Origin of the sequence: Priestia aryabhattai B8W22 (assembly GCF_000956595.1) — a bacterium.
Classification (GTDB): Bacteria; Bacillota; Bacilli; order Bacillales; family Bacillaceae_H; genus Priestia; species Priestia aryabhattai.
The window spans coordinates 115343-173013 of the sequence record NZ_JYOO01000001.1; the positions used below are offsets into that span (position 1 = coordinate 115343).

Sequence of the window (57671 nt, forward strand, 5' to 3'; positions counted from 1 at the left end):
CTTAAAAGCTCTACGACTTTCTTTTGCGCTTCTTTTTTAGAGACTTTTTGATGCAGACGAATCACTTCAGCAATTTGTTTTCCAATTGGCATAACGGGATTTAATGAAGACATGGGATCCTGGAAAATCATTGAGATTTCGTTTCCTCTTAACTTTTGAATTTGCTTTGAAGACATGTCCAATAAGTTTTTTCCTTCAAACAAAATCTTACCATCGTAGCTTGTTAGGTCTTCATCTAGTAGCTGAAGAATAGATTCGGACGTTACGCTTTTTCCTGATCCGGATTCACCGACAATGCCTAATACTTCTCCTTTATTTAATTGAAGAGATACATTGTCAACAGCCGTTACTTCTCCGCTATACGTTGTAAAAGTTACTTGTAAGTCTTCTACTTTTAAAAGGGCGTTACTCAACGTTTTTTCCTCCTTTTCTTCAGCATTACGTTTTTCGGATTTAACCAATCGCGCAGACCGTCACCAAATAAATTAAGGCCAAGTACAATTAAAATGATGAATACACCTGGAAACACGGTCATCCACCACGCGTTGTAAATGGCAAGCTTTCCGTCATACAGCATATTTCCTAAGCTTGGTGTTGGCGCAGGAATTCCGGCTCCTAAAAAGCTTAGCGAAGCCTCTGTTAAAATCGTCACAGCAAACACGTATGTTACTTGAACGATTAAAGGCGATAAGACGTTTGGCGCTATATGAAAACAAATGATTCGAAGTGAGCTTGCTCCTTGAGCTTTTAGCGCTTCAATAAACGTTTTTTCTTTTACAACAAGCGCAGCTGAACGAACAATTCTCGCAATCGAAGGAATAAATACAAGGCTCAGTGCGATAATAACGTTGCTTGTTTTAGGTCCTAAAGCAGACATGATGGCAATTGCTAGTAAAATAGATGGAAAAGCAAACAAGCCGTCACAAATTCTCATTAAAATATAATCAAGAATTTTATAATAAGAAGATAAAAGTCCAACGATTAAACCCAGTACAGTAGCAATAATCGTTACTGCGGCTCCAATCATTAACGATATTCTGACGCCGTACATTGTCCGACTAAATACATCTCGTCCAAAGTTATCCGTTCCAAACCAGTGCGTGCTTGACGGCGGTGCTAATCGATTTGCAGGGTCGATTTGTAAGCTACCAAAAGGAGAAATGAGCGGAGCAAAAACAGCAATCAAAATAGATAATAAAATAAGTATCGCTCCTCTTACTAGCAAACGATTTGAGAAGAAGCGCGCTGCCGCTGGGTTTCTTTTTTTCTTTGCAGGTACTGAAATGGTCTCTGTATTTTGTTGTGCGTTCACATTGATTACCCTCCTTTAATCATGATAAGAATTGCGTACACGCGGATCGATCACGGCGTACAGCAAATCAACAACTAAATTGATGACCACATAAGCAACCGTAATTAAAAGTACAGCTCCTTGAATAAGCGCGTAATCTCGGCGTTCAATTGATGAAACAATCAGCTGACCTAATCCCGGGATGTTAAATAATGATTCTGTTACTGCCGCTCCGGTCACAAGTCCCGCAAATGATTCTCCGATAACTGTTAAAATCGGTAAAAAACTCACGCGCAGCGTATGCTTAAGCATAATTGTACGTTCATTTAATCCTTTTGCTTTTGCTGTTTTAACAAAGTTCTCAGAAATGGTATCGAGTAAAGATGAACGCGTCATACGCGTAATTAATGCAGCTTGAATCGCTCCAAGCGTAATCGTTGGTAAAACTAAATATTTTAAGTACTCAAATAATCCAGCATTTAACGGAACGTATCCTGAAACAGGGAAAATTCGAAGCTGTACAGCAAAAAGCAAAATAAGGAATGAACCGAGAAGAAAGCTAGGAATGGAAATACCTAAAAGACTGGCTCCCATAATGCTTTCATCACGAATCGTTCCTTTATGTTTAGCTGCATATATACCAAATAGTAAAGCAAACGCCACGCCAAAAATTTGCGCGAGTATAGCTAGAGAAACTGTAGGACCTACGTTATCCCAAATCGCCCCGAGCACAGGTTTATTTAAAAAGTAGGAATAACCAAAATCTCCGTGAAAGATGTTAGATAGCCAAATAAAGTATTGATTAACAACAGGCTCATCCAATCCCATTTCTTTGCTTAGCGCTGCAATTTGTTCCGGACTTGCGCCTTGTCCTAAGATGATTGCTGCGGGACTCCCAGGCGTTAAGCGCGTAATTAAGAACACAACAATAGATACAATGAATAAAACAGGAATTAGTGCAAAAAGTCTCTTAAGTGTGTAAGCTCCCATCGTAAACTCCTTTCTAAAACAGAGAGCATATGCCCTCTGTTTATTAGAATAATAAGATATTATTTTGTTAAACTCATATTGTAGAAAATTGGACCTAAATTATATTCATAGCCTTTTGCATTGTTAGAAACGGCATTGATGTTCACTTTATGACCAATAAGCGTGAACGGAAGTTCGTCCCATACGTATTGCTGAATGGCATCAATGTCACCGCGCGCTTCTTTAACAGAAGGAGCAGCTTTAATTTTGTTTAAGTAGTCCATTGATTTTTCAACTGATGTACCTTTTGTAGTCCAGAATCCTTGGAAGATGGTAGAACGAGCATTCCAGTCAACAGGATAGATGTCCCATTGGTTTGTATCACTCATTTTATCGCTGAATGTCGCCCAGTCGTATACTTCTAATTTTACATTCATACCAATGTCTTTTAATTCTTGTTGAACCACAACAGCTGTATTGTATTGATCTTGGTAATCACGAGAAGCCATTAAGCGAATTTCTTCTCCGTTATAACCAGATTTCTTCAAATATTCTTTTGCTTTTTTCTTATCATGCTGGTTATATTCTTCTTTTCCAGCTGTACTGTAGTAGTTTGGATACTCTTTGTTCACAATGGATGAAGAAAGCTTGTAATAATCTGAGCTTCCGTAAGAACTGTCTAAAATATCTTTTGAGTTAAGGGCTGCGTTAACTGCTTTTCGTGCATTGATGTCTTTAAAGACACCTTTATCTGCGTTGTAGAAAAGTCCCATAAATCCGCCTGGTGATGTTTCTACTTTTGCATTTTGACTGCCTTCAACTTGTTTGGCATTATCGCTTGATACAGATAGCGCAACGTCAAATTGTCCGGTTGTAATACCAGATATCCTAGTTGACTCATCGCTTACGAAACTAATCTTAATTTCATCGACGTGAGGAGTTTTCTTAACTTCGCGGCCTTTCGAAGAATAATCTTTAAATTTCTCTAATAAAAGATATTGATTTTTCTTCCATTCTTTTACTTTATACGGACCTGTTCCTATGTAGTCTTTGATCCCTTCATCAGATGCATTGTCAACGACTTCTTTTGGTAAAATAGCTGCTGCGGGGATTGGATCAGCTAATAAAGAAAGCGTGTTAACATTTGGTGATGGTAAATGAAGTTCTACCGTATAATCACCGGTTTTGGTCATTTCAGCACCAGAGAAGTTTGTTTTTCCAAGAGACGATAGCTTAATCCAGCGGTTAATAGAAGCGACAACGTCATCTGCAGTCATTTCTTTACCATTATGGAATTTAACCCCTTTTCTTAATTGGAACGTGTATGTTTTTTTATCATCGCTAATATCTACTTTAGACGCTAAGTCAGGCTTAGGATTTCCTTTGTCGTCTAAAATCATTAGTCCTTCGTAGATACTGCGCGTTGCGTCTTTCACATCTGAGTCCCCAGTAATTTGAGCATCTAGCGTTGCTGGCTCACTTTGAGACGCGACGTTTAGCGTTCCGCCTTCTTTTCCTTCTTTTTCACTTGAAGAATTTTTGCTTGCATTACCACTGCACCCTGCTACCATGAGGACAATGGTTAAAAGAGAGATGAAAAGTAAATAAGTCCTTTTCACTAAAATCACTCCTATTTCCTTGTATAAAATTTTAATCCGACTATAATAAGAAGAATAGTAGGAATGTGAACAATTGTAGCACTACCATCTACCTTTGGCAATTAGTATTTTTAACATACAGAGGCTATTATACCATTTTCTATTAAATAAATATGGTATATATGTATAATAGTTGAACAAAAAAACCATTTATTTCTTATAAAGCAAGCGATTGAGAAAACCTTATCAGCGCAGTAAAAAAGAAAAAACATCTCAAGAAATGGTAATTTAACAAAAAAGGAGAAAACAACAGTGGGATTTTTAATTGGTATATCAGGAAGCATTATTGTGGATCAAGGAGGACGCTTTCCAGGCTATAAGCGAGCGTATGTGAATAACGACTATATCGAATCAACAGCGCTCAGCGGCGGAGTTCCTTTTATCTTGCCAGTGCTAAAAGATGAAGAAATGATTAAAGCGCAGGCAGAAAGTATAGACGGGCTAATTTTATCAGGTGGACAAGACGTTAATCCCCTTTTATACGGTGAAGAACCGACAACCAAAACGGGTTCACCTTTTTTAGCACGGGATCAGTCTGAACAGCTATTGTTAAAGCATGTAATTGATCAAGGAAAGCCGGTATTAGCGATTTGCCGCGGTTTACAAATTTTAAACGTTGCTTACGGCGGCACTCTTTATCAAGACATGTCAGATATTAAAGAGGCATTTATTAAACATGATCAATACAACAATACAAGCGACCCTTCTCATTCCATCATGATTAAAGACGGCACACGCCTACATGACCTTTACGGTAATCAAGCTCTTATTAACTCATTTCACCACCAAGCGATTAAAGACGTAGCGCCAGGTTTTGAAGTTTCCGCATGGGCAAAAGATGGAGTCATTGAAGCCATTGAAAAACAAGGAGATCAATTTGTAGTCGGCGTGCAGTGGCATCCAGAAATGATGGCAAAACAACATATTTCAATGCTGAACTTGTTTAAACTGTTTATGGAGCATGTGAAACAGTCGGCTGGGAAAAAAGTCAGCATTTGATGTTTCAATCTACTTTACTACCAATATGAAAAAGGCAGGCCATTATGGCCTGCCTTTTTGTATTAACTGAAGATGCGTAAAGAAACCTAGACAAATCTTCATCTATTAATTAGATAAAATAGTGCAAGTATTTTGGCTTTTACAGTATTTCAATATACCCTTCTGTTCCATGTACGCGAATTCGCTGACCGTCTTTTATCAGTTTAGTAGCATTCTCTACTCCGACAACTGCTGGCAATCCGTATTCACGTGCGATGACTGCGCCGTGAGTCATCAGTCCGCCAACTTCCGTAACAAGCCCTTTTATCCCTACGAATAACGGGGTCCAGCTAGGGTCAGTGAAGGAAGTGACTAATATATCTCCATCTGATAGATTAGCATCTTCCATATTTAAAATGACGCGCGCTCGCCCTTCTATCACCCCTGCCGAAACCGGTAAACCTACAATTGCTTGGGACGGGAGGTTTTCTCGTTTGTACGCACCGGTAATAATTTCACCTTGAGACGTGATCACACGCGGAGGTGTTAGCTTTTCATATAATTTGTACTCTTCTTTTCGCTTGCTGATGATTTGATGATCAAGCTTATATGTGCGCACGACTTCTTGAAGTTCTTCAAACGTCAAATAGTATATATCTTCTGATTCATAAATAACGCCGGCTTTTACGAGCTGCGCGGCTTCTTTCAGCAGAGCCTGCTTATAAACAAAATAACGGTTAATCATGCCGTATTTAGGATATTCACGATAACCGATAAAATTCCGGAGGAGATCAATTCTTTCTTTTGTTTCTTTTGCTTTTTGTTCACCATCCGGCAAATGCTTCAAGCGGTTTAACAGCTCTTGCTCGTTTTTCAAGGCTTCCTGCAGGCCTTTTTCAAATTTTTGTTTGCTGGCATTGGGTTTAAGGTTTTTAATATTACCAAGAATCACAGGGATAAGTGCAGCCGGTTTTTCGCTCCAACGAGTTTTCGTAATATCGATTTCTCCGGGACATCGCATTCCGTATTTGCTGAGATAATCATAGATAGCGTCTTTGGTTTCCAGTCCACCTTCAAACTTAACCAGGTTCTCCAAAAAATTATCATCTTTTACATGCTGTAAATAATGAATGACTTCTGGATAAGGACGAATTACATCCGCGACATCCAATAGCGCCAGACCCATTTCTGAGGTAATATTGTTTGGTACAGATTGAGAAAGCGCGTCTGCTGCGTTTTTTTCACCTAGCCACGTCTCCATTTTTTCATTGATCCATGATGAAGCATCCATAGCGGCCATAAACACAGCTGTACTTTGTGGGTCAAATAAAATCTTCTTTAATGTCCCGATATCTTCTGAAATAAAATCGACTAATTCCAGCCCTGATTTCGTTTGGATGGTTTGTTTTAGCTCTTCTATTGATGCTTGATTCTTCTTGATCAAGTCAGAAACGATTGTCGAGTCGTTTTCGATTTGTGCCTTAGGCTTCGTAGGCGGCACGCTTTTATTGCTTTTACCGGAACTTTGATCATTTGGTAAAGGTTTTATAAAGTCTCCTCGCTCTATTATGCTTGTAAGTGCGTCTTTCATGAGCGGATCATGTTGTCCCATGGCACCTAACATCATTTTTCTGCTGTCAGGTGAAGCGAGCATAGGTGTAACATCAACAAACAGCCTTCCACCGGCTGTACGCATCGGTGCATTAGTTGTTAACAGAAAAAAAGACAATCCCAGTGGTTTCATGGCATCGGTCATCATTTGTTGGTGTCCAACAGATACATAAACGCGATTTTCCGGATCATGCGCTTCAGGAATTGGATATAAAGTAGTGATCGGACGACTTTGGACAATATAAAATGCATCATCAGCCAAGCACCATTCAATATCTTGAGGACAATCAAAATAAGCTTCAAGCTGTCTTCCAACGCGTTCTAATTGTAAAATTTGAGAGTCAGTGAGCGCTTGCGTTTTTTGCAGACCAGAAGGAACTTCCTTCGCTTCTGTTCCGCCTTCTTTTAATCCATAGATAGCTACCTTTTTAGCTGCTATTTTTTTATCGACGATTTTTCCTTCTTGTACTTTATAGCAATCGGCAGAGACCAAACCAGACACCAGTGCTTCTCCAAGTCCGAATCCCGCATCAATGGATAGCAGCTTTCGATTATAGGTAACGGGGTCAGCGGTAAATAAAATGCCTGAAGCCTGCGGAAAAACCATTCGTTGAACAATAACAGATGTGTGCACTTGACTATGGTCAAATCCATTTTTAATCCGGTAGGTTACCGCGCGACTTGTAAACAGGGAAGCCCAGCATTTGCTAATGTGCTGGAGAATGGCTTCTTTGCCTCTGATATTTAAATAGGTGTCATGCTGACCAGCAAAAGAAGCATGTGGCAAATCTTCAGCAGTCGCACTTGAACGAACTGCATAAGCATGCTCCTCGCAAAAATGAGAGAGATAATGAGTAACGGCTTTTACCATGTCAGAAGGAATTTTTATTTCCAGAATGGTTTGGCGAATTTTTTCGCTGATTTCACTAATTTGATTTCGATCATCTACTTTTAGTATCGTCAGCTGATTCAGTAACGCTTGAAATGTTTCATTTTGTTCAAGGGCTTTTTGATATCCGACTGCTGTAACACAAAACCCTTCCGGTACTTGTATTCCTTGAATTTTTGATAAAGCCCCTAAATTCAAGCCTTTTCCTCCAACAAGTGAAAGCTGTGTATCTTTTATTTCTTGAAAGCTAAGAACTAAAGAGTTCATTCAACATCTCTCCTAACCGGTAATGTTTTATTGATTTTACCAGCAGGAAATGAGAATAAACAGTCTATATCGGCGTTTTTTTATGTGGTATAATTAAAGTAGGAAGAGAGTTACAAATCTTTTTGTCAGCAATTACGCATTTGAAAGTTGTGTAACTAACTTATCTGGTTGACTTGTATCTTTTTTTAAACAGCTAAGTGCATGTTTGAAGTGTTTGTTGATCTTCCCCATTTAGCACTTTCTTTTTAGAGAATAAAATTTCAGCAACTTTCCTCATTTTAACTCTTCTTTCATTTGGTCACCTGAAGAGCCTAGCTCATTAGATGACTACCTCTATTTTTTGAACTATTCCGAAACCATAGTATTACGAATATATCTCTTTGCTCGTTTTCTAGCAAGTGTATAAATAATCACCTGCAGCACAAGCGCCGCAAGGCTTATCAGTACTACTTGTTCGACAGAATTAAAGGGCGAAAAATATTTCTCCCATTTAGAATCAGGAAGCCTTAATGCGTTATAAAAGTATGACGTACTAAAAGAAATGATATTTCCTAAAATAAGTGATAAATCCGCTCTAATAAGCCCACTTAGATAAGACAGTGCTAGTGTAACTATGGCCATGATTATATAGTTTACCTTTGAATCGTCCTCAAAATCCTTTCGCATAGATAAATAAGCATATGGAATGCAGTAAATTGAAAAAATTATAAAAGGGAGTAGTCGTCTCATATAGCAATCTCTCCAATATTTAGGATTCGACATAGTTCTCTATTATTATAAATTATCAAAGATAATTTTTTCCATTTTTTGTACATAGAGAGTGTAGAAGTACCTATATATAAAATGCTCGTTTTTAGAATTGCTCCTTAAGACAAAGTAAAAAAGCACTCACAAGAGTGCTTTTTTACAGCATATTTATTTAAACAGGACGTGTGTGTTAATCGAACATTTTCTGTTTACTGGTGATAATTACTTTTTTATTTTTCTCCTAAAAGGGCTACAGGACTAAATACCTCGTAATGAATACGTTCATTTGGTATATCCCATCTACGTAATGCTTTAAGGATAGCTTCCATAAACGGAATCGATCCACAGAAATAAAAGACAGCTTCTTTTGAAGGAACAACCGATTGTAACAATTCTAAATCAATATAACCCTCTTTATCAAAATCAGTACCTAGTCGATCCCCTTCATTAGGCGAACTATAACAGATGAAGGAGGTAACATTTTTGTTGTCTCTATCTAGTTGAGCCACATGTTCTTTAAAAGCATGCGTTTTCCCATTAATGCTTGCATGAAGAAAGGTAACCTTACGTGTAGGTTGTTTTTCTACAATGGTATTCAGCATACTAAGCAAAGGTGTAATACCTATACCTCCACTAATTAGCACAACGGGAAGTTCACTGTGATCAAGTACAAAATCTCCAGCGGGAGCTGAGAACTTAAGAGTATCTCCTGTCTGAACTTGTTTATGTAAATAGTTTGACACGATTCCTGCTGGCGCACCGTCATGCCCATCTTCTCGTTTTACACTGATTCGATAATAATCCTTTCCAGGGGCTTCAGAAAGACTATAGTGACGAATATGCGTGTATTTCTCTCCCGGAACATTTGCTGCTAATGTAAGGTATTGTCCTGCTTTATAAGAGGCAATTTCTTTCTTATTTTTAGCTTTTAAATAAAAAGATGTTACATTATCACTTTCTTCTACTTTCTTATCTATATAAAAGCTTTGATATCCTTCCCAACCTCCAGGTTGACTCTCTGTCTCTTCGTAGAGAGCTTCTTCTAGCTCAATAAAAGCATTGGCAATATATCCGTACGCTTTTCCCCATGCTTCAATAATCTCATCTGAAGCTGTATCTCCCAAAACATCCTTTACTGCTTGAAGTAAAGTTTCACCAACGACTGGATATTGTTCTGCCTTTACCCCTATCGCACGATGCTTTTGTGAAATTCGTTCAATTACAGGTTTAATGGCTTCTAAGTTTGTAATATGTTCCCCTGCAGCATACACGGCATATCCTAATGCTTCCTGTTGAATTCCTCTTTTTTGATTTGTTTGATTGAACATATTATATAAATCTGGCGCTTTTTCAAATAACAATTCATAAAATCTCTTTCCTATTTGTTTACTATGTTCTTTCAAAACCGGCACTGTTGATTGGACAATTTCAATCGTTTTAGAATCAAGCATATAATATCCACCTTTTAAGAATTTTTCATATGTATTAATCTTTTTCGGCACTACAATTTAATATGGCTAAATTTGGATTATCCTATACAGGAATGAAAATACTAACTCTAGTTACCGTAATGAACAGGTTTTTTAAGAAAAAAGAAGAATCTACCTATCCTTTTTATGCATCATATTTCCTTTGCTTAAACAAACTAATAAAAATTTATTGGGTTAGAATTAAATCAGAAAGGTGAATATCTCTATGACCAAAACTTTAAGATATACCCTATATATTATTGGCGGTCTTTTAATCATCGCAGCCATATACTATTCAATTGTTAGCAGTTTTCAACGATAAAAGAAAGCCTTCTCTCTATTTGGTTCTTGCATTTCTCTTTCTTATTGTTAGAATAGTTAGATTAATAAGAAAGAAGCGTGATAATAATGGAAACTGGCGTTTTCCCTGTCGATTCTTTTATTGAGCCAAATGGAAAAAACATCAAAGAGGTCAAACTACTTATTAAGGCCGTAATGAATTTAGTTGTGGATCATGCAGCTAATTCAGAAAGTCACCCACCTCTTTTGCCTGACTTTACAGAACAATTATTTGATAAATTTTCTTTAGATGGTGTTCCCATAGAAGAACTTCTTTTACAATTGGAAACTATATTAAAGTACTCTATGAATCCTTTAACTCCAACATACATGGGACACATGGATTCAATTCCTACGTTAATTTCTTGCTTGAGTGAGTTTGTAACTACTGCACTAAACAATAATATGTTGAGTTTTGAAATGTCTCCTGTATTTTCTAAAATGGAAGTTCAAGTACTTCAACAACTTACACAAATGTTTGGTTTAGGTCGCAATGCTGGAGGAGTTATAACGAGTGGTGGCAGCCTTGCTAATCTTCAAGCTCTTGCAGTTGCGCGGAATTCTATACTCCAAGTGAAAGAAAACGGATTAACTTCATTAACAAAGCAACCTGTCATTTTAGTTTCAGAAGCAAGTCATACTTCTTTACATAAAGCTGCAATGCTATTAGGAATCGGTACATCTAGTATCATTCCTGTTCAAAGTAACCTTCATTCACAAATGGATACACAAGATCTAGAAAGAAAGATTCCTATACTCATCCAAGAAGGAAAGCAGCCTTTTGCAGTTGTAGCTACGGCAGGAACGACTGTTACAGGTAGCATTGATCCTTTACTACCTATTTCAGAAATAACAAAAAAACACGGTATTTGGTTGCACGTAGATGCAGCCTATGGTGGGGCACTTGTCTTTTCTGAAAAATACAAAAGCCTTCTCTCCGGGATTGAACAAGCAGACTCCATTACATTTAATCCACAAAAGTGGATGTATGTCGCCAAAACATGCGCAATGGTTTTATTTAAAAATCGTGATTTGTTGGAAAGAGATTTTCGTATTTCAGCACCTTACATGAATGAAACGGAGTTTACTAATTTGGGAGAAATAAGTGTTCAAGGTACTCGACATGCTGATATTCTGAAGTTATACCTATCTCTTCAGCATATTGGATTAAAAGGCTATGAGAATTTAATAAATCAAAGCTTTTTATTTGCGAAGGAATTTACATCCCAAGTAAAAAAACGCTCTTATTTAGAGTTATCAGGTGAATCAAATACGAATATATGCTGTTTTAGATTATTTTTAAAAGAGTATCAGCAAAAACAACAAGATCAATTAAACCTTAAGCTACAACAATTTTTATTGAAAAATCAAAACGTATTTTTATCTTTACCTACTTATAGAGGAAAGCGCTGGTTGAGGGCAGTTTTATTAAATCCTTTTATCTCACCTTTAACCATCCAACAAATCTTTGAAAAGATTGATGAATTTTATATTGAGCATTGTAATGACCAATCCCTAATAAAGTGAATATCTTTTATTTTGGTGTTTATTGGTTTACAACAGATTGAGTAAAGAACGCGAAGGATAGTAATGCCTTTGCGTTTTTGTGTATCTGTAATACATAAATCGATTCCTACCATTCCGCTCTTCCTTTCTCTAAATTCTTTCTAAGTTTAATGGGTACTACAAAAGAGGACAGCTAGGTAGATATTAAACTACTCTCTGTCCTCTTCTGACCGTACTCTTATCAAAATCTTTTAACTAAGCCATAATTAAGTAACATCTTCTACAAACTCTTTTAGAGAATCATACATTTCTAAAGCGTCCCATTCACCCATACCATGTTCAGCTGTAAAAACTGGATAATCTTCATTCGCTATATCAATAAAAAGCGGGTCACCGCCTATTTCTTCATCATACCCTATGACAAACCAGTTTTCTTGCCAATCTCCTTCTTGATTTCCTATAAGGGAATTTGCTTCTAAATCTTCTCTGTAACCTAATTGTCCGTCTAGAAACTCGCTTTTAAGGTAGATGTAATAAGGAGTAGAAAGGATTTCTCCAACTTCATCTTCAAATTCTATCTTCACCGACGTACCTGGAAGTTCTTTAAGAATTTTATAGATTCTCTCTATATCCGGCTTTATCATTTGCTGCTCCCCTTTAATGATCTGTATGAGTTATCGTAGCCATCACCCATTCTTCTAAGCTGTCTGCTATTACTTCACGCTGTTCCCAATCGTGCCAAAAGGTGATAATTTGGCCGGTTTTGCCTCCTTCAGCGGGATCCAAATCTATACAAATATCATCTCCTCCCCCATTCGTAGCAATCGAGATCCAACGCGGGTTCCACCAAAATTCTTTTTTTACTGGCCCAATAGGTTCAATTTCTGGGAAATCTTCAAATTCTCCTCCGTCTAAAAGCTCTTTTAATGTTTGCCACGTATACAGAATCTCCTCTAAAGGTAATAGAGTATAATTTTCGATAGCCGCTATGTATTCATCACGCTGTCCATTATGTATCATTAACCAGTCTTTAAGGTTTTCAGGGAATGTTAGTCCCATCTTTTGCTCAATCTCTGCAATTTCTGATTCAGCAGCAGCTTCATTAAGCGTTCCTACTGCTTCCGGCCGATGTATTTTCAACCACTGTTCAAACTCATTCCAAACCTGCTTCACACTGTGCTCCTCCTTATATAACATCATTAAATGAATCTATGAAAAATGATTGCGTATTTATTAAGTTTATACTAATTATGTATGGAAATCTTATGTAAATAAACTGTTTTATTACTTTCTCCTACATAAAACGAATATCAATTAGTTCACTTAACCTCATTTTATTCGTCTGTTTACCCCCTTCATCTATAAAAACAAATAATCCTCCAAGAGAATCTACAAATTGAATAATTCCTGTTTCCGTTATGCACTGCCCGTGCTTGTAATACGTCAGGTACATTTTTTTATGTGTATGAAGCGCTTCAATCAAGGTGAAATTAATCTGTTCCATTTGATCTTCTGTTAAAAAAGGTTGAGGTACCTCTGCTTGTTTTTTTATCATTTCTTGTAATCCTCTGTATTGCTCTGGCATAGTGGCGAACGGTCGCCATTTTTTCATTCCTCTGTTTTGCATGTCATCTTCCTCCTTTATGCTTTATGACCTCCTAAAAGGCCGTTTCGATAACGAGCTGTTGAATGCTCGAGATGGCTTGAAGCTCGCAGAACGCTATTCTTCCCATAGCGCATACGAATTTCATCAATTGTTTTAGCAAGGGCATAGGCTCTTTCACGCTGGTCAATATCTTCAAATAAGCTCATTTGCTCTTCTTCTTGAATACTGGTGGTCGATAAAGAAATACCAATGGAGCGAATCGGCATTCCGCTATCAAATGTGTGTAGGATGGTTAAACAATAAGGGAAGATATCTTGACTTAGATTCGAAGCCCGCCCCATCTTCTTTTGTCTTGAGAAGCCGCCACCTGTTTGTTTGCTGTAGCCAATGGATAAATGAATGGTTTGTGCCACGACTTGATGCATACGTAAACGAAAGCACACATTGTCTAATAGTTCTAATAGCAGCAATTCTACTTCTTTTCGATTTGTATAGTCTCGAAACAGAATTTGACTCTTCCCGAATGATCGAGAGCTCGGAATATACACGTCAGAAATGCGACTAAAATCAATTCCATTTGCATGTTGATGCAACTCTTCACCCAGAATGCCAAATTCTTTTCGTAACATATCTTTGGAAGAAAGAGCGAGTTCTTTTATAGAGTGAATGCCCAGACGCTGCAAGCGTCTTTCCGTAGCGGATGAGATCCCCCAGAAATCCTTCATTGGGTGAATCGACCATAATTTGAAAGGAATATCTTCGTATCGCCAATAAGCTACCCCTGTTGGGCTATTCTTGGCCTCATGATCTAAGCTAATCTTAGCCAGCAAGAGATTCGGACCGATGCCTGCAGTAGCTGTCAGCCGTGTTTTACGATAAATCTCGTTGATGATTTTATGGGCTAATTCTTCTGGTGTGTGAGCGAATAAATGTAAAGAAGCTGTTGCATCAATAAACAACTCATCAACACTATACGCATGGAAATCTTCAGGAGCGACATACTGTAACACTAAACTAGAAATATAGTTCGAAGCCTTGACATACCTTTCCATGGATGGGTTGACGACATGGATATCTTTCCTTCTAGGAATGTCGAAAAGACGGCTGCCTGTTTTGATCCCTTCTTTCTTTAATAAGGGTGTAGCAGCTAACACAACTGATCCCGACCGCTTTGTATCTCCTACAACTGCCAACTTTGTTTTTAATGGATCTAGCCTACGTATGACGCATGAAACAGAAGCAAAGAATGCTTTCATATCAATACAAATAATGACTCTGTTTGGCGGATATTCATAATCCATTGGAATAACTCCTCAAATAAAGAACGTTTGTTCTCTATTATATACGAACAAACGTTCTTTATTCAATAAAAACTCTAAAGTTTTCCCGATTATTGTTAATATAATAGGAGCCAAGAATATTACGAGTGAATTTGGAAGATAAAGGAGATGGCAAATGAATAAGAAAATGACTAATTATATTATCTTTTTTTCATGGTTTTTATTCTTAGTTCTTTTATGGATTGTCGTTTCATTATTCAAAGGTGAAAATGGACAGTGGTGGTCTATGTATCGTTTAAATGCAGACAAATACGGCCTTTGGGCTTTAGAGATTTCTTACATAAAGTTTAGTATTTGCTGCTTTTATCTCATTATCAATAGCTTACATAGTGAGTTTTGGATTCAAAAGAAAAAGATAAGGTCAAATAAAGTGCTTTGAAAGTAATATACATCGTTGGATTTAATCGGAATAAGAAATAATGATAAAAAGACCTTAATTAATATGTTAATAAGGTCTTTTCAGTATCTATAAAATTTATTATGTATTTTATAGATATTAAATAATTGATTTTACTTTTGATGTTCAGCCCATTTTAAAAAGCTTTATAAGTTTCGTAGTACTATATTTATAAACTTTCTTGCATGTAATTAAATCCCATTAATTAACAGAATAATATACGCGTTTTGAATATTATTTATGGTCTTCTAAAAAAAAATATCCGTATTGAACTACTTAATGTACGCGATTTGAATAAAGATTTTGGTTTTTAATATTATTTTTATTTTAATAACGAATAATGAACGGAAAATTGATAATTTTTTAAATTTTATCAAAAAAGTTTATTTTTTATATTGAAATATGTAATTTGACTGTTTATAATACAAAAAAGATAAGTTATTTGCAGTTAAAGTTATCTGAAAATTTAATTTTTTATGAAGAATATTATTAATGGGGGTTTCACCGTGTCAAACAAAGTACCGTTTTCTTTTATAGTAATCATTGGTTTAATGTTATTTGCATTATTTTTTGGAGCTGGAAATTTAATATTCCCTGCCATGCTTGGTCAGTCAGCGGGAGCAAACATCTGGTCAGCAAATGCGGGTTTTTTAGTTACTGGAGTAGGCTTGCCTTTACTTGGTGTACTAGCTTTTGGATTTTCTGGAAAAGAAGATTTACAATCATTAGCAAGTCGCGTACATCCTATCTTTGGTTTAGTATTTACAACTGTTCTTTATCTAGCTATTGGACCTTTATTTGCTATCCCACGAACAGGTAATGTCTCTTTTGAAATTGGACTTAAACCTTTCATTTCTGAAGGCTCTAGTTCTATAGCTTTACTCATATTTACTATTATATTTTTCAGTATTACATGCTTTTTTTCTCTCAATCCGGCGAAAATTGTCGATATTGTCGGAAAATTCTTAACACCGATTAAATTAACATTCATTGGAATTCTAGTTCTAGTAGCTTTTATTCATCCTATTGGAAAATTTCAAGCACCTACAGAAAGATATGTAACAAACTCTTTTTTTAATGGATTCCAAGAAGGATACCTAACAATGGATACTCTTGCATCTTTCGTTTTCGGAATCATTATTATCAATGCAATTAAAGAGAAAGGCGCTAAAACAAAGAAGCAAATTATAACTGTTTGCCTAAAAGCTACGGGAATTGCTGCTATTATTCTTGCAACTATCTATTCTGCCCTTTCATATATGGGTGCTTCAAGTGTAGAAAAGCTTGGGCATTTAGATAACGGAGGTGCGGTCTTAGCAAAAGTATCTAATTATTATTTTGGAGAATACGGAGGCGTACTGCTAGGCTTAATGATTACAGTAGCTTGTCTGACAACTAGCGTAGGACTTATTACTGCATGCTCTTCTTATTTCCATAAATTATTACCATCTATTTCTTATAAGAAAATTGCGATTAGCCTATCCATATTTAGCGCAATAATCGCAAATGTCGGATTAAATCAATTAATTTCTTTTTCAGTACCTGTTTTAACAGTTCTCTATCCATTAGCAATTGTTCTAATCTTTTTGACATTCCTTCATTCTTTATTTAAAGGATGTGCTGAGGTATACCAAGGTAGCCTATTCTTAACGTTTGTTGTAAGCCTAGTAGACGGATTAAATGATTTTGGCTTACACATCTCTGGTATCGATCAATTATTTACTTACTACCTCCCTCTTTACCATATCGGATTAGGCTGGATATTCCCAGCAATCATTGGAGGCCTTTTGGGTTATGGAGTTAACTTATTTAAAAACAAAGAGCAAATTACTTCTAGATCAACAAGGTTAAATAAATAATAAGTTCACTTTAATTATCTTAAATAAAACAAATACAATACAAAAAGAGTCTTTACTTCTTATGAGTCAAAGACTCTTTTTGTGAGTTTTCTAATATATTTAGACGATGCCTCTTCTTTTGCATTTTTTATAATTAATTTAAATGAATAATTATATTGTTCATAAAACTAGTTCGTAAAAGTCTGTATCTTCAAGAGGGCGTTCGTAAATTCTCTTTAAACCTAAATGAACGATAAAAATAATAGATTTTTTATATACACAAATTGTTTGTAAAGGTATACTTTTACGGACAAGATATTTAAATCTATTACAAGACGTTAAAGTAATTATTAGGGTTAATAAAATAGAAAGCTGCCTCCGAGCTTCAGGATAGGCAGCTCTTTATAAACTTTAAAAATGAACAACTAGTGGTCTAACTCTGTAGTTTTCCTAGTCGTTGAAATATAAACGTTTGGCTGATGCTCTATTGCATCGTAAGTATTTTGCTCTAGTTATTGTACTTTATTTATGATAGGCAAAAAACTGTTTGTGACTTTGATTAAGTTAAGGTAAGAGTGAATACATAACTTTTTTGTAACGTTATTAATTTAGAAGATATAACTAAAAGCATGGAGAGGAGTCGAGGAATTTTTTAATAAAAAAACCGATTCTCATTTTTATCTTTGGGAATCGGTTGGTGGATCAGTTTTATATTCCATATAGATTTTCAACTAAAATCATCCTTACTTTACTTTTGTTTTTAAAATTGCATTTCCATAACTATCCATTGATTTAATATATGCTTCTCTTACGTTAGAAACTAATTCAATTATTTTTCTCATTTTGTTTTCCTCCTTTATGATTTGTTGTTTTAATTATGTCATGTAGGGTCTTATTTAAGCAAAGTCACTGAAAACGGAAACAACAGCCATGAAAGCGAAAACATTGGCATTTAAAGCGCGTGAAATGTAGTGTTTTCTTACTATTTCGTGTCTTTTCTCCATTTTTCAGTATTTTTTAGTAAAATTAAAAATTAAACGAAAATCCTTTAGGTTTTTCTCTTTTAGTACATATTTTTCCTTGTTTATGTCGAGACCTCAATAAGAAGAGGCAGAATGGCGTCTACTGTTATATTAAGTTATTTACTTTTGATAATACTTGTTATGATAACTAAAATAAGAATTTGTTTAACTTCTTTTTAAGACTTTAAAGGTTTCCCGACAATCAAAAAAACCTAATCCGGATTTAGATTAGGTTTTGGCTTTAATTAAAAAAGATTAATTATTACTTAATTGAATTATTAGATTAGAGTATCAAACAGATAAAATAATAATTGTTTATTCCTTAGTAACGATAAGCTCAATATTATTTTCTTTAGCATAATTTTCATAACTTTCATCTGGAAAATCATCCGTTATTAAGTAATCAATTTCTTCCAACCCGCAATAAGTGACCATGGCATACTTGTCAAATTTAGTATGATCTACTAATAAAAAAACATCTGCGTTTCCCTTTACTATTATTTCTTTTATTCCACTTTCAATGGGCGATGAATTTGTGACTCCATTTAATATTGAAACACCTGTTGAAGCCATGAATACCTTATCAAAATTATATTTCTTAAAAGAATCTGCATGACTATGACTAGAAAATGATTTAGTAGCACGTTCGAGTAAACCGCCAGTTGAAATCACACTTAAACTTTCAAAGGGTAAGGCTTCGATTATAATATCCAGGTTATTAGTAATGATAGTCACTTGTTTGTTTTTTAGAAATGTAATCATTTCTAATGTAGTTGTACCTGAATCTATAAATATTACATCTCCATTTTCTACATAACCAGCTGCAGTTTTAGCAATTAACTTTTTTTGAAACTGATTTCGTGCTTTTCTCTCGTTAAATGATTCAAGTTTTGCATGGTTTATAGCTACTCCACCATACACTTTTTGAACCATCCCTTCTTTAATTAGCTTTCGAATATCACGTCTAATTGTGGTCTTGGAGACACCAAAAACAGTACTGAGATCATCTAACGAGGCAGATTGGTGTTCAAAAACATATTCCTGAATTTGTTGAATTCGCTTAGTTTTTAACATTCCCATCCTCATCCTCAAATTGTAAATTTAAAGTCAGTTCCCTCAAATGAGTCCATAGTTATATATGCTGAAAATCTCTTACTTTTCATTAATAATCACTGCGCTTTTTCAAGTGAGAATTATTTACTTCACCAAGAGATATTAAGTTAATGCTTGATTATCCAGAGAATAAAAGACTAAAAAATGCTTTACCTCTTAATTGAAGTAAAGCACATTTTCAAATTTTAATTGATTCCTCTATACATCAGTTATATATAGAATAAATTAAATCACTTTTGAAAGTTATTGATACTCTACCCAAACAGCACCATTATCAGCAGAACGTACACAATTCTCTACCCATCGAACCCCTTCCACTCCTGCTTTAATATCTGGATACCACATATTCTCTAATGTTTCCCCACGGTCTGCAGCATCCATCGCTAAGGCGAAACGCGCGTATAGATTTGACCAGCCTTCAAATAGCCCCTCAGGGTGTCCTCCACCTATACGATCATCAACTAATGCTTCAGGGTAAAGGTAATCCATTCCTCGATCTAAAACCTGAGCTGGCTTACCTTGGATCTCATAGCGTAATTGATTAGGGTGCTCATCCCACCATTCAATACTAGCTTTTGAACCAATCACACGGATAGTTTGGCCATGCATAGAACCAGCATTTACGCATGATGACCAAACGGTTCCAACCGCACCATTATCATATTCCATAATTGTAAAAGCGTTGTCTTCAAGTGGAGCGCGACTTTCTACAAAACTTTGACGAGAACACATTAATCTCTTGATTTTTAGGTTAGGCAACATTACCTCAGACAAGTAAAGAGGATGAGTGCCTACATCACCTAATACATAACTAGGTCCAGCTACTTTAGGATCAACACGCCACTTTGTACTTGCATTACCTTTCTCTACTGCGGATGAATGGAAACCGTGAGCAAATTGCATTTTAACAATTCTAATTTCACCTAAATCTCCATTTGCAATCATTTGACGTGCTTGTTCTATCATTTGATGTCCTGCATAACCATATGTAACCCCAACAACACGATTCTTCTTTGTAGCAAGAATCTCCAATTCTTCTGCCTCTTTACTCGTAAAACATAATGGTTTCTCACATACCACATGTAAGCCAGCATGTAATGCCGCCTTGGTAATTTCAAAATGTGTTGCGTTTGGAGTAGCAATTGAGACAGCTTGAATGCCGTCTTCACGTTTAGCTTCTTCTTCAAACATGGTTTCATAATCAGGGTAGCAACGCTCCGGATCAACATGTAAATTGACACCAAAGTCCTTCCCACGTGCTGGATCGATGTCAAAAGCTCCAGCAACTAATTGAAAGTTATTATCTCTTAACGCAGCTGAACGGTGGATATAACCAATTTGACCTCCTTTTCCGCCGCCTACCATTGCCCAACGAATTGGACTTTCTATCTTTTTCTCTCCGTAAATCATTCTCTACATCCCCTTTTCTCTCAACCAAATTTTTATTAATACCCCACACTTTTTAAATAATCAACGCTTTGTTTAACATCACGTAAACTCGTGTCAGAGTTTCTAGGATCTCGCTCTTGTTCAATTGTGATGTATCCATGGTAATTAATTTCTTTCAATAATTTATGAATCAAATTGTAATCAATGACGCCTTGTCCAATCGGGCACATAACCCCTTTACCGCAAGCATCGAAAAAGCGAATACGTTCTTCCATTACTTGTTTATATATATCAAGATCAATATCTTTAAAATGAATGTAATCTAATCGATCTGAGCACTTTTGAAGCCACTCTAACGGATCCATTTTTGAATAGTATAAATGCCCTGTATCTAGGCAAAGCCCCGCCACTTCATAAGGTATATCCTCTAAAAGTTTTTCAATTTCGTCTTCAAATTCAATGTAACCACCTGCGTGTGGATGAATGACAGAACGTACTCCATATTTTTTCCATGCCCTTTCTGCCAGTGCACGAATATGGCCCATCATATTACCCCAGTCCCTTTCAGATAATCGTACTGCCTTGTCAGGGTGACCCGCATAATAATCTCTCTCATCATGTCCCCAATCAATAATTACCAAATAGGGAGTTAGAAATTTTTGTTCTTTTTCTTGTGGAATTGAAGGTAGTTTTGTTATTAATGAACAAATATCATCGACCTGATGCAATAAGTTTTCTAGGTTAGACTCTGATACTAAATCATCAAAAATAGTTCCTGCTATTATCGTTAAATCATTTTTAGAGAGCTCTGCTTGTACTCTTTCAATATTCATGGGTATATATCCATATGGACCTAACTCAATCCCTTTATAGCCAGCTTGTGAAGCTTCATTTAAAACTTTCTCCCACGGTGGAAGATATGGGTTTCTGGGATCATCAACGCCCCAACAACAAGGCGCCCCTGAAATTTTTATACTCATCTATAACCCTCCTATTTTCTATATATTTAATTAAGCGTTTTCATATTATTGTTTAAGTGTTCTTCTAAATCCCAAAGTTTACTTCTACTGGGCCTTGTCTATTGGAGTAATATTACTTTTCTTATCATATTTTAAACGAAACTCTTCTTCTAGTTCCTCAAGTGAACGGCCATTTGTCTCCGGCATAAATTTATATACAAACCAAATACCTAATAATCCAAGGAATACGAAACTTAAGAATGTTGCGGACAAACCAATAGAGCTTAGTAAGACCGGAAATGAAAAACCAATTATACAGTTTACTATCCACAAGAAAAATATGCTGATGCCCGAACCAAGTCCTCTTAATCTCTGTGGGAATATTTCTGCAATAACTAAAAATGTCACTGGACCTATGCATCCCTGCATGAATGCAAGAAATAAAACAGTTAAAGAAAGTACAACATACGGAAGTAACGCAGAGCCTTCAAGTATATTAGAAAATATGGAAATCAGTAAAAGCGCAGATGAAGTTCCAGAAAGCCCAACGATTAACATAGGACGACGGTTAACTTTTCCAACCAGCCATATACCGAAACAAACAGCAATTACCGAAATTAGCCCGTTAGCAATGTTAGCAATCAAAGCTGCTTTTGTACCAAAACCAGATTCCTGAAGAATTTGAGTGCCATAATACATAATTGAGTTAACACCGGTAATCTGATTAACAACAGCCACTCCAATTCCAATGAATAAAATACGCTTCAGCCAAGGTGTAGAAAAGTCTTTAATGGAAGCTTTCGGAAGCTTTGAATCTCGTTTTACTGCCTCTTGTATTTCTTCAAATTCAGCTTCAGCTTGCTTTTCATTCCGAATTTGTTTTAATACCCGTAAAGCCTCATCTTTTCTTCCTTTGGAAGCTAGCCAACGTGGGCTTTCTGGAACAATTAACATACCGATAAACAACATTACAGCTGGAATTGCACATAAGATAAGCATATATCGCCAGACATGTCCAATATCTCCCCATACCACACCAAGAATAGCATTAAAAACGTAGGCCAATAATTGCCCTCCGGTAATCATAAGCTCGTTTTGGGTAACCATTCTTCCCCTTTTGTCTGCTGGTGCCATTTCTGCTAAAAAGGCTGGTACCATTGAGGAAGCTCCTCCAACGGCTAGACCTAGCATAAATCGGAAAAATACCATAATTGGAACGTTAGGAGCAAAAGCTGTGCCAATCGTTGCAATTAAAAATAATAAAGCAAGATTTAGAATTGTTTTTCGACGTCCATAGTGATCCGCCAGTCGTCCACCTAAAAATGCACCGATTGCTGCTCCAAAAAGCAATGAACTTGTAACAAAACCTTCTGTAAACGGTGTTAAATTAAGTTGATCAGCTCTGGACATAAAAGGTAGGGCCCCATTAATTACCCCCGTGTCATAGCCGAATAAAAGTCCACCAAACGTAGCAGAAACCATAATGGTTTGTAAATAACTCTTATGATTTTTTGGCTTTTTAATTGCTTGATTACTCATGCATTATCATCCTCATTGGTCATATTTTATTAACTCCAATTAATGCATTAATTCGTTTGTCCTTATTTCTCAAACTAACAAGATAAAAAAAGCTTGTGATAACATTGATAGGTAGCGCTTTCATTTACCTTAATAAAAGAAAATCACCACTCACTATTGGTAAAACTGAAGTATCTTAAATAACCTTACTCTACATCCCTATATCCTTAAATTTCTTTATAACAACTTACTTTCTATAATTATCAATTTCGTTTTCCATTACTAACTATGTAGTAGATAGATTATATAGTGTTTGTCCCCTCACTTTTATCTCAATTTTTTCATCATTCTATATTCATCTCCTCCTCTAAATCTTCTTTACACATATATGGACTACTCACAAAAATGTAAAGCGCTTTATATTTTGTTTAAAGCTATACAATAAGCATTTTTAATATATTGTTTATTCAAATTACCGAAAGCGCTTTATATTTTGTAAACTAATTGTATAATATTCAGTATATTTTGTAAATATATTTTTGAGGTCTATATTCTTATTTTTATTATAAGGTTCATTTCATTTATGGTGGAAGGCAGCGATAGTTCAATAATGCCTATCCTTTTTAGAAAAGATAGTCTATTTTATACAATGGATAAATTTAAACATAAAGCGCTTTATATATTGCCTTTATAAAAATTAATCGACCATTTTTGTATTACCACACTATTCTACATACTTTATAAACCTTAAATTATAAACTTGAACATGTAAAAGCATATTATTTAACCGATATATTTGAGAAAAAGGCGAGTTTATTATGGAGTCTTTGCTTCATAATTAAAAGTGATGCTGAGCATATATGCATGTTCAGCATCACCATAATATAAGAATTCAAATATTAAGCTAGCTTTATTAATACCCCAGTGGCTCTTTTTAACATGAATTTGTTAGCTTTTTCTGTTTATTTTTCCTTTCCAAATACCACAACTATATTGGTAAATCATTCACTTTGTAGAGGAGCTATATTTCTAGATTGTACCGGACAAAAACTCGTTGATTTTCTAATAATCAACTTAGGTAACATTAAAATCTTTTGTTTCTCTATTGTTTTCCCTTTTATCTCTTCGATAAGTAAATCCACAGCTTGAGAACACATATTTTGAACAGGTACTTCTACTGTTGTTAAAGGAGGGTCACAACTTTTAGATAACAAGGTATTATCAAATCCGGTGATGGACAGATCTTCAGGAACTTTTAAACCTTTTTCTCGTGCTCCCAAAAGAGTTCCAATTGCTAATACGTCGTTACAAGACATAATTGCAGTAGGCGGGTTGAAAGAATCCAATAAGCTTGTTGTTAAAAGCTGTGCATGTTCCGGGCTTGAATCACTAGTCATAATCAGTTCTTCAGGAATATCCAAATCATTATCTTTTAATGCTTGTTTGTATCCACGTATACGCTCCTGACTACTTGAATTGTCCTCTGCAATAACTGCAATTCTTCTATGGCCTAGAGAGATTAAATGAGAAGCTAACTCATATCCACCAATAAAATTATCAACCGTTACGGTGGTAAGAGATGAATACGGCTGAGATTCAGAAAGAAGTATAACTGGAATATTATCCTTTACCAATTCTAAGGCTATTTCTCTGTTTCTAAAGCCACCGGCTAGAATAAATCCATCTACACGTTTCTGTCTTAGCAAAGATACGTATCGTTCTTCTTTCTCTAACTTCAAATCGGTACTACAAACCACAACATTAAATCCATATTCATGTGCCCGGTCCTCTACTCTACGAGCCATTTCTGCAACTATAGGGTTAGCTATATCCGGTAACAGAAATCCAATTGTAGATGTTCGCTTCCCTGTTAAGGCAGATGCAACCACACTTGGTTTATAATTTAGTTCTTGCATTACTTTTAAAACTTTTTGTTTTGATTTCTTTCCTACTGGTTGATTATTTAAAACCTTTGATACTGTAGATATAGAAACTCCTGCTTTTTCTGCTACATCATAGATAGTTGATTTCATTCATTATATACCTTCTTTCTATCATACGATTCACCAGTTCAGTTACTTTTATAGTAACTTCCTTAATCGGCTTTATAACCTTAAATAATTAATGCGATAACTTCTGTTTTTTGTCTCTTTTACTCAAGAATACTTATTAATTGATATAATCACTATTGAAAAGCGCTTTAGATATGTTAAACAAAAGATATTATAAACAATCTATAATATCTTTTATTTCAAAAATATAGAAAGCGCTTTATATATTGTTATTATATATATATATTCCATTATTCTCAATGTTATTGGTATTAAATTACAGATACTAGTGAAACTTATCTCTCCTGTTAGACATACTTTTATGGAGGAGAGATAAATCTATTACATGATGTTAAAATTATTATCGTTGACAAAATAAAAAGCAACCTCGGCAGTGGATGCGAGGTTGCTCAAAAATAGGGTTACGTTGAAATTTGTAAAAATAGTCTGATCTTTAATATAGCATATTTACACTTAAAATCAATTATTTAGAGGTTTCAGCATATGTATAAAAGGAGCTCTTTTTATACATTCTCGTTTCTTTCAACTACCCAAAGAACGTAGTCATATCAACGATGTATAAAAAGACGCATACTCAAGCAAAAGAATCCTTAGCTGAACCCTACTGCCGCAAGGGTTCTTTTGCTTGCTTGGTTCCGGAAAGAGACATTATGTAGACTAAAAATAGATATGTTAAATATATGTTATAATGTAATTGTAAGGAAATTGAGGTGTGCGATTTGAAAGAAAAGATATTTACATTAGTTTTAGCGCTTGTCTTCTTAACATTCTATATTACTCATACATCTGTTGAGAATTTATCACCTCTAAAACTTTTATTTATCCCAACAATTTTCTTTTTGGCCTATTTAGTTGATCGCAAATTAGGTAAAGATAATACTAATACATAAGCATATAGAAAAAGTCCTCTTATTTGAGTTTATAGCTCAATAGGAGGGCTTTTTTGGTTCTTATAATTGTGATTATGTTAACTAGCATCCCTATTTGAAATTACTTAAGAGCCAAGTTCTTTACATATAGAGAACTTGGCTTCTGTATTTATCAGAAAATAACATAGCCCCATTTATTAAAGAGATGTTTTGTCATCTTTCACTTCGTCTTTTAATGATTTTTTTTCCTCTTTATCATGGTCCTCCATAATTCCTTGGGTTGCATTTTTAAATTCACGAAGTGTTTTACCGGCGGAACGTCCTAACTCAGGTAGCTTTTTGGGACCAAATATAATTAAAGCTGTCACACCTATTAAAATTGCACTTCCAGGTCCTACCACTACAATCACCTCATTTCCTATCTATAACAGTACTAAAAAAACAGATATCTAACCTGATAAAATTCTTATAAGCTTATTCTAACAAAGACTGTGCAATGTACTCTCCTTTACGGATTCCGCGAGCACAAGCAAACATTGCACTACCTATATGTTTCGTATACTCATTTAATTTATCCTGCTGAGATAACACCTTAAGCATTGGTATAAATTGTGTGTCAGGATTCTTTTGATAACTAATGAACATAAGTCCTGCATTTATATTCCCTGTTTTAGGATCTACCCCATCTGTATAAGAATACGCTCTTCTATAAATCTCTTGTCTCGTTCCTTTTGCCAAAGCTGTATGAGAAGTAGGAGGCATTTGCATAAGACTTACTTTATCGTGTTCTTTTACTTTGCCGTAAGGAGCCCCACTATCTTTTTTTCGACCAAACGTGTCTTCTTGGTCTTTAAGAGATGATCGATCCCATACTTCTAAAAACATCTGGATTTTTCTAAAAGCCATATAAGTTCCACCTTGCATCCATGTTGGCTCTGAATTATTCGCCCAAATAATTCGATTATGAGATTCAGAATCGGTAGAAGAAACATTTGCCGTACCATCTTTAAAGCCAAATAAATTCCGAGGGGTTTTCTCATCGGGAGCACTAATAAAACCAGATTGCATCCATTTTACTTCTGCTACGCCTACTGCTGATTTAATAAGGTTGCGTACAGCGTGAAATGCCACTTGTTGATCATCTGCACAAACTTGTACAGAAATGTCTCCTCCTATAAAAGGCTCTTGCAAATCATCTCTTGGCATTGCTGGAATATCCTTAAGGTGCTTCGGCTTCTTATCAGCTAAACCAAAACGATCTTCTCCATTCTTAGAAAAGAAAGAAGGACCAAAGCCAAATGTTAAGGTCAATCTGGAAGGAGTTAAATCTTTTGCTTCTCCTGTATCTTTTGGTGGAAGCCAATCATTATTATTGTCTTTACTAACTTCTCCCTGAGTCATAGATTGACTCAACAACGTCCACTTTTTGAAAAGATCTATAACTTTATCTTTTTGATCTGTTAGTAAATCAAAAGCAGCTACATAAGCATATGTTTGCTGAGGCGTTACAATTCCTGCTTGGTGTTTTCCATTAAAAGAAATAATAGAATCATCTACAGAATTGCTTGAGGCTTTCTCGCTTGAATTTCCTAGCCCATTAGCCATATTAGCTAAAACGCCGATACTACTTGTGCTTACCGCAACACCTACACCCGTTAATACTGACATTTTTAACATATCACGACGCGTGTATTGTTTGGGCCTCTTCGATTCTTTCACGTTCATTCTCCTTTTTTATTGAAATATCTCAGCTGTTTGGGCCATAGATTCCGATAATGTGTTTAACTGTTGACTCAGTTCCCGAATCTGTTCCTTCGTTAATTCTGTGTACGGAAGATACGTTCCATCTTTTTGGTATTTCCCTAAGGTAGCTGTTAGTTGATTAAATTCTTTATCTAATTGCTCTGAAAGATCTGGACTTTTTTCATTCAGAATTGGTAAAACAGCATGATAGACAGCTAGAGAACCTTCTACATTTGAAGCTAAATCTACTAGGTCAATATGAGAGTATCTTTCCTCTTCTCCAGTCACTTTTGAAATAGCAGCTTCATTTAACAGTTCCATTGAACCAGCGACTACTTGTGTAGGTTCTAATTTAACTTCTTTTACTCTTTGCTGTAGATCCTGTACATCTTTATTTAGTTGAGTTGCATATTGATCCATTCCTTCTAAAGAAGAGTCTTTCCAAATTGCTTTTTCAATACGATGGAATCCTCCCCATTCTGAAGCGTCAACATCACCTTCACGAGCATCAATTTTTGGATCTAGGTCACCAAAACTTTCGGCAATTGGTTCAATACGCTCATAATATACACGAGCTTCTGTATAAGAAGCTTTCGCCTTTTCCAGATCTCCTGCCTTCACAGCATCTGTAAAGGTCGTAGTCGTTTTTACTAACTGTTCTGTTTGGTCATTTACATACGTTTTGTAATTATTAACAGCTTTTTTCAATGCTTCTGATGTCTTTGTCGCTGTTTCTTTCGCATTTTTTAGATTTTCCAACGAACGATCTAGCTGAACACTTAGTTCTTGCACCTTTTTCTGATCAAGTGAGCTTTTTTCTATTTCAGTAGATAGTGGAAGGATATATTTTTCTGTATCTGTGTATAGAAGTGGGTATTTCTCACGAATGTTATTTTCATAAGATAACCACTGATTGTAGAGCTCTTTCCCATATTTCTTAATTTGTTTTTGATCCTGTTTTTCTAAACCACTCTGCAGTTTATCAAGCGTAGTTTGCATCTTATTTACGTTACTTTTTAAAGTATCTTGTTTACTTTCCTTCCCTTGACTTGCTGCTTGTTTCGTATCATCCTGAGCACTAGAATTTGTTGAATTACTGCATGCACCTAAAGCTGGTACAGTTAGTAAAGATAGGGTAAGTGCAGTGTAAGTAATTTTTTTAGATAAGAACATGTTAAATAACCCCCTGGTTTTTTTGATCTGTATTGTTTGTATTGTTTTGTTTCTTTTTCTGAACTATCAGTATTAATAAAGCAAATCCAATTATAAGAAGTTGTGGCAATGTACTATACCAAGAAGGATATACACTTAACACATCAATGGTTGGAATGAGGTTTGTACTTAATGAAGGAACTATTCCTGATAACTGCAAACTATGTACACCTGACCCCATAAATTTGAGACACATATAAAACACGATAATACTAGAAATAAAGAAAAATGGTTTTAATGGCAATTTAATACCAATCTTCAACATGAAAATTCCAATAGCAATTAGAACTCCAAAACCAATTGCTATCCCCAAAATTAATTGTGAGGAGGACATTTGACTAGCCATACCAATTAAAAAGAGAACTGTTTCAATTCCTTCTCTTAAAATTGCTAAAAATGCTAGTATTGCGAATGAAAACATCTTTCCATTACTAAGAGCTTGTGCTGTTTTTCCGTTGATAAATTTGTTCCACTTTTCAACATTTGAGTTGCTGTGTAGCCAATAGCTAACATATAAAAGCATGAGGCTGGCAACTACTCCTGAAAAACCATTGATTAGGAAGTTGTTTTGTCCGAAAGTTGCAGAGTTTAAAACATAAGTAACTAGAAAGCCAATGACTAGACTGCAAAGAATACCTAATGAAGCTCCTCCCCAAACCCAACGGTTTCCTTTATTTGAAGGCCCCTTTTTGGTAATTGTCAGAAGCGCTCCAATAACTAATAAAGCTTCGACTCCCTCTCTAATTGGAATAAGAGCTGCATCCCACATACTATACGAGGTGTTAACTAATGGTTTTAAATCAATAATCATTTTATCTATAATTTCAATACTTTTGTTAACCTCTTTAGGATTACTTAAAGATGAATCCAACTCTACTAATCTTCTTTCTGAATTATTGTAGACAGTCTGAGATTTTCCTACAACATTCCCTTCTACACTTAGCCATTGGGATGTTAACTCTTGTACTTGAGCCTTTCCTTTTGCTACATCTTTGCTTTCTAAAGTTTTTTTAGTGTTTTCTAAAAGTTTTACATATGACGCTAGACTTATTTCTTTATCTGATTGTGGTTTATCTGTCAATTGGCCCTTGCTATATTGATTTAAGAAACTCTTAAGTGATTCTAGAGATTCTTCGGCTTCTTGTTTATCTTCATTTAATAAGGCTATAGATATGGCAGCTATTTCTCTTTCAATTTTGCCATGAGCATATAAAGAATCTTTTTGAATGCCTGCCTTCATTTGCGTCCATTCTTGTTTGAATAACTGAAACGATTGATTAGCTCCGTCTAAATCTTCCTTTTTCATATCGGAAATAGCCTTATCTATATATTGAATAGATTGCTTTGCTGTTTCTTTAGAATTAGTTTCTTTTGCAAAAGAACTGGTAGTAGTAAATGAAATAACTATTAGTCCCACGGCCATTAAAATAATGAAGATTTGTTTTATCATGCCTAACACTCCTATATAGTAATGAAAATCATTATCATTGACCTCTTAATTATCATTAGAATATAATAACTTGTCAAACAAAATTTAAAGGAAAAAACATCCAAATAAAAACAAGGAAAGTTATGCATTTTATCCTTTGGATATGTAATGCGATAGGAGGGAATTTAATCTTGGCTCAATTTATTTGTCAAATATGCGATTCTGAGTTTAAAAGTTATAATAAAAATGCGAAATACTGCTCTCAATCATGTAAAGGACAAGCCTATATTAAACATTCAATTAAAGAGTGTAAAATCTGTAGAAAAGAATACAAACCTATACGGGCTACAAGTAAGTTCTGTTCTCTTAAATGTTGTGCTGCAGATAAGAAAAATAGAGTTGTTCTTATCCCTCTTTTCTTATCGTCACAATATACGGATTTAGTTACTATAATGAAATTTCCAGAACTATAAGAACGTTCAATGAACCTTCACTTATAAGGTTTATTGAACGTTTCTTATATTACCTTACTTATTATTTTAAAATGAAAAGAAGTTAAAAATTAAACAATTATGAATGAAAATGATTATTAATATCAATATTATTAATAAATAAGGGTAACCATCTTCCTTATGGCTACCCTTATTTATTAGGCTTCTGGTATAAATGTTTTACAATCTGTATCCTCACTATTTGATGCCTGTTTGCCTTTATGGCTGACAACATATATCTCATCCGCACTACATTTGTTGCCAGAATGCCAATATTTACAGTTGTTTACTTCACAAAGAATATTTTGCTCCATATTATCACACCTCCTTTTTTGTTATGATTAACAAGTTGGAAGTAATTGATACTGACCTTTTATAAGGTTTACCTACATCCGTAAATAATAAAAAAGACCGCCTATGTTGGTGATCTTATGAACCTATGTAAAGAAACTAAGCCACATCTTTGACCTCAGTGGTTTTATTAAAAAATAGTTTATCTTTAAGTCGTGATAGCAACACACCATCTACTCCATATCTACCTGCATTTAAAGCAGAAATAAGAATAAATATAGACAATAAAACAAGTTGTACATTGGTACTCGTGGAACCACTAAACAAATAAGAAAAATTCATAACAAGACCAAAGAATACGGCTGTTTTAGTAAAGCAACCAATCAATAACCCTATTCCGACTAATAATTCTCCCCAAGGTACTAATGTATTAAATAGTTCTACATGAGGAATGGCTAAGTTTTCTAGAAAGACAACCCACCATCCCTGAACTGCTGGGTGATCTCCAGTTGCTTGTGCTAATGCTCCTTTCAAGAAACCAGAAGCATCAAACTGTCCGCCTGCTATTTTCCCCCATCCAGCCATTAACCATGTATACCCAAGATATATACGTAATACAGCTAAGAGTATAGAGACCTTCTTGTTTTGTCTTAAAACCTCAATAAACATGTTGTTTCCTCCAATAAACAAAATATAAGTACTAAATTATAATATCACAATTGAAAATGAATATCATTATCATTTTTTAAAGGCTATGTAAAAAAATTCTCGCAGCAATCCTAAAAAGCATCGTCTATGTGAGTAACCCATATATAAAATTCTAGGCGGTGTAAGAAATCAACGGAGTCATAAAAAATGTAATCTTATAAAGGTTAAGAAGATAGGTTTCCCTCAAATTACATACCACCAAAGGTAATAACAAAAGGCTTCATTAAAATCCGAAGCCTTTGAATGTAAGTCATTAAGATTCGTAAAGAAGAAAGTTCAAATTTAACATCAATGTATTATTTATGTGCTTGAAGACTCTTTTCAAACATATCGATAATATGAAGGAACCTTTCAGCCTCTCGAAAAACATGATCAGCCAGAAGAGGATGGATAATGCTTTTAATTCTACATTCCTCAATTAAATCTCTAGCTGTTTTTTTAAAGTCCCGAAGGGAAGCTACGGACACACGATTCTGATCAAGAAATTGATCTAAAAGAGGAACCGTTTGAGATTGTGGTTTCATAGACTCTAAATCTCTTGCTTGAAAAACTAATTGATCAAAATCATGGCTGAAGTTTCTGGCCATATCAACAAGTTTTCGTTCGGATGGATCAAGAAGGTGACCTATAAACTGGGCATGATCAGCCATAATTCTTAAAAAAAAGACATTTTCCTTTATAATGGCATCAGCAAGTGGCTTCAATTTCCCTTCGTTTAATTCAATTAATCGTTTTCTAAAATAGTTGGCTTCTCTACTAGTATGATCAACCAAAAGAGGAAAGTTATTTGAACCCGGTAGTTTACAGGTTAGGATTAAGCCTAAAACTTTTCTCTTAAAAGCAAATATACCTGTGGCTGCTTGTTGGACTTCTGAATTGAATCTTTTGATTTGCTCCGGATCTGTTTGATTATTAAATGAATGAGACCGTTGTTCAATTTCTTCAAACAATTGATAAAATTGATTCGCTTCCTGAATTAATTGTGTATCCTCACATCTAAAACCTAATCGAAGAAACAATGAGTGTTCCTTCATAATCCTTGCCCAAAAACGAATTTCGTCTAGGGATTGTGCAACAAATGCGTTAGTCATTATTACCCCTCCTACAATTGTAAATTAGTTTCATTCTAAGTTATTCTGCTTTATGCCTGGACATGCTTAGGCTCACATAAAAAAGCTCAAATCTTTTCAGACTTGAGCTTTTTCAATATATTCTTAAATCCATTATATTATTTAGATGAATGGCACTGCTGTATAAAAAGAAGGCATATTGACTAGTCCTCTTTGATTTTCAGCCCTACATATTAGTAAAAGACCAACAAATGTAGATCGAGTATTGCGGCTTTATTTTTGCTGAAAGCGCCCAAAGTTTTAGGCTTCTCATACTATTTTCCTTCATACTATAAATTGGTTTTACTATGTTTTTGAGCGATGGAATAATAGATTTTTATTTCAGCCTTTTTATTACAAAAAGAACAGGTATGTTTAGAGTGGTGAATCTTCTTTACATGGGGAATTTCAAGGCGTACAAGTCCCTCCTTCACATGTTGATTACATACCATCAGCATATGCTTCACATTTTTCACCTCTTTTCCATCTAGGGTTTTATATAAGCATATGAGACAAGTAATACTCTTTATGAATATATAAATACAAGAGCTGAGAATTTGGAATTTTCTACTACGCTCTTATAGAAAGAGATCCTCTATAACCTTTCATCCGTGTTAGCTAATTGGGCATGTGACGTACTCTATAAAGAATTACGATTAGAAAGTAACGTTTTGAGGAATGTAAAAAATCTCCTATACAAATAATAAGGTCGATAATCATTTAATTTGGAAGGAGTAGTTTTATGAAGAGAATAGTAATAGTAGGATTTATCTTATTATTTCCACTGAATATGTTGGCTGGACCCATTAATACTGTCGCTGAAGCTCAAGAACATCGTATTAGCCAATCTGAGGTAACGTTTGAAAATGAATTCAGAAGACTTTGGATGGATCATGTACTGTGGACAAGTAATTATATTACAAGTGCAACAACAGCAGGATCAGAAGACCAAAAGCAGGTATTGACAAGATTGCTTAAAAATCAAGAGGATATAGGGAATGCTGTGAAACCAGTATACGGGGAGCAAGCTGGGAACAAACTTACAGAGTTGCTTAAGGAACATATTATCCTTGCCGGAAAGATTGTAGATGCAGCTAAAACTGGAAAGAAAGCCTTGGTGAATCAGCTAAACAAAGAATGGTATCGAAATGCTGATGAGATAGCAGCGTTCCTTAGCCATGCTAACCCTTATTTAAAAAATGAGGATCTGAAAAAATTACTGTATATGCATCTGAAATTGGTGGCAAATGATTTATCTGCGAGCTTAGCAAAAGATTGGGAGGCAAGAATTGGTGCGATTGATGAAGGAGTCTCACATATCATCTTAATGGCAGATACGATCTCCACGGGAGTTGTGAAGAAGTTTCCAGAGAAATTCACTCAATAATTTTAATAATCTTCAGTGGAATACTGTAGATTATTAAAAAATTTACTTCAATATTAAATTATCTTTAGTAAACAAATAAAAAATAAATACACGGAGGTTATTTGCTATGAAACATCTTATTGTTTACGCTCATCCTAATCCAGAGAGTTTAAATCATTCGATTTTAGATACAACCGTTAATGCGTTAGAGAAAAATGGACACAAAGTTACCGTGCGTGATTTATATGAACTTAATTTCCAACCTGTTTTAAAACCAGAAGATACGGAGGCTATGAAGGCAGGAAAGACACCTAATGACATTAAAACAGAACAAGAATTCATTTCTGAAGCAGATGCGATAACATTTATTTATCCTATTTGGTGGACGGGACTTCCAGCTATTCTTAAAGGATATGTAGATCGAGTATTTGCCTATGGTTTTGCTTATATGCCTGGTCCAGAAGGGATTGTTAAACTCTTGAAAGGTAAAAAGGGGTTAATTATTAATACCCATGGTACCCCTAATGAAGTCTATGACGAGATTGGTATGACAGCAGGATTGAAAGTAACATCTGATATTGGAATATTTGATTTTACTGGAATCGAAACGGTAGAACATTTACTATTTGGAAGTATTGGATACCTTGATGAAGGGTCTTATAAAGGTATGTTAACAAGAGTGGAAGATACTATTAATCGTCACTTTTCATAAGGAAAAGAAAAAGGACTGCCAAATCAGGTAGTCTTTTTTGACTTTTATTTGATTTTTTATGTTTTAGTTTTTTGGGTTCCAAAAAAGCACATTATGTTAAGTATAGCTATATATAATATACAGTCATCCATCACTTGTAAAATTGGAGTATTTTTCTGTATAAGTATTGATAATTTTAAAATCACAGAATATAATAAAAGAAATAGTTTGCCACAGGAAACTTTTTGGATATAGCAAAAATATCTAATCATGTAAAAATAATCCCCCTTCATTATGAAGTAAAAAGAGTGAGAGATAGCCTGGAACTATCTCTCACTCTTTTTATCATTATTTTACTTGTAATTCAGCAATCATATCTTCTAGACGCTCTTTTTGTGCTTGAAGCTCTTCCATAGAAGGTTGATAAGATGAAATAGTTTGTTGTCCACCATATGCCTGTTTAGGTTGAACCAAACGTTGTAATTGCCCACCGTTTTGTTCATATAAACGGTAGCCTACTGCGCCTACCACTGTTCCTGATACAAATCCCATTAGAAAATCGCGATTAATCATTATAAAACTCCCCCATAATCCTAAGTTTTTTATATCAATTCATACAAAAGGTATGAATGAATATCTTACGTAATTGTAGATAACTTTTGTGATTGCACTTTCTGCTTTTCATGTAACAATTCCAACACATTCACAATCCATGTAATCATCGCTACATATAGCATATTTGATGGCCCTAGAGATAGCATCGTAACAATTCCAGTTAAAATATCTGGGTGCCTCATTTTATTGCTCGTACCATGGGATAAGACCGTATAGCCTGTTGCGACTACTGCTCCATATACGAGTGCATCTGGTTTATAAAAAGATGATTTTCGAATACCTGCCAGTAGAAGTAAGCCCCCAGAAAACAATGTACGTAGCCAATCATTTCGTGTGGCAGGATCCATTTGAATCATAATATCATCTAGTGGATCTAAACGCGTTTGCTGAAAAAAGATAGATACATAACGAAAAATAGTATTGCGAGAAAGTTGTGAAACATCATAGTGAATAAGCATGGTTTGAATGGTGGGTTCTATTCTCACACTCGCTATACCTTTTAAAGCAGAAAACATATGCTCAATTTCCACATGATTTTTCTTATCTCTCAATGCTGGGATATGAAATCGAATACGACCTGGTATATCATGCAGAACATAGAATTTGGGATTCATTGGTTTCCCTCCCTAACCATAAGATTCTTGCACTATTTATTACTACACCAATAGTGGCCGCATTATGAATAGCTGCTCCCACAATTGGAGAGAAGATACCTAAAGCACCCAATAAAATTGCAATACCATTAATAGCAAACGTGGCAATAAAGTTTTGTTTAATAATGTTCATGGTCTTTTTAGATAGTTCAACTAACTCAGAAAGCATTTCTGGGTTATCAGACGTAATAATAACGTCACTGGCTTCTGAAGCAATGTCTGTTCGTTTCGCACCCATCGTTACACCTACATGAGCGTGAGCTAAAGCTGGTGCATCGTTAATGCCGTCACCTACCATCATGACAGCTCCTGATTTCCCATACCTTTTTACATAAAAGGCTTTATCCTCTGGCAAAGCCTCTGCATGATACCAGCTCAGTTTTAAGCGAAGCGCCATCTCTCTTGCAACCGTTCGCTTGTCTCCAGTAAGCATAATGATGTCGTTGATACCTTGATGTCGAAGATTATTCACTGCGCGGTGCATACCAGAACGTATTTTGTCAAAAATGCTAACTACCCCTACAAGTGTTTGATCATAAGCAACATAAATCACATTTTCGTCGTTTTGCATGTGTTGAAGTAAGTTGGTTGTTTTAACTTTTAATTCATTCATAAAGCGTAAACTTCCAACAACAACTCTTTTACCATTTAACCAAGTGGAAATTCCTTTTCCTACCGTTGTTTCTACCTGAGCATTATTGTCTCTAATCGGAATTAAAATGTTCCAATCTTTCGCTTGCTTCATAATTGCATCAGCAATAGGATGGGTAGAATTTTTCTCAGCTGCTGCAGCTAAACGAATGACATCTTCTTGGTTAAAGCCTTCAGCAGCAATTACTTGCTGAACCACAGGCGTTCCTTCTGTAATAGTTCCGGTCTTATCAAGAATAACTGTATTTAGTTTAGACATCTTTTCAATATGATCACTGCCTTTAACAATAGCCCCTTCTTTTGCAGCACGTCCAATGGATGCATATAAAGCTGTGGCTGTTGATAATTTAATTCCGCAAATAAAATCAATAACTAACATACTCATCGCTCTGTTAAGGTTTCGAGTGAAGAAAAATGTAAGCAGTGCCAAGCCAAAAGAAACAGGAACCATTTTTTCAGCTACTGTATCGGCTATATTTTGAATAGGAGCGCGTTTATCTTGTGCTTCCTCCAACAATTTTACAATTTTAGAGAGGGATGTATCTTCTCCTACTTTTTCAACTGTTACCGCAACGTGTCCACTCTGTAAAACACTTCCAGCGTACACATTATCTCCACCACTTACCTCTCGTGGCATATACTCCCCAGTAATTGAAGCTTCATCTGCTGTACCGGTCCCCTCTATTATGATTCCATCCACTGGGATCTTTTCTCCAGTAAAAACTACAACCTTATCACCAACTTGAATATCCTCGACTAAAACCTTTTCTTCAACGCCCCTTTCCTTTACTCTCCAGGCATACGAGACATCTAATTTTAGGACGGAGTGAATATAATGTTTGGTTTGTTCAGACGTATAGTCTGTTAATAGTTCACTAATAGTAGACATCAAAGTGATAATTAAAGCCGATCCTGGATTCTTCATATACAAAGAAGCGAATATAGAAGCAGCCGTTAATGTATTAGCATTACCTTTTCGTTCTTTTAGGACATGAACAACACCATCTTTAATTACATCATAGGAAGTACTAATAGCAGTAAAGGTGCTAAGCCAATAGGAAAGTGCTTTTACTATAGCAGGATATGAAGAACGCTGAAGGTACCAGTTAACTAAAAAAATAGTTCCACAAGCTATGATAGGTATAGACTTTTTCCATGAACATGCTGCTTGCGTTAGTGTATGTTTATATTTATGGATGAATGATTTTAGACTGTATAAAGAGAGAGTAATATGATGATAAATGAGTAGACTTCCGGTTACTTGATTATAGCTTGCAGAATATACCCCTGGAAAAGAGCGTAACCAAGTTTCAATATGGCTTGTTTCTAGCTGTTTAGGTATATAAAATCGGGTTCTTCCAGGGAGAGAATGAGCTACCTTTACCCCGAACATCATCACCTTTTCTTTTCCCCCTTATCTTTAATGATGTTGTATGACCAATAAAGTAAGCTTGCAGAGAAAGCAGGCGCACTTCCAAACGTCTGAATTCCTTTTCCTAATAAAAATAGAACAAATAAACTATCAAAGTCAGCAAAGCCATTAGTTTGCTTTTTAATCCCTTTATCTATAAATCCAAGTGTATTAGTCATGCCATTCATCAATGTAGCACCTTTGTTTAAAATGGCGTTAGCTGCTATTTGTACGATATAACTCATCAGTTCATCTAGCTCTTCCTGGTTAATATGAGGTACAACAAATTGAAGCAGCAAACTTCCGGTTAGTTCTGAAGCTTCCGATGTTAAAATAAGAGGATTGTTTTTTTACTTCTTCCGTTAGAGCATGTGCAATGATACGGTGCTTCCAACTGTCACATTGTATACGCAGTCGCCCCGGCATCGCATGCACTACTTTTATTTTTTGATCACGGAATTGAGACATAATTTTTGGGGCAATAAAAGAGGCACCTAAACCAATTACAGTAGGAAGCATGCTCATCCCTCCCTTTCCTTAAGCTCTATATTCTTCTTGATATATTTGTTCAATAAGTTGAAACCACTCTTCAAGTTCTTTGTTATTTGTCATATGGGAAGCTTTATATGTAATAAGTAAACTTCCGGTATCTAACGTAAAGACTGCATCATAGACAAGAACTTGAGACTTCAAATTTAAAATAATTAATTCAACTAGTTTTTTATTCTCTTTCCAAACGGTTGATCGAAGTCTAATTCTTCCTGGAATAAAATGCACAAGCTCAATTTGTAATTTATGTAGTTTTCTTTCTGCATGTTTCATTAGTATCTTTTCTTTAATACTCATTAATATCTAGATACCACCAATCATTTTTCTTTATTTTACCAACTTATATATTTTATAACAATATAAGTATTAAAATAATGTAAATTTTATTACGCGACAGTAAGCAATAAAATTATCTCTGTTTTAGGATAATGATAGATATATTTTTTATAAAAAGAATTAACCTATATAAAAAAGAATGAAAGGTGTTATTCTTTCATTCTTTTTCTTTACTGTAGATGTTTAAAATCTCTTTATTTGATAGGTAAAGAATATTTTATTGATTTTTTATAATACCTCTTTCTTTTTAATTAGTTCATACTGAATTGTCACCCTCTCTACTTCATTTTAGAAATAACTACCCCTATAACCATAATAAAAATTCCTAGTAAGGTTTTTCACGTAGGAGCTTCTTTAAAGAAAAGGTAACCTATTAATACGGAAATTATTACTTCCATCCCTTTTCGACGTCAGTAGAACAAATGTTAAGTTATGAACAGCTTTAAAACCCAAATTTGATTCCATATCCAATTAACATATTAGCGATTAAAAATAACGGGAAAGCATAAATTTGGTATTTTAATGTAGTCCCAAAAGCTGGATCAATATGCGTATTTTGATACGAAAACAAAACAGTGATTAGAAATAGGCCAACAAACAGGAAGATTCCACCATACAAATAATTCATATATCCACTCTCACTATATTCTAGTGCTAAATTCAATGATGCTAAGATAAGAAATGGAAAAACTAAATGTATTAATTTTTCCTAGTTATATATCTTATAATTTTTACATAATATATATAAAAATCGTAATCATTACGTTTTGATAAAAGGATATAATAACTATTTTCGAGGTTTTTATCTTTTAAATAAATTTTTTATATTAACTCTTTTTTATGAGGTGCATAACTTGTTCAAACTCTATCATATAGTTCTAGTAATTGGAGGTGAAACGATAGATTATGACAACTCTATCACAGTTAAGTAAAGACCTAATTGGTGTGCTGTTACTAATGCTTTTTGGTTACTGTTTTTTCTTTGTTAATATAAATACAAATGATTTAGCCATTCCAGCATCTTTATTAAATGTAAACTCCATTTTTTTAAGCATTGTACTTGAAGCTATCCCCTTTATCTTGCTGGGAGTATTTGCATCTGCCCTTATTCAAGTATTTGTCTCAGAAGAATTCATTCAACGTCTGATTCCAAAAAATCCTTATATAGCTCTTTTACCAGCTGTTCTAGTAAGTGCTCTTTTACCGGTTTGTGAATGTGCCATTATTCCAGTTATAAGGCGTTTATTAAAAAAAGGAATGCCTCTTCATATCGGCATTGTCATTTTAGTTGGGGCACCCATTTTAAATCCCGTTGTCTTTGCTGCTACTTTTTATGCATTCCAGTCAAATACGTCCATCGTCTACAGTCGTATGGGCCTGGCTGCTGTGGCTTGTCTTTTAATTGGTTTATCCGTTTATTTCTTTTTTAAAAATTCAAATCAGCTACGACATGTACACGTTCATGAACATGAAGAAGCAAACGTAGGCAACAAATTAAAACAAACGTTATATCATGCCGGTGATGAATTTTTCGACATGGGCAAATACTTATTATTTGGTGCACTCGTAGCAAGTCTATTTCAAACCTTTTTAGATAGACAACTATTGACGAACCTTGCAAGCAATGACTATATGTCTTCTGCCGTTATGATGGGATTTGCTTATGTACTTTCACTTTGTTCAGAAGCAGATGCTTTTGTTGCTTCATCTTTTTCTCATACATTTTCACCTACAGCTCTTCTTGCCTTTCTACTATATGGACCAATGATGGATTTTAAAAACACCATTATGCTATTGTCCTTTTTTAAAAAACGTTTTGCATTTAGTCTGATTCTTATCATTACTGTGATTGTGTATCTTATCGTCATGACTTATGGAATAGTTAGTAGATAGGAGAAATGGTATGAATAAAATTGATCAGCAATTTATCATTTATATAAGGGGAATATTACTAATTGGTTTTTCCCTCCTCATGTTTAAACTCATATTAACAGGTAAAATCATTCAATTTATTGCGCCTAAAATGATGCCTTTTATATTGTTTTCTTCTGGTACCTTTTTTTTGTTGGGAATTATACAAATTTGGCGAAGTAGTTTAAATAAGGATTCATCTTGTGAATGCGGTCATGATCATACGGAAAAAGGAAAAATTCGAACAACGCTTATTTACTCTTTATTTCTATTGCCTATCATGACGGGCTTTTTATTTTCTAACCACACACTTGATAGTTCGGTTGCAGTAAAAAGAGGATTAAATTTTGCAGTTAACAAACCTGATACTCAGCAACAAACCCGAGGTGATAAAAACATCTCTGCCACTAATTCAGAACTAGAAAAAGATACGAATGATTTATTGTCTGGAAATTCAAATGACACACCAAAGAACGTTCCAACCACACATCAAAATGGTATTGCAGCTAAAGTAGCGCCTAAAGGTTTTTATGAATTACTCGAAAAGAAGCTACTGGAACAAACGAAAATTTCTATAAATGACACCGCTTATATTCCAGTCATGAGCATTATTGAAAGCAACACAGAGCAGTTCATTGGGAAAAAAATAGAGGTCAATGGCTTTGTATATCGTGAAAAAGGATTTAAAGATAGCCAATTCGTTGTTGCTCGCTTTGGAATATCTTGTTGTGCAGCAGATGCATCTGTATACGGCTTATTATCTACACTAGAAAATGCCTCGGCATTAAAAAAAGATACTTGGGTTCATATAAAAGGAATCATACAAAAAACTACGTATAACGGAGAAAATGTCCCCTATATTCAGGTTCAACAGATTGAGTCCATTGACCAGCCTGATAGCCCGTACGTATATGAACTTTATCAAGGTGAACAACTGATAGACCCTGAAGAATAAAAAGACTATAAGGTATGTGTATGCTACCAAGGTCCAGCTACACATAATGTATTCGTTACGTTAGATAGTTGGGAAGTACAGTGCTGTTTAAAAAAACTATACTTTTTAGAGCTTCTGTATTGAAGAAAACTTACTATTAGAAAAATAAAAAGCCACCCAGTATTTGCAGGACAGGTGGCTTTTCACTATTAAAATGCATGTGCAGAAGTATAATAACATATTATTTCCATAAAAACTATATTTTTCCGAACGAGCATATATATAAAATGTGCACTTTTTATTCACCTTATCTTCAATCACCCGGAGAGAAAAACCCGTTATATCAGGGATGTATAAAAAGCTGCATAAAGTAAGTCGTGATATTATCTTAAACCTCTTGTGGCACAAGGGGTTCTTTTTGTCGTGTGTACCGGAAGAGTGTTTATGTTAACTAACTATATATCATATATAATTAAAAAGGAGAAAAGCCACTGGCGTATATCAGTGGCTTTTCTAAAATGCATGTCGTCAACTCAACAAGGAGTTAGGATTTCCAAATAGAAGCTTCACAGCGTCTGGTGTAGTTTGCTCATAATCCATAAAAATATTCACATTAAAGATTCTGTAAATGAATTTGTATACTGAACAGCTTGATGTAAACTAGAGAAACTTCTAACTCCCTCAACTTTTATTCCTAAGCTCACCATGGTTTGAGCGATTTCTGGACGTATCCCACTGATAACGACTTCAATTCCTAATAACTGTAGTCCAGCTATTACTTTAAACAGTTGATCTGCTACCATCGTATCAATAATGGGCACAGCTGATAAGTCAATAATAAGCCATTTTAATTTATAATGGCTTCCTTTCTCTAAAGCACTCTCCATCAAATACTGTGCCCGTTTGGTATCTAAATCACCTACTAAAGGAAGGATGCCTATTTCTTCTGTCATACGAACAACGGGAACAGATAACTCATCAATGGCATATTGAGCGTAATTTATTTTTTCAGTGTAGTCTTTTACATACGACTTACTTACGAACTGAATGGCATTATCTACAATGCTATTAAAGTGAGAAATGATTTGATAAAAAGCATCGAGGGAAAAATCATTATTCTTTGCTTCTTCTTTTATTATTTCTCCGATTACATCTCGATAATAGCTAATCTCCTCTAAAGCTAGGTTTAATGGTAGTCCATGATTGACTAATAAATTAGCCATATTGTTTCCCCACTGTGCCATGACTTCATTTGCTGCCTCTTTTTCCACCAAAAGAGAATCGGCATAAGTGGTAAGAAGGTCCAAGCGAAAAGTAGTCAACTCTGTATAGATATTATGAGACGTTGCAAGATCTAGTCTTTTATTTTCAGCTAACTTTTCTTTTCGTTGCAAAATAGTTTCTTTAATTGCATGTAATTTTTCTTGTTGTATATACTGCAAAGTGTCCCTCCTTTTATCTTAAAAAGCAAATAGTCCTCTAATAGATGAGGATTAGAGGACTAAGCATATTGAAAAGTGTATTGATAATGATGAAATGTTAAGTTGCTTATATTCTTTATTTAGTTGTATAGTGCCCCTAAATCATAACACACCTTTATGACAGGACTATTTCAGATAAGTTACAACATATGTATAAAATTAAACTTTTTTACATCCCAGAATATTAAATTTGTAAATAGATATGTTAACTAAAAAGAGACGGTTTAAAACATCTTTTTTATTGCATACCTCTAAGGGATTTTGTCCTAAGTAAATTGTAGGTATTTCATAAACAATAATTAACATCACTATTTATATTCTTCGTAATAGGAAATGGTTATTCCCTCCTCATGTTATATATCTTCTGATCTTTTAAGGAATTATCATATTCATGGTAATTAAATAGAAAATTTATAAACATTTAAGGTTATTATGTTTTTCCTGATATAAATTAAATCAAAAGCACAATAAGTCTTTATTTTATACAAAAGAGTAAATGTAAAAACTATCTTATAAAATTGAAACTTTTACTATTTATTCTTATTGACGACAAATAGCGCATTCTTCTACGTGAACGTCGAGAGTGTTCCATGAAAAAAAGCATTTAGGTGGTACTTGGAGTATAAAAAATAGCATGGTTTGAATGGCAGTTGGTATTTTTTGACGTGTATACAGAAAATAAGCCACCTAGGGATATCCAAAGTAGGTGGCTTATACGATAAACTTAATATGAAGCACGCTTTCGAAAATTAATTTCTGTCAAAAAGGGAGCTGCCAGATATACCTGGGTTCGTCATTTCATAGGGATTTAAAATTAACTCAAGCTCCTCCTCAGTCAATACGTCATATTGCAAACATAGTTCTCGTACCGACTTCCCATTTAAAATAGCCTCTCTAGCAATTCGTGCTGCTACTTCATATCCGATATGTGGATTTACGGCTGTAATAATCCCTACACTTTTTTCTACATACTCTTTTAAATGTCCCTCATTTGCTTCAATGCCTCTTAGACAATGGTCTGTGAAGACGTGGAATGCGTTATTCATAATACTGATTGACTGAAGCAAGTTAAACACAAGAACAGGCTCCATCACATTTAGTTCAAGTTGACCTGCTTCCGATGCCAGGCAAATTGTATGATCATTACCTATAACTTGAAAAGCTACTTGATTAATCATTTCAGGCATGACAGGATTGACCTTTCCAGGCATAATAGATGAACCAGGTTGACGAGCTGGTAATATAAGTTCAGCTAATCCTGCACGAGGACCAGATGCCATTAATCGGATATCATTCGCAATTTTAGACATATTAATCATGCACACTTTTAAGCTAGCAGAGACTTCTGTATAAGCATCTGTATTTTGAGTCGCGTCTACAAGATGATTGGCCTTCTTAAGTGGTAAACCACTGATATTTGCTAGATATCTTACAACATTTTCGATATAACGTGGATCTGCATTTAAACCTGTTCCAACTGCAGTTGCTCCCATATTAACCTCATATAAATGTCCATAAGATTGCTTAATACGTTTCATATCGCGCTCAAGAACACGACTATATGATTCAAATTCTTGACCAAGACGGATTGGAACTGCATCCTGTAGGTGAGTACGTCCCATCTTTATAATAGAATCAAATTGTTCTGCCTTTTTCTGAAATACACTGTGCATATAATTCATTGTTTTCAGTAACTTATTTAACAAATTAAGCGTTGCAATATGGATAGCAGTTGGAAATACGTCGTTTGTTGATTGTGACATGTTTACATGACTATTAGGGCTTAAATCGGAATAAGAACCTTTCTTGTGACCAAGTAACTCTAAAGCTCTATTTGCAATAACCTCATTTGCATTCATATTCATTGAGGTCCCCGCACCACCCTGTATTGGATCAACAATAAATTGATTGTTTCTTTTCCCTTCAATAACCTCTTCTGCTGCTTCAATAATTGCATTACCCAACCCATCATATAACCTTTTTGTTTCCATATTAGCAAGAGCAGCAGCCTTTTTAACGATTCCTAATGCTTTAATAAGCTCTGGGTGAATTTGATATCCTGTTATTGGGAAGTTTTCAACTGCTCGTAAAGTTTGAATCCCATAATAAGCATAAGTAGGAACTTCTTTTGTTCCTAGGAAATCTTTTTCAATTCTTACATTTTGTTTTTCTGGTATTTCTATATTTGTCATAACATTGATCTCCTTCTTTACATAAAAAGAAATTTTTTTATGCTACGTCCGATTTTCTAATAGAATCTGTATAATGCTTTGCTTTTTCTTTATCGAATCCGCCTTCCCACTTAGACATCACAATAGCAGCTAATGCGTTACCTACTACGTTGACAGATGTACGAAGCATATCTAAAATGCGATCAATACCAGCAATGAATGCCATACCTTCTAGAGGTAATCCCATTGAGCCCAATGTTGTTAATACAACAACAAATGATGCTCCTGCAACTCCTGCCATTCCCTTAGAAGTCAACATCAATACAAGTAAAAGTGTAATTTGTTCTATGAAAGATAAATGAATCCCATACATTTGTGCAATGAAAAGGGCAGCAATGGCTTGGTAAATGGATGACCCATCAAGGTTAAAGGTATATCCTGTCGGAATAACAAATGATGTGACAGCTTTCGGACAACCAAATTTCTCCATTTTAGTCATTAACCTTGGCAATACTGCTTCAGAGCTTGCGGTTGTAAACGCTAAAATTAACTCATCTTTTAAGATTTTTATAAGAACTAAAACATTAGTTCCAGCCATTTTTGCAATAATACCTAATACTACAAAAACAAAGAAAATCATGGTCAGATATATAACAAGTACTAACTTTCCTAAAGGGATTAATGAACCGATTCCAAACTTCGCCACATTCAAACCAATTAAAGCAAATACGCCAAATGGAGCAAATTTCATAACTAAGTTCGTCATCCAAAACATGGATTCCAGTACACCTTCAAAAAAGTTTAAAACTGGTTTGCCTTTTTCTCCAATTGCTGCAACTCCTAGACCAAATAAGACTGAGAAAAAGATAATCGCTAATAAATTCCCTTCAGTCAACGACTGGAATATATTGGTTGGGATAATATGAACGATTTGAGCTGCTACACCTGCACTCTCAGTTGTTTTAGATGTTTCTTCATATTTGGATATATCACCTTTCTCAAGGTTCCCCATATCTATACCACTACCTGGATGGAATAAATTTGCAGCTAATAAGCCCACTGCTAATGCAATTGTAGTAACAATTTCAAAATAAAGAATGGTTTTTCCACCTAGTCTTCCTAACTTTTTAATGTCACCTACACCAGCTATAGATACGACGAGTGCGGATACAACGATAGGAATAACAATCATTTTAATTAGGTGAAGAAAAATATCCCCTAAAGGTTGAAGAATGGCCATCACTGTATTATTTCCATAAAAAATAGCGCCTATAGCAATACCGAACGCAAGTCCAATAAATATTTGTGTAGCTAATCCCAATTTCTTCATAGTTGTAACCCCTTTCAATTTGCGGTTCATTAAAACACTTAAAGAGAGCCTATGCTTAGGCTAGCGTCTATAAAAAAGACAATAATTAAAAATAAGTCCAATGTGTGAATAATCTTTAAAATAAATGGTAATCATATGATTTGAAATTAACTCCCCCCTTCAGTAAAGCGTTTTCAAAATCTTCATTGTAAAAGTACACTTTTTCGGCTCCCCTTATATACCTGAGCATATAGTATCGTTTATAAAGAGATTTTCTATTATCCTTTTAACCTTTCTGAAATCCTGTTTATTGTCTAACATTCATATAAATGTAGCAATAGTCACTTCTAGATTTATATGAATGTTAGACAATATATCCTCATCTATTATTCCTTCATTTCAGATAAAGAAATATCTTCTTCTTTATCTAGTGTCTAGAGATAAGATAGCAATAACACTAGATATCTCTATAACTTGTTAAAATAATTAAATCTCTTAAAATGTTTTTCTTCGAATAGAATGATATCGCTTTCAAAAAATTCAATCGTCGTAACTACATATATCTTCTCCGAAATCTAAAGGAATTTAGGATTTATTTCATGTGTAACTTAATTAACGAAACTACAGCATTAAGTTGGGGTATCTCCTTCAGCCTCTTCATACTGTAATCTTATTATAATAAACATACGTTTCTTGTATATAGGTAATGAATGGAATCAAAAAAATGATAATAACGAAAAGTATATTTTTAATTTCATGTTCTCTTTTTGCGTACTTCAGTTACATTATATTTATATACGACAGATAAATCAAGAAAATTATTATTCATTTCGCGTACATTTTATTTAGACAGGTCTCATAGAAGTGAATGATATTTTAATAACGACGAACTGTTATTGAAATATTAACCTTTCGTAGCGTGAAAGAGCCTATGCCTTTAAGAAATAATATAAGCAAGGTCATTGCATAACAGAGACAGGATTCATTCAGCTTGTTGATTCTCTTGGGGATTTATTTATTTTTATTGATGATGTATTTGAGTTAAAGAATAAAATGAGATTAAGCGAGCTAATTGATGTTCGCTTGGCTTAGTTCCTGAAGAAATCGTGTACAGGAATCACTTATTTGGGTAGAGGTACATTCATGTACAATTTTAGAGTCTACACGTTACGTGACGGTTCAAAGAGAATCATTTAAACAGGAACTCCAAAGAGCAGGTATTCAAGAAACGCAAATTTTTCAGGTGCAACTAGTGGAAAAAACAAAGTAATTTTAACATACACCTTTTATATAGACCTAATTGTGTTAGTCTAATAAAAGTCAAATAGAAAAGAGTGATCAACCTGGAAGAAATAAAAGAGCAAGAAATCGATCTTGATAAAGTGTATGACCATGTGGAATTTCCGAATAAGGTTAGTGGCCGTTGCGATCACTGTAACTCAGCTTACTTCAAAAGCTCCGTAAAAGGTGGCGTTTTCTTACGTGAATGTAGAGAATGTGGCATGAAGAAGAGTATATAAAATAAAGTTTTAACTTTTACTCTTAATGACGACAAATACATACTTTTTCTACAAGATATTAAGCTTCTAAATTACAGAATATCAATTATTATTTAATAGCTATTTCTTTTACTGCGACTTTCCTATTTTTAAGAAGGTATAATTTCCTGAACGCCCTTCATTCATAGAAGCAATTTCTCAAACTCACTTTTTATAAATTCAAGTTTTACCCCTCACACTTAGGAACAACAAATGCTCTTTTCTCGTGATATAAGACATGTCGAATAAAAAACACATACTAATTTCATTAGTATGTGTTTTTATTTTTTAATAAATTGAAATAGTAATGAGTATTTTTTACTTATCTATTTGTTCATACCTATGTTCTTGAATATACTTAAGTTTCTTCATTTTGTATTGTCACATACTTTTAGTCGCTTATTATACCAAGTTCATATGAAGTTGAGCTTATCACGTCATAATTGCACCTGTTAACCATGCAAGTGAAATTAAAACTAAACATGTAAGAACTGACCACTTAAAAGCGAAGCGTACATACTCTGAAATATTGAGTTTTAACATACCAGTTAGTAAAATTGTAGCTGGAACTAATGGAAGTAAAAAATGAGCCGATTGTGATAAAACTACTGCCCTAACAATCTCTATTGGTTCGATTCCAAAAGCAGAAGCAGTATTTGCAAAAATGGGAACTACGCCAAAATAAAAAGCATCATTCGACATAACAAATGTAAAAGGAATACTAACCAAGCCAATTATTACGGGGAAAAAATGTCCCCATGATTCAGGAAGAATCGAAACCAGATTTGCTGCTATTGAATCTATCATTTTTGTGCCTGATAAAATTCCAGTGAAAGCACCACCGGCAAATACAACTAGTAACACCATTAAAGCGTTTCCGCCATGAGCTTTAATTCTGTCCTTTTGTTGTTCAATAGTCGGATAGTTAATAAACATAGCTATTACAACTGCAATTAAAAATAAAATTGCTGGTTTTACGAGATCTGATATTAATACTCCCATCACAAGCAAAGTCAATATGAGATTTACCCATAACATTTTTGGTCTTTTAATTGAAGACTCTTCATTGGCAGCTACATCTAAAGAGAAGGCATATTCCGCAATATGAGATTCTTTGAGATCAATGATACCCAATCGTTTTCTTTCCATTTTACCCAAAATAAACGATACAAAAATAACCCATATAGCTCCACCAATTAACGTTGGAATAAGAGGAATAAAAAAATCTGTTTGTTCTAGTCCTAGAACTGATAACGCCCGGATTCCAGGTCCACCCCATGGAGTTAAACCACAAACTACACTAAAAGAAAGCATAGAAATAGTGGCTAGAACTAAAGGGTTCATATTCAACTTTTTATATAAAGGTAGCATAGAAGAGATAACAATCATAAAAGTTGTTGTACCATCTCCATCCAGTGATACTAGAAGAGTCAAGACGCCTGTTCCAATAGCAACTTTGAGCGGATCACCTTTAACAACTTTTAATATTTTATTAATTAAAGGATCGAACATACCAGCATCTATCATTATTCCAAAAAACAGGAGGGCGAATAGGAGAAATGCAGCCGAAGTAGCTACAAGCTTAATTCCATCAAGCATCATGTCATCAACTTCTGCAGCAAACCCCCCCAGCAATAGCAAAAAGAAGTGGAATCACTGTAAGTGCGGTAAAAGAAGACAAACGGCCCGACATAATAAAATATGTAAATACCGTTATCATGGTTAATCCTAGCACAGTTAACATTCACTTTCCCCCTTAAAGGTCCATATTCAGCGTTTTAATGGTAGCGTTTACAATATATTCCCAATGGTGAAATAGTAAAAACTATTTCACTGATTTACAGTTATCGATTTTTAGTGAAATCTTATTATTAGTAATCAAAGAATCCCGAACCGGTTTTAACTCCTAGTTTACCCGCCTTTACATACTTTGTAAGTAAAGGACATGGACGATATTTTTCCCCCAGTGTATGATGGAGATATTCCATGTTCCTTAATCGTGTATCTAATCCTACTAAATCTGCGAGAGCCAGGGGCCCCATAGGATGATTTAATCCTAATTTAATAGATTTATCAATATCTTCCGCGGAAGCTACGCCTTCCATCAGCATATTCATTGCTTCATTTCCAATTAGACAATTCATTCGGCTTGTAATAAAACCGGGAAATTCATTTACCTCGACCGTTTCTTTTTTCATTTTTGCTCCAATTGCTCTTACATACTCTACAGTTTCCTCTGACGTCTCAAGCCCCCGTACAATTTCAATTAATTTCATTTTATGAACAGGGTTAAAAAAATGCATTGCGATCACTTTGTCCGGACGAGAAGTTTGGGCGCCTATCTCCGTTGGACTCATGGTAGATGTGTTTGTTGCTAAGATTGTTTCAGACGAACATAAACTATCTAATTCCTTAAACACTTTTATTTTGATTTCCATGATTTCTAATACAGCTTCGATTACAAGGGCACAATCATCCACTGCAGATTTCATATCCGAATAATAAGTGATATTTTTCATACTTTTCTCTACATCAGATGTTGAAATATATCCTTTTTTCTCTACTTTTAATTAATTCATCTTTAATATAATTCTCTGCTACTAGTAGCGATTCATTATTAATATCATGTAATGCAACAGAAAAACCATTTAGGGCTGCAACATATGCAATTCCTCTTCCCATTACGCCAGATCCAATAACAGCTATTTTAGTCATTGATTTACCTCCATTTTAAACTTGTAGATTTTCAAAGATAGTAGTAATTCCTTGCCCTCCTGCAATACATAGAGTAACTAATCCATATTTTTCTCCTCGACGTTCCATCTCATGAAGTAATTTCGTTGTCAAAATAGCACCTGTAGCCCCAATTGGATGACCAAGGGCGATTGCTCCCCCATTTACATTGACTGTCTCTAGGTTTAAATTTAATTCTTTAATAACAGCTAGTGCCTGAGCAGAAAAAGCTTCATTTAACTCGATTAGTCCTATATCCTCTAAACATAAACCACTCATATTTAATGCTTTTTGTGTAGAGTACACCGGTCCAATTCCCATGATTTCAGGAGATACGCCTGAACTTGCATGAGCTACAATTCTAGCTTTCGGTGTAAAACCTCTTTCCCTTGCAATAGATTCACTCATCATAAGTACTGCAGAAGCTGCATCGTTTCGTCCACTTGCGTTACCAGCCGTCACAGTTCCATTAGGGTTAAATACAGGTTTTAAGGTTGATAGTTTTTCTAATGTAGTTGACCGAGGATGTTCATCTGATTCAAATAAAAATGAGTCTTTTCGGTTATTAACTTCATAAGGAACAATTTCACTTTTGAATAGCCCATTATTAATTGCTCTTTGAGCGAACTCTTGGCTTCTTAATGCAAACTCATCTTGCTCAACTCGATCAATTTTATACCTTTTAGCCAAGTTTTCAGCAGTATCACCCATTCTTAGAGGTCCGTACTCTTCAATAGGTTGAGAGTATGGCTGACTTTCTGTATTTGGATCAAGTAACAGGCCATTTCCGGAACGATATCCATAACGAGCTTGACGGATATAATAAGGGGCTGTACTCATACTCTCTGCTCCCCCTGCGATAACTACGTCACTCAAACCTAATTTGATTTGCATATCTGCATTATTGATAGCTTGTAAACCTGAACCACATTGCCTGTGAAGTGTATATCCTGGTATTTGAACGGGAAGTTCAGCCCGTAACAGGGCAAGTCGAGCAAGATTGGAAGAGTCAGCATTTTGCTTTGCTTGACCCAGTATTACTTCATCTACTAAACCAGGGTCTAGTTCCGAGCGATTTACGATTTCCTTAATAACTTTTGCAGCCAAAAAGTCTACAAGCACGTTGCTTAAAGCTCCTCCAAGCTTACCAATAGGTGTTCTAACCGATTCAACAATAACAGCGTCCTTCATTTTTTATCTACTCCTTCTTCATATGGAAGTTAGCTTTCTAACAGGTGTTTTTTGTTATATTTCATGATAATTCGGTCTTCGTTTTTCCAAGAAAGCTTGTGTTCCTTCATGCTTTTCTTCTGAAGCAAACAAAACTGTTTGTGCAAGTTTCTCTAACATTAAGGCTGTATCTAAATCCACATCTTGCCCTCGATTTACGACCATTTTGGCTAATTTAAGAGCTAACGGTCCCTTTGATAAGATAGATTCAACTAACTGATTGGTAACGTTCCATAAGACATTGCTTTCAACCGACTGGGTAACAAGTCCAATGCGTTCTGCTTCCTGTCCATTGATTATTTTTCCAGTAAGAATCATCTCCAATGCTCTTCCTTTACCAACGATTCGCATTAATCGTTGTGTTCCGCCTGCACCGGGAATAATAGCTAAGTTTAATTCTGGTAAACCCATTTTGGCGTGGTTGGCTACCACTCTTAAATCACATGCAAGAGCTAGTTCAAACCCTCCCCCTAAAGCGTGACCATTAATTACCGCAATGGTTACTTTACTTGACTGTTCAATTTCTCTATAAACTTTCTGCATGCCTGGAACAAGTGCTTCCAACATCGTTCTTTCATGTAATTCCTTAATATCTGCTCCGGCAACAAATGCTTTCTCACCTGCTCCTGTAATAATTATTATCCTTAGCTTAGGATCTTCTTCTAATTCACCTACTGCTACTTGTAATTCATCAATTGTCGCCTTGTTTAAAGCATTTCTTAATCGCTGGCGATCAATAGTTATAGTTCCGACGAATTCATCTTTCTCCACCTTAATATGTTGAAACAAGCTATTCACCCTTTACGAATCATTTATGACAATTAGTAAGGTAACCTGAAAATATACAAATATCGGTAGGTTACCTCACTTTAACTTTTCATTTATTTTACTTGCCTTTCCAAACAGGTTTTCGTTTCTCAAGGAATGCCTGAGCGCCTTCAATACGATCTTCGCTTTCATATACGTTTGGTCCAATATCTAACTGCAGTGCTTGAAATAATGGTACATCCATCGTTTTCCATATTGTTTCCTTAATACGTTGTACAGAAAGAGGAGCACACTCACATATTTCTTCTGCTATTTCAGTTGCTCTCTGCATTAATTGTTCTTGATCCTCTAATAATTCATCTATAAGGCCCACCTGCAAGGCTTCTTCGCTTGATACTAGCTTACCTGTATATAGCATTTTCGCTGCAAAGCTCGGTGAGATTAATTTAGGCAAAATAGTGGCTCCAAATGTAGCTCCCATACCTCTTTTGGCTTCGGGCATGCCAATTTTAATATCTTTCCGAGCCAAACGAATATCACTAGCAAGTGCAATTTCACACCCTGCTCCTACAGCAGCACCGTTTAGCGCAGATATGACAGGTTTATATGTTTCAATAATTGCATTAAACAATCTACCTCGTAACGGTTTCTTTTTGAATGCTTCTGGATTTTCCTTTGCCTCTTTTAGATCACGACCACTACAGAATGCTTTATCTCCCGTTCCAGTAATAATTAAGACCCTTGCTTGAGAATCAGTTTTATATTCTTCTAAGTAATCAAGAAATAGATCTGACATAACGGAATCAATAGCATTTCTTTTTTCTGGCTTGTTTAAATATAAGTAAGCTATTTCTCCCTTTTTTTCATACTCTATAAAGCCCATTTTCCGTACCTCCCCTAGTTTTACTTTCCTGTAAATTTTGCTTTTCTTTTTTCCTTAAAAGCTGTGACTCCCTCTTTATGATCTTCGGTCTCTTTAATAATGGCGTAGTGAGAAGAAATCAAATCGAGTGCTGGCTCTAATTCCATTGTTCTAGAGTAACGAACAGCTCTTTTCGTCATTCTTATGGCAATTTGCGGACCGGATGCGATTTGCTCAGCTAAATCCATTGTTTTCTTCATAAACTCTTCTTTTGTATATACATGATTAACCATTCCTAGTGATAGCGCTTCCTTTGAACTGATAAAGTTTCCCGTCCATAGTAATTCGAAAGCTTTGGCTTCACCTACAATTGGAGGAAGAAAGAAAGCGCCTCCATCACCTGGTACAAGACCTACCTTTACATAGCCCTCGCTTACCTTTGATTCATCAATCATAGTGCGTATATCGCACATCAGAGCCATATCTAAACCTGCCCCTACAGCAGGACCATTGATTGCAGCAATGACTGGTTTATCAATTTTTTTAAGCGCTAACGGGATACGATGAATGTTTTTCCAAAGTTTATTTTTATTATCTAGTGGTTTTTGATCTTGTTTCATACCACCTACATCTCCACCTGCGCAAAAAGCATTCCCAGATCCCGTCACAACAATGACATGTACATCATCATTTTTTTCTGCATCTTCCAGCGCAGCTACCCATTCTTCAATCATTTGACTATCAAAAGCATTTTTCTTATCCGGACGATTTAGTGTAATAATTTGTACATGGTTTTGAATACTTGTCAAAATTGTTTGCTCCACTTGTACTCCCCCTTGTTGACTGGTATATTTAGTTTTTTTGTGTTACCTGTTCTTTTGAACGAATAATATTTTTATCACGTAAAATTTGAAGTTCCTCACTTGTTAACCCTATTAACTCGTGGAGAACTTGATCTGTATGTTCTCCTATCATAGGAGCAGCAAAAACTTCTTTTAAAGGAGAATCAGATAATCGTATTGGTGAACCTGGAACCTTAATTTTTCCTTCTTTTGGATGTTCGATTTCTCGAATCATTTCTCTGTATTTTAAGTGAGGATCGTCTGCCACTTCTGCAATTGTATTGACGGGTGCATGGGGAACATTGGCTTCTATTAGAGCATCTGCAATGTCCAATTTTTTCTTTTCAGAAGTCCAACTGGTTACAATTTCATCTACAATATAAGTATTAGCTGAACGGTCTACGTTTGTTTGAAAGCGACTATCTTCGAGTAAATCTTCCCTTCCCATAACTTTTAATAACGATTTCCATTGTCTATCTGCTACACAAAGGATAGCTATGTAACCATCTTCAGTTGGATATACATTATAAGGAGCTGTTGCCATTCCACTATGTTGATTTCCAGTTCTCTCTGATACTTTACCTCCTTGGCTATAATAAGCGCCTAATGCAGATGCTAGAGTAGGATAAATTGCATCATGCATAGAAACTTCAACTAATTGCCCTTTTCCAGTTTTTTCTCGATGATACAGAGCAGTAGTAATACCTCCAAATAAGTGAATTCCCCCAAGGAAATCACATAGAGCAGGACCAGCTTTTACAGGGGGTTTATCAGCAAAGCCAGTAGTAGCCATAACCCCACCCATTGCTTGAATTGTTAAATCCATAGCTGGTCTGTCAGCATACGGACCAGTCAAGCCATAACCTTTTCCTGAAGCATAAATAAGTTTTGGATTTATTTGGCTTAAAAAATCATAACCTAATCCAAGTCTTTCCATAGCTCCTAAAGAAAAGTTTTCAACAAGTACATCAGCTTTTTTGACTAGTTCAATAAAGACTTCTTTTCCTTCCGGAGATTTAAGATCAAGAGAAACGCCAAGTTTATTGGAATTTAGCATTAATAATTCATGACAGTCTCCTTTTCTTCTAACCCTAAGATTCTCCCCTTTAATTGGCTCAACCTTAATGACTTTGGCCCCTTGATAAGCGAGCATAAGTGAACAATACGGTCCATTGTAAATTTGACCCAAATCTAAAACAACTATATCTTCCAATGCTTTTTTCATAATACCCCTCCTGAATTTAAAAAAGATATACGCTTACATAATTTTAATCCGATAATCGGTTTATTTATCCGATAATCGAAATTCTATCATGCTTTTTAAAATTATTCAACAAAAAATTTAGACAATTCTGCATTATTGTAACGTTTAAAGTTTTGAACTCAAGCAAAAAGCTGTTTGTCAAAAGACAAACAGCTTTTATTTTGAAATATGTGAAATATAAAATACAGATGGTAAAACCGAAGGAGAATGTAAGAGGAATTAAAGTGTGATATTTTCTTTTACATTCTCCATAATGTTACTGATTTTCAAAGAGGCTTCTTTAGCAAGTGTTGCAAAATACTCTACAGTGTCATCTTTTTTACGGTAAGTAGGACAGTGTATAGATAATCCAGCAAGAATTAAACCTTGGTTTGACAAGATAGGTGCTGCCACGTTAAGTGCTCCTTCATTTACTTCACCTTCTGTATGAGAGAACCCTTGGATTCTGATATTTTCCAAATCCCTTTTCAAGACTTCAATATCTATATTCTCCTCAGAAGGGATCTTTTGAAATACAAGTTCTTGTTGTGTTGGATCCATAAATGCCAGCAATACTTTTCTTGATGCACCTTTATGGATAGGTCTACTTAATCCTACTGGACGTGAGAACTTGACATCATGAGGACTTTCAATTGATGCTACACATACACCTTCTAAAGTTATCGGATCTATCACATTTAGGCTAACTGTCTCTCTCGTAAGTTGAGCTATATGTTCGAGAAACGGCATTGCTGTTTCTCGAAGTTGCGGGATTGGATCTGCGTAAATCCCTAACTTATAAGAGTTTAGTCCTAACCTTATTTTACCTGTAGAAGAATCTTTCGTTAGATAACCGCATTCAATCAGTGTATTAACTAAACGAAATGTTATTGTTGATGAGATATTTAGTTTGGCTGTTATTTCTTTTACAGTAAGTTGACTACTGTGTGTGTGAAAAAGGTCTAAAATTAATAATCCTCTTCGCAAAGTCTGAGAAGTAGATTTATCCGCCATAAAAAAACTCCTTTCAAGTTTGTAGCTTTAAAGTTTAAATTTAACTCCTAACTTTAGTTTAGCGAATCTTTTTATTGAAATATAGTATTCAGCATAAAAATTTTTAATGTTGCAAATATACCTTCATAAATTTGTATTATGCCAAAATAAAATATTGAAAATTCTTAAAAAATATGTTAGCATTTCGATAATCGGAATGTTTATACGATTATCGGAAGAAGTTGCGTAACAATAAAATATATTAACTATTATTTTTTGTTACAAAATGTAAACGCTGACATTCCGGGAGAAGTGTATATGTGTGTAGGCGTTTAAATTATTGGGGAGTGGAGGAATGAAAATGAGCGTCACTGGACTTGAAGGAATTGAAGTTACACAATCAGCTATTAGTTCGATTATTGATGACACATTAACTTATCGAGGAATTAATATTGATGATTTAGCAACGAACTCTATTTATGAAGAAGTTATTTTTTTACTTTGGAATGGTAGATTACCTACCCAAGAAGAATTAGAGGACTTAAAACAAAAGC

Annotated in this window: 50 protein-coding genes and 2 pseudogenes (2 of these 52 running past the window's edge); 11 read left to right on the forward strand and 41 right to left on the reverse strand. The window is 34.9% G+C overall.

From position 1 onward, the window contains the following. The 4 genes in view from N178_RS00485 to N178_RS00500 are tightly spaced (at most 59 nt apart) and all read right to left on the reverse strand, a layout consistent with a single transcriptional unit that may run on beyond the window. On the reverse strand, positions 1–413 hold the 5' end (the start) of the coding sequence (locus tag N178_RS00485; RefSeq protein WP_045289566.1) for an ABC transporter ATP-binding protein. Its footprint begins 586 nt before the window's first position; 413 of the gene's 999 nt are visible here — the first part of the coding sequence; the start codon lies at positions 411–413; its stop codon lies off the left edge, out of view. Continuing rightward, a complete protein-coding gene (locus N178_RS00490) occupies positions 410–1312 on the reverse strand; it encodes an ABC transporter permease (RefSeq protein ID WP_237758352.1) in 903 nt (300 codons plus the stop codon). Before N178_RS00490 ends, N178_RS00485 begins: the two co-directional genes overlap by 4 nt. A gap of 15 nt (positions 1313–1327) precedes the next feature. Next, positions 1328–2281 carry an ABC transporter permease gene (locus N178_RS00495; protein WP_013082737.1) on the reverse strand — a complete coding sequence of 318 codons (954 nt, stop codon included), beginning with the start codon at positions 2279–2281 and terminating at the stop codon, positions 1328–1330. Between the two features lie 59 nt (positions 2282–2340). After that, positions 2341–3879 (reverse strand): ABC transporter substrate-binding protein, encoded by a 1539-nt coding sequence (locus N178_RS00500; RefSeq protein WP_052942365.1) that lies wholly within the window; start codon positions 3877–3879, stop codon positions 2341–2343. A 291-nt stretch (positions 3880–4170) separates the two neighbouring features. Here N178_RS00500 and N178_RS00505 point away from each other — a divergent pair, with 291 nt between their 5' ends. After that, the gene (locus tag N178_RS00505) at positions 4171–4917 is read left to right on the forward strand and encodes a gamma-glutamyl-gamma-aminobutyrate hydrolase family protein (protein ID WP_045289568.1); all 747 of its coding nucleotides are present in this window, start codon (positions 4171–4173) and stop codon (positions 4915–4917) included. Positions 4918–5056: 139 nt separating this feature from the next. Here the strand turns inward: N178_RS00505 and ppsA are convergent, their stop codons facing one another. The 3 genes from ppsA to hmpA form a co-directional block, all read right to left on the reverse strand. Next, complete coding sequence (gene ppsA, locus N178_RS00510; protein ID WP_045289570.1) at positions 5057–7663, reverse strand: phosphoenolpyruvate synthase; 2607 nt, start codon at positions 7661–7663, stop codon at positions 5057–5059. Between the two features lie 345 nt (positions 7664–8008). Next, positions 8009–8284, reverse strand: coding sequence for a hypothetical protein (locus N178_RS00515; protein WP_237758353.1), 276 nt, complete (start codon positions 8282–8284; stop codon positions 8009–8011). 356 nt (positions 8285–8640) lie between these two features. Further along, positions 8641–9861, reverse strand: coding sequence for an NO-inducible flavohemoprotein (gene hmpA, locus N178_RS00520; protein ID WP_045289574.1), 1221 nt, complete (start codon positions 9859–9861; stop codon positions 8641–8643). A 426-nt stretch (positions 9862–10287) separates the two neighbouring features. Between hmpA and N178_RS00525 the strand changes: the two genes are divergently transcribed. Beyond that, positions 10288–11745: a pyridoxal phosphate-dependent decarboxylase family protein gene (locus N178_RS00525; protein ID WP_045289576.1), complete on the forward strand. Its 1458-nt coding sequence runs from the start codon at positions 10288–10290 to the stop codon at positions 11743–11745. A gap of 245 nt (positions 11746–11990) precedes the next feature. Here the strand turns inward: N178_RS00525 and N178_RS00530 are convergent, their stop codons facing one another. From N178_RS00530 to N178_RS00545, 4 genes are all read right to left on the reverse strand, one after another. Next, positions 11991–12368 carry an SMI1/KNR4 family protein gene (locus tag N178_RS00530; RefSeq protein WP_045289578.1) on the reverse strand — a complete coding sequence of 126 codons (378 nt, stop codon included), beginning with the start codon at positions 12366–12368 and terminating at the stop codon, positions 11991–11993. Positions 12369–12381: 13 nt separating this feature from the next. Continuing rightward, entirely contained in the window at positions 12382–12897 is a 516-nt protein-coding gene (locus N178_RS00535; protein ID WP_045289580.1) for an SMI1/KNR4 family protein, read from the reverse strand. Positions 12898–13018: 121 nt separating this feature from the next. Next, a complete protein-coding gene (locus N178_RS00540; protein WP_045289582.1) occupies positions 13019–13351 on the reverse strand; it encodes a YolD-like family protein in 333 nt (110 codons plus the stop codon). 14 nt (positions 13352–13365) lie between these two features. Further along, the gene (locus tag N178_RS00545; RefSeq protein WP_045289584.1) at positions 13366–14631 is read right to left on the reverse strand and encodes a Y-family DNA polymerase; all 1266 of its coding nucleotides are present in this window, start codon (positions 14629–14631) and stop codon (positions 13366–13368) included. 154 nt (positions 14632–14785) lie between these two features. On the opposite strand from N178_RS00545, the gene N178_RS00550 reads away from it, so the two are divergent. Then, on the forward strand, positions 14786–15049 hold the full coding sequence (locus tag N178_RS00550; protein WP_237758354.1) for a hypothetical protein: 264 nt from the start codon (positions 14786–14788) through the stop codon (positions 15047–15049). A gap of 524 nt (positions 15050–15573) precedes the next feature. Next, the gene (gene brnQ, locus N178_RS00555) at positions 15574–16926 is read left to right on the forward strand and encodes a branched-chain amino acid transport system II carrier protein (protein ID WP_045289585.1); all 1353 of its coding nucleotides are present in this window, start codon (positions 15574–15576) and stop codon (positions 16924–16926) included. A 1316-nt stretch (positions 16927–18242) separates the two neighbouring features. On the opposite strand, the gene N178_RS00560 is transcribed toward brnQ, so the two are convergent. The 9 genes from N178_RS00560 to N178_RS00600 all read right to left on the reverse strand — a co-directional run bounded on the left by N178_RS00560 (position 18243) and on the right by N178_RS00600 (position 30252). Next, complete coding sequence (locus N178_RS00560; protein ID WP_045289586.1) at positions 18243–19001, reverse strand: DeoR/GlpR family DNA-binding transcription regulator; 759 nt, start codon at positions 18999–19001, stop codon at positions 18243–18245. 282 nt (positions 19002–19283) lie between these two features. Next, positions 19284–20450 (reverse strand): Gfo/Idh/MocA family protein, encoded by a 1167-nt coding sequence (locus N178_RS00565; RefSeq protein WP_045289588.1) that lies wholly within the window; start codon positions 20448–20450, stop codon positions 19284–19286. Positions 20451–20485: 35 nt separating this feature from the next. Next, positions 20486–21409, reverse strand: a complete 924-nt coding sequence (locus N178_RS00570; protein WP_045289590.1) for a sugar phosphate isomerase/epimerase family protein — start codon at positions 21407–21409, stop codon at positions 20486–20488. 84 nt (positions 21410–21493) lie between these two features. After that, positions 21494–22927, reverse strand: coding sequence for a sugar porter family MFS transporter (locus N178_RS00575; RefSeq protein WP_080890116.1), 1434 nt, complete (start codon positions 22925–22927; stop codon positions 21494–21496). Between the two features lie 980 nt (positions 22928–23907). Beyond that, positions 23908–24939 carry a LacI family DNA-binding transcriptional regulator gene (locus N178_RS00580; protein ID WP_045289592.1) on the reverse strand — a complete coding sequence of 344 codons (1032 nt, stop codon included), beginning with the start codon at positions 24937–24939 and terminating at the stop codon, positions 23908–23910. Between the two features lie 1105 nt (positions 24940–26044). After that, on the reverse strand, positions 26045–26254 hold the full coding sequence (locus N178_RS00585) for a twin-arginine translocase TatA/TatE family subunit (RefSeq protein WP_152640829.1): 210 nt from the start codon (positions 26252–26254) through the stop codon (positions 26045–26047). A 67-nt stretch (positions 26255–26321) separates the two neighbouring features. Then, positions 26322–27524 carry an iron uptake transporter deferrochelatase/peroxidase subunit gene (efeB, locus tag N178_RS00590; protein WP_420329673.1) on the reverse strand — a complete coding sequence of 401 codons (1203 nt, stop codon included), beginning with the start codon at positions 27522–27524 and terminating at the stop codon, positions 26322–26324. A gap of 57 nt (positions 27525–27581) precedes the next feature. Then, positions 27582–28745 (reverse strand): iron uptake system protein EfeO, encoded by a 1164-nt coding sequence (gene efeO, locus N178_RS00595; RefSeq protein ID WP_045289901.1) that lies wholly within the window; start codon positions 28743–28745, stop codon positions 27582–27584. 19 nt (positions 28746–28764) lie between these two features. Beyond that, entirely contained in the window at positions 28765–30252 is a 1488-nt protein-coding gene (locus tag N178_RS00600) for an FTR1 family protein (RefSeq protein ID WP_045289597.1), read from the reverse strand. 170 nt (positions 30253–30422) lie between these two features. Between N178_RS00600 and N178_RS00605 the strand changes: the two genes are divergently transcribed. Further along, positions 30423–30704, forward strand: coding sequence for a hypothetical protein (locus N178_RS00605; protein ID WP_045289599.1), 282 nt, complete (start codon positions 30423–30425; stop codon positions 30702–30704). Positions 30705–30880: 176 nt separating this feature from the next. On the opposite strand, the gene N178_RS25610 is transcribed toward N178_RS00605, so the two are convergent. The 3 genes from N178_RS25610 to N178_RS00615 all read right to left on the reverse strand — a co-directional run bounded on the left by N178_RS25610 (position 30881) and on the right by N178_RS00615 (position 32812). After that, entirely contained in the window at positions 30881–31036 is a 156-nt protein-coding gene (locus N178_RS25610) for a DUF1540 domain-containing protein (RefSeq protein WP_075422865.1), read from the reverse strand. A 136-nt stretch (positions 31037–31172) separates the two neighbouring features. Next, positions 31173–31682 carry a DoxX family protein gene (locus N178_RS00610; protein ID WP_045289601.1) on the reverse strand — a complete coding sequence of 170 codons (510 nt, stop codon included), beginning with the start codon at positions 31680–31682 and terminating at the stop codon, positions 31173–31175. Positions 31683–32017: 335 nt separating this feature from the next. Then, on the reverse strand, positions 32018–32812 hold the full coding sequence (locus N178_RS00615) for a DUF2935 domain-containing protein (protein WP_045289604.1): 795 nt from the start codon (positions 32810–32812) through the stop codon (positions 32018–32020). Between the two features lie 760 nt (positions 32813–33572). Between N178_RS00615 and N178_RS00620 the strand changes: the two genes are divergently transcribed. After that, positions 33573–34217 (forward strand): hypothetical protein, encoded by a 645-nt coding sequence (locus N178_RS00620; protein ID WP_045289606.1) that lies wholly within the window; start codon positions 33573–33575, stop codon positions 34215–34217. 106 nt (positions 34218–34323) lie between these two features. Beyond that, entirely contained in the window at positions 34324–34908 is a 585-nt protein-coding gene (locus N178_RS00625) for an NAD(P)H-dependent oxidoreductase (protein WP_045289608.1), read from the forward strand. 327 nt (positions 34909–35235) lie between these two features. On the opposite strand, the gene N178_RS00635 is transcribed toward N178_RS00625, so the two are convergent. The 7 genes from N178_RS00635 to N178_RS27355 form a co-directional block, all read right to left on the reverse strand. Continuing rightward, a complete protein-coding gene (locus tag N178_RS00635; RefSeq protein WP_011106165.1) occupies positions 35236–35460 on the reverse strand; it encodes a hypothetical protein in 225 nt (74 codons plus the stop codon). Positions 35461–35525: 65 nt separating this feature from the next. Continuing rightward, a complete protein-coding gene (locus tag N178_RS00640) occupies positions 35526–36116 on the reverse strand; it encodes an HMA2 domain-containing protein (protein WP_045289614.1) in 591 nt (196 codons plus the stop codon). After that, entirely contained in the window at positions 36088–38202 is a 2115-nt protein-coding gene (locus N178_RS00645; protein ID WP_237758369.1) for a heavy metal translocating P-type ATPase, read from the reverse strand. Before N178_RS00645 ends, N178_RS00640 begins: the two co-directional genes overlap by 29 nt. After that, positions 38202–38516 (reverse strand): hypothetical protein, encoded by a 315-nt coding sequence (locus tag N178_RS27345; RefSeq protein ID WP_237758355.1) that lies wholly within the window; start codon positions 38514–38516, stop codon positions 38202–38204. Before N178_RS27345 ends, N178_RS00645 begins: the two co-directional genes overlap by 1 nt. Further along, positions 38485–38736, reverse strand: a complete 252-nt coding sequence (locus tag N178_RS27350; protein WP_237758356.1) for a hypothetical protein — start codon at positions 38734–38736, stop codon at positions 38485–38487. The genes N178_RS27345 and N178_RS27350 overlap by 32 nt, the downstream gene beginning before the upstream one ends. Before the next feature lie 18 nt (positions 38737–38754). Next, positions 38755–39063, reverse strand: coding sequence for an HMA2 domain-containing protein (locus tag N178_RS00655; protein WP_237758357.1), 309 nt, complete (start codon positions 39061–39063; stop codon positions 38755–38757). Positions 39064–39544: 481 nt separating this feature from the next. Beyond that, positions 39545–39730, reverse strand: coding sequence for a hypothetical protein (locus tag N178_RS27355; protein WP_237758358.1), 186 nt, complete (start codon positions 39728–39730; stop codon positions 39545–39547). A 278-nt stretch (positions 39731–40008) separates the two neighbouring features. Between N178_RS27355 and N178_RS00660 the strand changes: the two genes are divergently transcribed. After that, a complete protein-coding gene (locus tag N178_RS00660) occupies positions 40009–40995 on the forward strand; it encodes a permease (RefSeq protein WP_045289618.1) in 987 nt (328 codons plus the stop codon). A gap of 10 nt (positions 40996–41005) precedes the next feature. Next, entirely contained in the window at positions 41006–41968 is a 963-nt protein-coding gene (locus N178_RS00665) for a TIGR03943 family putative permease subunit (protein WP_045289620.1), read from the forward strand. Between the two features lie 587 nt (positions 41969–42555). On the opposite strand, the gene N178_RS00670 is transcribed toward N178_RS00665, so the two are convergent. The 3 genes from N178_RS00670 to N178_RS00680 form a co-directional block, all read right to left on the reverse strand. After that, on the reverse strand, positions 42556–43389 hold the full coding sequence (locus N178_RS00670; protein ID WP_045289622.1) for an STAS domain-containing protein: 834 nt from the start codon (positions 43387–43389) through the stop codon (positions 42556–42558). A 788-nt stretch (positions 43390–44177) separates the two neighbouring features. Beyond that, positions 44178–45620 carry an aspartate ammonia-lyase gene (aspA, locus tag N178_RS00675; RefSeq protein WP_045289624.1) on the reverse strand — a complete coding sequence of 481 codons (1443 nt, stop codon included), beginning with the start codon at positions 45618–45620 and terminating at the stop codon, positions 44178–44180. Between the two features lie 37 nt (positions 45621–45657). Continuing rightward, complete coding sequence (locus N178_RS00680; RefSeq protein WP_045289626.1) at positions 45658–46929, reverse strand: cation:dicarboxylate symporter family transporter; 1272 nt, start codon at positions 46927–46929, stop codon at positions 45658–45660. A gap of 1322 nt (positions 46930–48251) precedes the next feature. On the opposite strand from N178_RS00680, the gene N178_RS28005 reads away from it, so the two are divergent. After that, a complete protein-coding gene (locus tag N178_RS28005) occupies positions 48252–48428 on the forward strand; it encodes a DUF8096 family protein (protein ID WP_475264690.1) in 177 nt (58 codons plus the stop codon). 450 nt (positions 48429–48878) lie between these two features. Here N178_RS28005 and N178_RS00685 read toward each other — a convergent pair. The 8 genes and pseudogenes from N178_RS00685 to N178_RS00720 all read right to left on the reverse strand — a co-directional run bounded on the left by N178_RS00685 (position 48879) and on the right by N178_RS00720 (position 57138). Next, positions 48879–50190 (reverse strand): annotated as a pseudogene (locus N178_RS00685) (CitMHS family transporter). A gap of 127 nt (positions 50191–50317) precedes the next feature. After that, a pseudogene (locus tag N178_RS00690) lies at positions 50318–51161 on the reverse strand (3-hydroxyacyl-CoA dehydrogenase family protein). Positions 51162–51176: 15 nt separating this feature from the next. After that, positions 51177–52370: a thiolase family protein gene (locus N178_RS00695; RefSeq protein WP_045289628.1), complete on the reverse strand. Its 1194-nt coding sequence runs from the start codon at positions 52368–52370 to the stop codon at positions 51177–51179. A gap of 54 nt (positions 52371–52424) precedes the next feature. Next, the gene (locus N178_RS00700; protein ID WP_045289630.1) at positions 52425–53198 is read right to left on the reverse strand and encodes an enoyl-CoA hydratase/isomerase family protein; all 774 of its coding nucleotides are present in this window, start codon (positions 53196–53198) and stop codon (positions 52425–52427) included. 97 nt (positions 53199–53295) lie between these two features. After that, entirely contained in the window at positions 53296–54060 is a 765-nt protein-coding gene (locus N178_RS00705) for an enoyl-CoA hydratase/isomerase family protein (protein ID WP_045289632.1), read from the reverse strand. A gap of 20 nt (positions 54061–54080) precedes the next feature. After that, entirely contained in the window at positions 54081–54863 is a 783-nt protein-coding gene (locus N178_RS00710) for an enoyl-CoA hydratase/isomerase family protein (RefSeq protein WP_045289634.1), read from the reverse strand. 28 nt (positions 54864–54891) lie between these two features. Next, positions 54892–56106 carry a CaiB/BaiF CoA transferase family protein gene (locus N178_RS00715; protein ID WP_045289636.1) on the reverse strand — a complete coding sequence of 405 codons (1215 nt, stop codon included), beginning with the start codon at positions 56104–56106 and terminating at the stop codon, positions 54892–54894. A 258-nt stretch (positions 56107–56364) separates the two neighbouring features. Then, positions 56365–57138, reverse strand: coding sequence for an IclR family transcriptional regulator (locus N178_RS00720; RefSeq protein WP_045289638.1), 774 nt, complete (start codon positions 57136–57138; stop codon positions 56365–56367). A 340-nt stretch (positions 57139–57478) separates the two neighbouring features. Here N178_RS00720 and N178_RS00725 point away from each other — a divergent pair, with 340 nt between their 5' ends. Beyond that, positions 57479–57671, forward strand: partial view of a citrate/2-methylcitrate synthase gene (locus N178_RS00725; protein ID WP_045289640.1) — the 5' portion only. It continues 917 nt past the right edge of the window; the window shows 193 of its 1110 coding nt (coding positions 1–193); the start codon lies at positions 57479–57481; the stop codon falls past the right edge of the window.

Bases quoted from the DNA above. Each gene is read 5' to 3' on its own strand.
- N178_RS25610 (WP_075422865.1), bottom strand. From the start codon at position 31,036: ATGGAGCAAAATATTCTTTGTGAAGTAAACAACTGTAAATATTGGCAT.
- hmpA (WP_045289574.1), bottom strand. From the start codon at position 9,861: ATGCTTGATTCTAAAACGATTGAAATTGTCCAATCAACAGTGCCGGTT.
- N178_RS00530 (WP_045289578.1), bottom strand. From the start codon at position 12,368: ATGATAAAGCCGGATATAGAGAGAATCTATAAAATTCTTAAAGAACTT.
- N178_RS00600 (WP_045289597.1), bottom strand. From the start codon at position 30,252: ATGATAAAACAAATCTTCATTATTTTAATGGCCGTGGGACTAATAGTT.
- N178_RS00525 (WP_045289576.1), top strand. From the start codon at position 10,288: ATGGAAACTGGCGTTTTCCCTGTCGATTCTTTTATTGAGCCAAATGGA.
- N178_RS00645 (WP_237758369.1), bottom strand. From the start codon at position 38,202: ATGATGTTCGGGGTAAAGGTAGCTCATTCTCTCCCTGGAAGAACCCGA.
- N178_RS00625 (WP_045289608.1), top strand. From the start codon at position 34,324: ATGAAACATCTTATTGTTTACGCTCATCCTAATCCAGAGAGTTTAAAT.
- N178_RS00575 (WP_080890116.1), bottom strand. From the start codon at position 22,927: ATGAGTAATCAAGCAATTAAAAAGCCAAAAAATCATAAGAGTTATTTA.
- N178_RS00660 (WP_045289618.1), top strand. From the start codon at position 40,009: ATGACAACTCTATCACAGTTAAGTAAAGACCTAATTGGTGTGCTGTTA.
- N178_RS27355 (WP_237758358.1), bottom strand. From the start codon at position 39,730: ATGAATTATTTGTATGGTGGAATCTTCCTGTTTGTTGGCCTATTTCTA.
- N178_RS00705 (WP_045289632.1), bottom strand. From the start codon at position 54,060: ATGGGCTTTATAGAGTATGAAAAAAAGGGAGAAATAGCTTACTTATAT.
- N178_RS00540 (WP_045289582.1), bottom strand. From the start codon at position 13,351: ATGCAAAACAGAGGAATGAAAAAATGGCGACCGTTCGCCACTATGCCA.
- N178_RS00640 (WP_045289614.1), bottom strand. From the start codon at position 36,116: ATGAATCCCAAATTCTATGTTCTGCATGATATACCAGGTCGTATTCGA.
- N178_RS00620 (WP_045289606.1), top strand. From the start codon at position 33,573: ATGAAGAGAATAGTAATAGTAGGATTTATCTTATTATTTCCACTGAAT.
- aspA (WP_045289624.1), bottom strand. From the start codon at position 45,620: ATGACAAATATAGAAATACCAGAAAAACAAAATGTAAGAATTGAAAAA.
- N178_RS00715 (WP_045289636.1), bottom strand. From the start codon at position 56,106: ATGAAAAAAGCATTGGAAGATATAGTTGTTTTAGATTTGGGTCAAATT.
- N178_RS00695 (WP_045289628.1), bottom strand. From the start codon at position 52,370: ATGAAGGACGCTGTTATTGTTGAATCGGTTAGAACACCTATTGGTAAG.
- N178_RS00560 (WP_045289586.1), bottom strand. From the start codon at position 19,001: ATGTTAAAAACTAAGCGAATTCAACAAATTCAGGAATATGTTTTTGAA.
- N178_RS00550 (WP_237758354.1), top strand. From the start codon at position 14,786: ATGAATAAGAAAATGACTAATTATATTATCTTTTTTTCATGGTTTTTA.
- N178_RS00720 (WP_045289638.1), bottom strand. From the start codon at position 57,138: ATGGCGGATAAATCTACTTCTCAGACTTTGCGAAGAGGATTATTAATT.
- N178_RS00665 (WP_045289620.1), top strand. From the start codon at position 41,006: ATGAATAAAATTGATCAGCAATTTATCATTTATATAAGGGGAATATTA.
- N178_RS00610 (WP_045289601.1), bottom strand. From the start codon at position 31,682: ATGTTTATTGAGGTTTTAAGACAAAACAAGAAGGTCTCTATACTCTTA.
- N178_RS00680 (WP_045289626.1), bottom strand. From the start codon at position 46,929: ATGAAGAAATTGGGATTAGCTACACAAATATTTATTGGACTTGCGTTC.
- N178_RS00615 (WP_045289604.1), bottom strand. From the start codon at position 32,812: ATGACTAACGCATTTGTTGCACAATCCCTAGACGAAATTCGTTTTTGG.
- ppsA (WP_045289570.1), bottom strand. From the start codon at position 7,663: ATGAACTCTTTAGTTCTTAGCTTTCAAGAAATAAAAGATACACAGCTT.
- efeB (WP_420329673.1), bottom strand. From the start codon at position 27,524: ATGTTAAAAATGTCAGTATTAACGGGTGTAGGTGTTGCGGTAAGCACA.
- N178_RS00545 (WP_045289584.1), bottom strand. From the start codon at position 14,631: ATGGATTATGAATATCCGCCAAACAGAGTCATTATTTGTATTGATATG.
- N178_RS00570 (WP_045289590.1), bottom strand. From the start codon at position 21,409: ATGAGTATAAAAATTTCAGGGGCGCCTTGTTGTTGGGGCGTTGATGAT.
- N178_RS00635 (WP_011106165.1), bottom strand. From the start codon at position 35,460: ATGATTAATCGCGATTTTCTAATGGGATTTGTATCAGGAACAGTGGTA.
- N178_RS00655 (WP_237758357.1), bottom strand. From the start codon at position 39,063: ATGAGTATTAAAGAAAAGATACTAATGAAACATGCAGAAAGAAAACTA.
- N178_RS00580 (WP_045289592.1), bottom strand. From the start codon at position 24,939: ATGAAATCAACTATCTATGATGTAGCAGAAAAAGCAGGAGTTTCTATA.
- N178_RS27350 (WP_237758356.1), bottom strand. From the start codon at position 38,736: ATGCTTCCTACTGTAATTGGTTTAGGTGCCTCTTTTATTGCCCCAAAA.
- N178_RS00565 (WP_045289588.1), bottom strand. From the start codon at position 20,450: ATGATTTACGGAGAGAAAAAGATAGAAAGTCCAATTCGTTGGGCAATG.
- N178_RS00495 (WP_013082737.1), bottom strand. From the start codon at position 2,281: ATGGGAGCTTACACACTTAAGAGACTTTTTGCACTAATTCCTGTTTTA.
- N178_RS00515 (WP_237758353.1), bottom strand. From the start codon at position 8,284: ATGGCCATAGTTACACTAGCACTGTCTTATCTAAGTGGGCTTATTAGA.